The sequence below is a fragment of the Acidovorax benzenivorans genome, assembly GCF_028680575.1.
GTDB lineage: Bacteria > Pseudomonadota > Gammaproteobacteria > Burkholderiales > Burkholderiaceae_C > Acidovorax > Acidovorax benzenivorans.
Genome location: NZ_JAPCKI010000004.1, coordinates 56222 through 111809, shown reverse-complemented (window position 1 = coordinate 111809; position 55588 = coordinate 56222). Strand labels below are relative to the sequence as shown.

Sequence of the window (55588 nt, the reverse complement as noted above, 5' to 3'; positions counted from 1 at the left end):
CACGACTTCGTCGAACGAGGTGGCAAACGCGAACAACGCCCCCGAGATCACGCCCGGTGCGATCACCGGCAGCGTCACGCGAAAGAAGGTGTTGAACGGTGTCTCGCCCAGGCTTAGCGAGGCGCGCACCAGGTTGTGGTTGAAGCCTGCCAGCGTGGCCAGCACGGTGGTCAGCACAAAGGGCGCGCCCAGTGCCGCGTGCACGATGATGAGGCCCACGTAGCTGTCCGCCAGGCCCAGCGGCGCAAAGTACAGGTAGGTGGCCACACCGACCACGATGATGGGCACTACCATGGGCGCAATCAGGATGGCCATGAGCAGCCCCTTGAACCGGAAGTCGGCCCGCGACAGGCCCACGGCGGCCAGGGTGCCCAGCACGGTGGCAATCAGCGTGGCTGCAGGCGCCACGATGAAACTATTGCGCGTGGCGCGTGCCCATTCGGCCGACTCGAACAGGTTGCGGTACCACTTGAGCGACCAGCCGTGGATGGGGTAGGCGAGGAAGGAACTCTCGGAGAACGATAGCGGCACCATCACCAGAATGGGGGCCAGCAGGAACACCAGCACGGCCACGCACAGCGCGCGCACGGCCCACCAGCCGAGCTTGTCGGCCAACGTGGCGTACAGGGGGAATTGGGGCAGGCGAAACATGGTCAGTGACTTTCAGCTTTGGATGGAGTGATCAGCCCAGACTCAATTCGGCCTTGCCCATGCGGCGGTATACGCCGTACAGCAAGAGCGTGGCTGCCAACAGCAGGGCGCCCAGCGCGCAGGCCATGCCCCAGTTCACTTCCACATTGGTGTAGCGGGCGATGTAGTAGCTCAGCATCTGGTCGTCGGCCCCGCCCAGCAGCGCGGGCGTCACGTAGTAGCCAATGGCCAGGATGAACACCAGCAGCGCGCCTGCGCCAATGCCAGGGTAGGTTTGTGGCACATACACCCGAAAGAAAGCGGCGATGGGCGAGCTGCCCAGTGACACCGCCGCGCGCAGGTAAGTGGGCGGCACGCTTTTCATCACGCTGTACAGCGGCAGGATCATGAAGGGCAGCAGGATGTGCACCATGGCGATCACCACGCCCGTGCGGTTGAACAGCAGCGCCAGCGGCTGTTCGATCAGGCCCAGGCCCATCAGGCCCCGGTTGACCAGGCCTTCGGACTGCAGCAGCACGATCCAAGCGGCCACGCGCACCAGGATCGAGGTCCAGAAAGGCACCAGCACCAGGATCATCAGCACGTTGGCCGAACGCGCAGGCAATGAGGCCAGCCACCAGGCCAGCGGGTAGCCCACCAGCAGGCACACCAGTGTGACCACCAGGCTGATGTGGAACGTGCGCAGCAGGATGCCGCCGAAGGCCCGTTGCTCCTCGGGCATGCGCTCGACCTGGCCCAGTGCGTCGCGCTGCAGGTCCACCGATGCGAGCAGGTAGTCGGGCGTCCAGCGGGCGCCGTTCTTGGCAATGGCACGCCAGAACGGCGCCTCACCCCAGCGCGGGTCGGCGCCCAGCAGGCGCTCCTTGATGGCATCGGGGGTGCCGTCAAAAGGCAGGTCGCGATAGGCCCCCATCACCATGGAGCGTGCGCCCGGTACCTCGGAGTTGAGCCGGCGCGCCAGGGCGCCAGCGTCCGAACGGTCGGGCAGGCGGGCGAGATCGCCCACCAGCGCGGCGTAGGCCGCCGCCGGTGGTGCGTCGCGCCGGTCCCAGCCGTCCAGGGCACGCATGGTGCCGGGCAGTGCGTTGGCCACTTCGGGGTTCTCCACCGCGCGCTGCAGCAGCGCGGCAATGGGCACCAGCAGCGTGAGCAGCAAGAACACCAGCAAGGGCAGCGTGAGGCTGAACGCCCGCCATTTGCGCCGCACTTCGGCGCGGGCCAGGGCTTTGCGCAGCGCGCTGGGGGCGTGGCTGTCCTGCGCGCGGGGCGGGGCCATTTCAGGGGCGTTCATGGCGATCACGCCGGAGTGGGCTTGCATGGTGGTGGGCTCTGTCGTCTGCTGCTGGTGTGTGCTCATGGCTCAGGCGGGCGGGCGCAGGCTTACTGCGTGGCCCAGGCGGCAAAGCGCTTTTCCAGCGCCTCGCCCTGGTCGGCCCAGAAGCCCACGCTGAACTGCAGGGCCTCCTTGGCGTTGGTGGCCGAGGTGGGCAGGTCGTCCAGCACCTTTTTGTCCAGCGACGCCAGGGCCTTGGTGTTGGCAGGGCCGTAGGCAATGTTCTGTGCATAGGCGGCTTGCTGTGGGGTCTGCATCGTGAAGGCGATGAACTTCACAGCTGCATCCTTGTTGGGCGTGCCCTTGGGGATGGCCCAGTAGTCCAGGTCGTAGATGCCGCCGGGCCAGTAGATCTTGAGGTTGCGGCCTTCGCGGTTGGCGGCGTCGATGCGGCCGTTGAACACCGTGGTCAGCGCCACATCGCCTGCGACCAGGAACTGGGGCGCCTGGGCACCGGCCTCCCACCACTGGATGTTGGGCTTGAGTTCGGTCAGTTTCTTGAACGCGCGGTCGGCGCCGTCCTTGGTGGCCAGCACCTTGTACACGTCGGCGGGCTTCACGCCATCGGCCAGCAGCGCAAATTCGAGGTTGTAGCGCGCGCCCTTGCGCATGCCGCGCTTGCCGGGGATCTTCTTGGTGTCCCAGAAGTCAGCCCAGCTGGTCGGCGGGGTCTTGAGCTTGTCGCCGTTGTAGGCCATGACGGTGGACCACACGAAGATGCCCACGGCGCATTCGTTCACCGCAGCGGGTAGCAGGTCGGCCTTGGGAACGATCTTGCTGTAGTCCAGCTTTTCGTACAGGCCTTCATCGCAGCCGCGTGCGGCGTCGGGCGACTCGACCTCGACCACATCCCAGGTCACCTTCTTGGCCTCGACCATGGCTTTGACCTTGGCCTGCTCGCCGTTGTATTCCACGGCCATGATCTTGTTGCCCGCCTTTTCGTAGGGCTCGTAGAAGGCCTTCTTTTGCGCATTGGCGTTGGCACCGCCAAAGTTCACGACAGTGAGTTGCTGCTGTGCCAGGCTGGGCAGTGCCAAGCAGGCAGACAGGGCAGCGCAGGCGATCAGGCTCTTGTTTTTCATGGTGCGGTTTCCTAGGGGTTGAGGGAAGGGGACGGGGAACAAAAAAGCGGTTCAGTGAACGGTGGGCAGCGCGTAGATGCGCACGGACTCGGTAGGGAACTCCAGCCACACCGCATCGCCGGGCTCGGGGTGCGGGTTGGCATCGGCGCGGGTCAGCGGCAGCTTGACGGTGGCTTGCGCTTGCCCGGTGCCGATGTCGCACATCAGGCGCAGGTGGTCGCCGTAGTAGATGGCGCGGGCCACCGTGGCGCGCAGGGCGGGGCCCTGAGGTGCGGCGCTGGCGGCATGCAACGCAATGCGCTCGGGGCGGATGCAGGCCTCGGCGGGGGCGCCGGGTGCCAGGTGGTTCACATTGAGTCCGGGCAGGCGCTGACCGTCAGGCAGCTGCAGCGCGCACGCCGTACCGCTGCCTTGCAGGGTGCCGGTGATCACCGTGCTGTCGCCCACAAAACCCGCCACAAAGCGGTTGGACGGGGTCTCGTACAGCGCCTCCACATCGGCCAGTTGCTGAATGACACCTTCGTTGAAAACGGCCACGCGGTCGCTCATGGTCAGGGCCTCGCCCTGGTCATGGGTCACGTACACAAAGGTCACGCCCAGCTGGCGGTGCAGCTCTTTCAGCTCGATCTGCATGTGCTCGCGCAGTTGCTTGTCCAGCGCGCCCAGGGGCTCGTCCATCAGCACCAGTTGCGGGTTGAACACCAGGGCGCGCGCCAGCGCCACGCGCTGCTGCTGGCCGCCAGACAGGCGGGCGGGCAGGCGGTCGGCCATTCCGGTCAGGCGCACCATGTCCAGCGCCTTCTTCACGCGGTCGGCCTGCTCTGCCTTGGGCACCTTGCGCACGGTGAGCGGGTAGGCCACGTTCTGCCCCACGGTGAGGTGCGGGAACAGCGCGTAGTTCTGGAACACCATGCCAAAGTTGCGCTTGTGCGGTGGCGTGCGCGTGATCTGCTTGCCGTCGAGCAGGATGTCGCCTGCGGTGGGGGACTCAAACCCCGCCAGCATCATCAGCGTGGTGGTCTTGCCCGAGCCCGAGGGCCCCAGCAGGCTCAGAAACTCGCCGCGCTGGATGTCCAGGTCCAGCGCGCGCACCACAAGCTGTTCGCCGTCGTAGGTTTTTTGCACGCCGCTGAAGCGGACCAAGGGTTCTGCGTGGTTCATGGTGGTGGGGCAATCAAGGAAGAAGAATTCAGCCCACAGCCGCGAAGCTGTCGGCCAGGATGGCCAGGCCTTCGTGCAGCAGTTCGTCCGATGCGGTCAGGGGCACCAGGATGCGGATCACGTTGCCGTAAGTGCCGCAGGACAGCAGGATGAGCCCGCGCCGCGCGGCTTCGGCCACGACCTTTTTGGTCAGTGCGGCATCGGGGCGGTGTACATCGCCGTTTTCAAACAGCTCGATCGCCACCATGGCACCCAGGCCGCGCACGTCGCCGATGGCGGGTACTTTGGCGGCCGTTGCTTTCAGGGCACTGACCAGCAGCGCGCCCATGTCCTGGCTGCGGGCCAGCAGGTTTTCTTGCTCAAACGCATCGATCACGGCAAGGGCAGCCGCGCAAGCCACGGGGCTGCCGGCATAGGTGCCGCCCAGGCCGCCAGCTGCAGGCGCGTCGATGACGTCAGCACGGCCCACCACGCCCGACAGGGGGAAGCCGCCCGCCAGCGACTTGGCGGTGGTGATGAGGTCGGGGGCCACCGGCCATTGTTCGCAGGCGAACCACGTGCCCGTGCGGCCCGCGCCGGTCTGTACTTCGTCGGCAATCAGCAAGATGCCGTAGCGGTCTGCCAGCGCCTTGAGGCCGCTGATGAATTCGGGCGGGGCCACATAGAAGCCGCCTTCGCCCTGCACGGGCTCGACGATGAAGGCGGCCACGCGCTCGGGCTCGATGTCGTTCTTGAAGATCAGCTCCACTGAATGCAGCGCCTGCTCCACGCTCACGCCATGCAGTGCGTTGGGGAAGAGGGCGTGGTACATCTCGCCAGGGAAGGGGCCGAACCCGATCTTGTAAGGCGCGACCTTGCCGGTGAGGCCCAGTGTGAGATTGGTACGGCCGTGGTAGCCGCCCGTGAAGGCGATCACGCCGGGGCGCTTGGTGTAGGCGCGGGCGATCTTGATGGCGTTTTCCACAGCCTCGGCGCCTGTGGTGAGCAGCAGGCTCTTTTTGGCAAAGGCGCCAGGGGCCAGCGTGTTCAGGCGCTCGCACACTTCCACGTAGGGTTCGTACGCCACCACCTGAAAGCAGGTGTGGGTGTACAGGTCCAGTTGGGCTTTCACTGCGGCAATCACGCCGGCGTGCAGGTGGCCGGTGTTGAGCACCGCGATGCCACCGGCAAAGTCGATGAAGCGGCGGCCCTCCACATCCCACAGCTCCGCATTGCGGGCCTTGTGGATGAAGAGTTCATGGGCCTGGCCTACGCCCCGGGCCACGGCGGCGTGGCGGCGGGTGAGGAGGGCGGCGTTGGTGAAATGGCGGTCTTGCTGCATGGTGTGGGGCGGTGGCGGTGAAGGACAAAAGGGGATGAAAACCAGGAATGGGGCGAATTCTGGAATCCACGCCACGGCCCGTCCATGTACAGCGCAGCGCTGTTTGGCGCGCACTGTGCAGGTCTAGAATCCTGTACAGGCAATCCCTGATTTGGTGTGCGCCAACTCAGTGCACAATTCGCCCCCTTTTTTGCTCCCCTGATGCTCACTCTCAGCCCCGAACTCCAGACACCTCTGGTCAGCCAGATCGTCGATGGTCTGCGGGGGCTCATCGCCGGGCAGGTGCTCAAACCCGGCAGCAAACTCCCGTCCATCCGCGCTTTTGCCGCTGCGCACGGCGTGAGCGTGTTCACCGTGGTCGAGGCCTACGACCGCCTGGTGGCGCAGGGCTGGCTGGTGTCGCGGGCCAATGCGGGCTTTTTTGTGAAGCGGCGGGGCGACGAGGGCGCTGCGCCCGGCACTGGTGCGCCCGAGCGGGCCGTGCCCCGTTTTGATGCGCGCTGGTACCTCAAACAAATTTTTGAAAACCGCAACCTGCCCATGAAACCGGGCTGCGGCTGGCTGCCGCACGACTGGCTGTTTGGCGATGCCGTCAAACGCAGCATGCGCCAGCTGTCGTCCGACGGGCCCGAGCTGGACGGCTATGGCCTGCCGCACGGCCACATGGCGCTGCGCATGGTGGTGGCAGAGTCGCTGGCCGAACACCATCTAGCGGTAGACGCCGACCAGGTGCTGCTGACCCAGGGCTCCAGCCAGGCGCTGGACCTGGTGGCGCGCCGCCTCGTCAAGCCTGGCGATGTAGTGCTGGTGGACGACCCCGGCTACCCCAACCTGCTGTTCATGTTGCGCTTTGCAGGGGCGCAGGTGGTGGGTGTGCCGCGCACCGCCACGGGTTATGACCTGCCCGCACTGGAGGCCCTGCTGGCCGAGCACCAGCCCACGGTGTTCTTCACGCAGCCGCGCCTGCAAAGCCCCACCTGCTCGGTGGCATCGGTGGCGCACCTGCACCGGCTGCTGCAACTGGCCGAGCAGCACAACTTCATGCTGGTGGAGAACGACATTTACGCCGACATGGACCCCGGTGTGCGCCCCTCGCTGGCCAGCCTGGACCAGCTCAACCGCGTGATCTACCTGGGCAGCTTCTCCAAGACGATTTCGCCCAACCTGCGCACCGGCTTTCTGGCGGCGCGGCGCGATCTGCTTGATGAGTTGGTGCAGCTCAAGATGATCTCGGGCCTGACGTCATCAGAGATCACCGAGCGCATCACCTTTGGCGTGGTGACCGATGGGCGCTGGCGCAAGCACCTCAAGTCCCTGCGCGAGCGCCTGGCCGAGGCGCACCGCACGGTGGGGCGGCGCTTGCTGAACCTGGGGTTCGAGCTGTTCCACGAGCCCGAGGCGGGCATGTACCTGTGGGCCCGGCACCCCGACCTGCCCGACAGTGCCGAGCTGTCGAAAGAGGCCACCGGTGCGGGCATCATGCTTGGGCCGGGTCAGCTATTTCTGGTGGAGCCGCGGCCTACGGGCTGGCTGCGGTTTAACGTGGCTTTCAGCCAGGACGAACGGATGTGGCGCTTTCTGGAGCAGCGCATCGAGATGGGCCAGCAGGTGGCGGAATAGGCTTGCCATCGCCATCGCTGCCAGAGTTTTAAGCCTTTTTGGCCGCTAGCGCTTATTCATAAAGCGCTAGAAGCTATAAAAATGATAGTGATTCCCATGGGGCTGCAGCTGCCCATGTGGTAGCAGGCGCTGCGCACGTGGTGGCGCGGCTATCGGTCAATGATGCGCCGCGCAAACCGCTCCAGGTATTCCATCAGCTGCTCCGCACCCGCCACGGCCTGGGCCTCGTCGCCACTGGCAATGCCCTGCGCCAGTTGCATGTGCGCGCGAGCGCCCTCAGACACTTCGCCTTCGTGCTGGTAGGCGTACCAGAAGCGGCGGCACTGCACGATGAGCGGTTGCACGCATTTGACGGCCGAGTGGTTCTGGCTGGCCTGGTGGGTGATGAGGTCCAGCGCATGGTCGGCCAGCATGTAGTCGTCCAGGTGGCCGCGCGCGGCGGCTTCCACCATGTTCTGGGCGCAATGCACGATGGCTTGGCGCTGCGGCGCGGTGGCGCGGCGTGCGGCGTTGGAGGCCAGCAGCCGCTCCAGCACACGGCGGGTCTGGATCACGTCCAGGTGGTCTGCCAGGTCGATGTGCGACACCAGCAAGCCGCGCCGGGGCTGCTGCACGATGAGCCCGATGGACACCATGCGCAGCAGCGCCTCGCGCACCGGCGTGCGGCCCAGGCCCGTGCTCTCGGCGATCTCGGCCTCCACCACGGGGCTGCCGGGCTGCAGCTGCAGCGTGGAGATCATGGTCTCGATGGCGTCGTAAGCCACGTCCGCCGCGCGCCGCTTGGGCGCGGGGTCTTGCTGGGGGGAGGGGTGGCGGAGTGTCATGGCAGGGTTGTTTGATGATCAGGGCGGGGGCTTGCGAAAGGCATCTTAATGGCCCCTCGTTCTTCTATGCCCCACACCCTGCAAAACTGGCGCGGCATCGGCCAGTGCGCCCGTGGAACCGGCTTTGCCGGGCCACCGGGTGCGTCCCCCTCCCGCGCAGCGAGAGAGGGGTGAAGACGCCGAAGGCGACTCAGGGGGTGTCACGCCAATCCGGCGCCCGCCTTGCGCAGCTCGGCAATCTGCGGCGCCTTGGGCAGCCACAGCTTGTCAAACTCCTGGACGATGCCGTCGGGGTTGAACGACGATGCCGTCTTGAAGGCGATGGACGTGCCCTTGAACTTCTCGATCAGGCCCGCCTCGGTGGTCACGATGTCGTTGATCTGCGCGTCGAGTGACTGTGCCACCAGCTTGCGGATGATGTCCTTGTCCTTGGCATCCAGCCCTTGCCAGATGCGGCCGGATACCAGCGGCGCAAACGGCATGAACAGGGCGTTCATCTGCAGCAGGGTCTTGGCCACCTTGTCAAAACGCTGGTTCCACGAGAACTCGATGTCTGCCTCCAGCCCGTCGACCTGACCGTTGCTCATGGCGTCAAACACCTGGGGCGTGGGGATGGGCGTGGGGGCGGCGCCCAGCATTTGGTAGAAGTCGCGGTACACCGGCGTGGGGTTGATGCGCAGCTTCATGCCCTTGATGTCGGTGGGCACGGTGATGTCCTTGGTGGAAAACACCGCGCGCATGCCGGTGATGCCCCAGCCCAGGCCGATGGTGCCGGTCTCGCGCGGCAGCGCCTCCAGCAGCTTGGTGGCGGCTGGGTGCTTAACCAGCTTTGCAACGGCAGGGGTGGAGCGCACGAGATACGGCGCATTGATGGCTGCGATGCTGGCCACGCGCGAGCCCAGCTCGGCCGCCTGGATCCAGCCCATGTCGAGCGCGCCGGATTGCAGCTGCTGCATCATCGCGGCCTCGTTGCCCAGCTGGCCCGAGTGGAAGACCGTGACGCTCAAGCGGCCGTCGGTTTCTTTTTTCAGTGCTTCACCAAACTGCAGCGCGGCGCGGTTCCAGGAGTGCCCGGCTGGCGTGATCAAACCGAGGCGAAACTCTTTGGCGTCTGCTGCGCGCACCAGCGACGGAAAGCCCAGCGGAACCGCCACGGCGGCGGCAGCGGCAGCGGCGTGGCGCTGGATGAAATGGCGGCGGGTAACTGGCAATGGCGTCATGGTGATCTCCGGGTAGAAGGGCTGTGGGACGGGGGAGGGGAACGCGATAGGCGGCGCGACGGTCTGCTACTTGAGCAAACCGAGCGACAGGCTGGGAAATAGCGACAACATCACCAGCGCCACGCAGCTGATGATGAAAAACGGCAGGGTGACGATGAACATCTTTCCGGGCTTGGCCCCGGTGACGGCCGACGCGACAAAGAAGCTCAGACCCACAGGCGGAGTCATCAGCCCCAGCACCAGGTTGACGACGATCACCACACCAAAATGGCGCGGGTCGATGTGATAGACCTCGGTGGCAATCGGCAGCAGGATGGGCGCGGTCATGATGAGACCAGGGATGCCGTCGATCACCGTGCCGATGACCAGCAGGATGGCGTTGGTGAGCAGCAAAAACGTGACCGGGTCGTGCGCCACCGTCTGCACCCAGGCGGCCACCATCTGCGGCACCTTGCCGTAAATCAGCAACCACGAGAACACGGCCGCTGCCGCCACCAGAAACAGCACGATGGCGGAGTAAATGGCCGAGCGCAGCAGGATCGCGGGCATCGCGCTGAAGCGGAATTCCTTTGTCACATAGCGGCCCACCAGCGCCGAGACCAACGCGCCCACGGCGGCGGATTCGGTGGGGTTGGCCAGACCACTCAGGATGGAGCCCACGATGATGATGGGGATTAGCAGCGTGGGGCTGGCCTGCACCACGGTGCGCGCGCGCTGGGCCAGCGTGCGCTTTTCGCTGCGTGGATAGTTGTAGACAAAGCCCATGAGTGCGATCACGACAAAGAACAGCACGGTGAGCAGCACGCCGGGCAGGATGCCTGCAATCAGCATGTCGCCCACGGCCACCTGGGCCAGCACGCTGTAGACCACAAACATCACCGAGGGCGGGATGATGGGCCCCAGCATGCCGCCATACACCGTGAGGCCCGCCGCGAAGGTCTTGTCGTAGCCCTGCTTTTCCATCTCAGGCACCATGACCTGCGACATGATGGCCACCTGCGCGGTGGCCGAGCCGATGATGGATGACACCAGCATGTTGGCCAAGATGTTCACGTAGGCCAGGCCCCCTTTGACTGAGCCGATGAAGGCCATGGACAGGTCCACCAGCCGCCGCGTAATGCCGCCGCTGTTCATGATCTCGCCGATCAAGATGAACAGCGGGATGGCGATGAGGCCATAGCTGTCCACTCCGCCGAACATCTGCATGGGGAACGACTGAAACAGCACCGGGCTGCCGATGCTGAGGATGTACACCGCGCCCGACAGGCACAGGCATACGCCGATGGGCACACCCACCAGCAAGGCGGCGAGGAAGAACAGGGTGGTGATCATGGTGGGGGCTCGGGTGGGTTTTGCTGGCGTAGGGGCGTTCAGTTCACGGCGTCGGCGTTGACCACGTCAAAGCCCGCGTGCTGCACACGCTCTGCGGCACCCATGTCTTCGAGCAGGTTGGCCAGCGCATGCACGCTGAAGGTGGCCGAGAAGATCGGCAGGATGAGTTGCAGCACCCAGGTGGGCCAGTTCAGCGTCTGGGTGCGCTCGGTGTAGATGAAGTTGAAGCTCTCGGCCGCAAACTCCTTGGCGTCAAAGCCGTAGCGCGCAATGCCGATGGGGTCCATCCACATCCAGCACATCACCAGCATGGCCAGGCCAAACAGCAGCACGCCGGATGTGGCCACCACCTTGAATGCCTTGGCGCCCCGCGCGCCGAGGTGGTCGGTCAGCATGGTCACGGCAAAGTCCATGCGCAGCCGCGTCATGACCGAGGCGCCCACAAAGGTCAGCCAGACCACCGTGTAGACCGCCGCCTCGTCCACCCAGTAGATGGGCATGCCGGTGTAACGCGTGACCACGTTGAGCAGGATCAGCAGCACCAGCAAGGTCATGAGGGCGGTGAGCAGGTGCCGCTCCATGCGCAGAACCTGCGTGGACAGCGCCAGCACCCAACGGACGGGAGCGCGCGGCGCCGGAGATTGCGGGGCGGTTGGACTGTTGGGTATGGGCATGATGGGGTTCCTGGGGAGGGGCGCGGCGATGAAAGAAAAAGCCTTCTGTCTTTTAATATCTAACAAATATATTTAAAAGCAAGATGGATGCCTGCTGGGTGCGGGTAAGCCCTGAAAGGAAGGACGGGGGAAAACGGCTGCGCGCGCGTCAGCCCGAGGGAGCTGCGGGCTCGCGCTGAGCGCTAGTGGTGGGCGCGGGCGTGCAGGCGGCCAGCGTGCCAATGCGTGCGGGCGCTAGCAGATGCCGTGGGGGCGCAGGCGTCCAGCCAAACAGGTGCTGTGCGGCCGCGCCGCAGATGCGGCCCTGGCAGGCGCCCATGCCACAGCGGGTGTGGAGCTTGGCGTCGATCCAGCCCTCGCGCTCCGCGAGCGCGGCGTAGGGAACGTCTTCGCAGCGGCACACCAGGGTGCCGGGTTGCGCCAATGTCTTGAGTGTTTCGTTCAGCGGGAAAGAAGCCTGCAGCACCTGCGCAAAGCCCTCCCAGCGCGCCAGCTGGGGGCGCAGCGCCTGGGCCTGTTGCACCTGTCCCGCCGCAGCATGGCCTGCCATCGCGCCCTGAACCAGTGCACGTTCGCTGCCGCCAAAGCCGGTGGCTTCACCCGCGGCGAACACACCGGGCACGCTGGTGCGCATCTGTGCATCGACAGCCAGGCCCTGGCCACCGCTGAACGGTCCGCCCAATGCGCAGCCCAGCATCTGCCCCAGGTGGGTGTTGGGCACCAGCCCGAACCCGCAGGCCACGCGGTCGCAAGCCATGGTTTCTTCGGCGTGTTGGCCTTTGCGCAGCCTCACTGTTTGCACCTGCGTGGTGCCTTGGACTTCCAGCACATGGCTGCTGGCGCGAAACCTCGGGTGAAGCAGCGTGAGGGCTTGCAACGCCTTGGCAGGCCAGAGCGGCAGTTGCGCTGCAAAGCCAGCGAGCGCGCTCCACGGCGCCTGCTCCGCCACGCGCACCACGGTGGCGCCCGCTTTTGTGGCGGTGGCAGCAGCCGCCAGCAGCAGCGGGCCCGTGCCTGCAATGACGATGCGTTGGCCGTGCACGTCGAGCCCCGCCTTGATGAGGGCCTGCAGCGCACCTGCGCCCGTCACACCAGGCAGCGTCCAGCCCGGAAAGGGCAGCAGCAGCTCGCGCGCCCCGGTGCACAGCACGATGCGGTGGCTGTGCTGCGTCCAGCCCCGGTCGGCGTCCTCCAGTAGCAGGGCGGGGGTCTTGTCGCCAGCTTGGGCGTCACCCAGGCCCACCACGCGAGTGCCGGGCAGCAGGCGGATGTTGGTGTGCCGGGCCAGCGCCGCGCGGTGCTGTTGCGCCAGGGCGGGCAAGGCCACCTGAGGCCCATCGCGCCAGATTTGCCCGCCGGGCTGTGGGTTGTCGTCCACGATGGTGATCGACGCGCCGCTGGGCGCGGCGGCCAGGGCTGCGGCCAAACCTGCAGGGCCTGCGCCGATGATGAGGATGTCGCAGCGCTCGTGCGCCGAGTGTTGTTCGTTCATGGGCTGGGTCATTGCGCTGCGCTCCCAGGCGCGGTGCCGACATCGGTGTAGATCCACATGCCCTCAGCACAGATCGTCTGGCACGCCAGGCGGGTGCGGCCATAGATGCGCACCCTGCATTCGTGGCACACGCCCATGCCACACAGCGGTGCCCGTGGCTCGCCAGTGACCGAAGTGCGTGTGGTGCCCTGCGTTTGCTGCGCCATTGCGGCGGCGACGCTGGTCCCTGCGGGCACCTGCAGGGGCGTGCCATTCACGACGATATGCACCAGGGCGCGGGCGGATGTGGTCATGGTGTGCTCAGACCCGCAAAGCGAGCAGGTGCATAGGGCGTGGGGTCGATTGCAGGCGTGCCTCCTGCGATCTGGGCCGCCAGCAACTGCGCAGTGGCCGGGGCGGTGGTTACGCCCAGCCCTTCATGGCCCACGGCCAGCCACAGGTGCGGGTGTTCGGGGTGCGCGCCAATCAGCGGAAGGCTGTCGGGCGTGGCGGCGCGAAAGCCGGTCCAGGTGCGAATGGCGTTGAGGTCGGCCAGGCCGGGCAGGTAGTCGAGCGCCCGTTGCAGCATGCGAGCCATGACGGTGTTGTTGACGGCGGTATCGGTGGTGTCGAACTCGCGCGACGAGCCAATCAGCAATTGCCCCGTAGGCCGGGGCTGCACGTTGAAGGCCACCGAGGTACCGTCGCTGTGGTGCGCGCTGGTGATGTAGCCCAGCTCCACCAGCTGGTGGTGCACGGTGCCTGGGTAGCGGTCGGTGATGACGAGGTGGCCCTTTTTGGGGCGCAGCGGCAGGCCGGGGCACAGCTGCGGGGCATGGATGCCGCTGGCCAGCACGATGGCGCCTGCACTGCGCTGGCTCCCGTCGCGCAGGGTGACGGTGTGGCCGTCGATCTGCATCGCTTCAGCCTGCTCAAACACAAGGTGTCCGTGGGCTGCGGCCTGGTCCAGCAGCCACTGGGCTGCGCGCGGGGCGTAGACCACGCTGTCCTCCTGCACCTTGAGCGCTCCCGCCAGACCGGGGCGCAGTGAGGGTTCTGCGCGGGACAGGGCGGCCGCGTCGAGCATGTCGCAGGCGATTCCGTGTGCTTGCAGGGTGCTGCGTTTGCCATGGGCCGCCTGCAGCTCTGCATCGTTGGCGGCCAGCCAGAGCGTGCCGCAGGGCGTGAACGCACAGCCCGCATCCATGTGGGGTGCCCAGGTGTGCCAGAGGTCCAGCGATGTCTGGCTCAGCGCCAGTTCGGCTGGGTTGTCATCCATCACCACCAGATGCCCCATGCCCGCGGCCGTCGCCCCGCCAAGGCGCGCATCGATCACACGCACCGACAGCCCGGCCTGCGCGAGGGCATGGGCGCAGGCTGCGCCCACGATGCCAGCGCCAATGACGAGAACGTCGGTGTGTTGCATGGCGCGTGTGTGTTTGGGAGCGAGCGGTGAATTACAGCCGGATTCCCCAGCCAAAGGGGTCGCTGCCTTCGATGAGCAGCGTGGCCTCGGAGCTCATGTGCGCGCGGCCACGCAAGGTGGGGATGACCTTGCCATCGTCCTGCAGCGTGTAGCTGGCCTCGAACTGACTGCCGATGATGCTGGCCTGGCGCCAGATGGCGCCTGGTGCCAGCTTGCCGTCGGCCGCCAGGCAGGCCACCTTGGCGCTGGTGCCGGTGCCGCAGGGCGAGCGGTCATACGCCTTGCCGGGACACAGCACATAGTTACGGCTGTCGGCCTGGTCATCGTCGGCAAACAGCTCGATGTGGTCAATCTCGCCGCCGTTGTCGCCCCGAATGCCCTGGTCTTTGAGGGCTTGCTGCACGGCGCAGCTGTAGGCCATCAACGCCTCCAGGTTGTCACTGGCTACACGCTGGCCGTGGTCAGAGATCAAGAAGAACCAGTTGCCGCCCCAGGCCACATCGCCGACAACGCGGCCGTAGCCTGGCACGTCCACAGCCAGCTGGTGGTGCAGCCGGTAGGCTGGCACATTGCGCACGCTGACCGATCCATCGGTGTGCAGGGTGGTGGTGACGGTACCCACCGGGGTTTCAATGCGGTGCTCGCCAGGAGTGATGCGGCCCAGGTAGGCGAGCGACGCAATCAGCCCAATAGTGCCGTGGCCACACATGCCCAGGTAACCACTGTTGTTGAAGAAGATTACGCCCGCTGCGTTGGCCGGGTCTTGCGGCGTGCAGAGCAGGGCCCCCACCACCACGTCACTGCCACGCGGCTCCAGCACGGTGGCGGCCCGCCAGGCGTCGTGGCGCTCGGCCAGCAGCATGCGCCGCTCGGCCATGGTGCCGGTACCCAGGTCGGGGAAGCCGTCGATGACAAGCCGGGTGGGCTCGCCGCCGGTGTGGGAGTCAAGGATCTGGATGCGTTTCATGGAGTTACTTCAGCGGTGGGGGCTGCGAAAGGGGTCAATAGCTTGCCAAGGGTACGGGTGCGGCATTGCGGAAGGTCAGCACCGTGATGGGTGCCTGCTTGAGGTTGCCCTTGTCGTCGTAGGCATAGGTGCCCGCCACGCCCTGGTGGCTGGACGCAACCATCTGTGCGCTCACCTTGGCGGGCTGGGTCGAGTTGGATTTCTGCATCGCTTCGGCCATGAACATCACCTGATCGTAGTAGGAGGCGGCGTAGGCATCGGCATCGCGCTGGAACCGCGCCTTGTACTTGGCCTTGAACGCCGGGCCGCTGGCCACCTTGTCGAGCATGGTGCCGCCTTGCGCGCAGAACACGGTGTCGTTCACTGCGTCGCCGCCGAGCTTGCCGACCTCGGGGCTGCACAGGGTGTCGCCGCCCAGCAGCTTGGCGGTCAAGCCCAGTTGCTTCATCTGCCTTGCCATGGGCGCGGCCTGGGGCGCATAGCCGCCAAAAAAGATGGCCTGCGGCTGCTTGGCCTTGAGGCTTGTGAGAATGGACAGAAAGTCGGTGGACTTGTCGGTGGTGAACTCCTGGCCCACCACCGTGAGGCCCTGCTTCTTTGCCTCCTTAGTGAATTGGTCGGCCACCCCCTGGCCGAACGCGGTGCGGTCATCGATGACTGCCACCTGCTTAACCTTGAGCACCTGCGCGGCATAGACGGCCATGTTGGAGCCGATCTGGGTGTCGCTGGCGATGATGCGGAACAGGTTCTTGTAGCCGCCCTCCGTCACCTTGGGGTTGGTGCCCACGGTAGACACCATGGCGCCGCCGTCGTTGTAGACCCGCGATGCAGGGATCGCCACGCCCGAGCAGTACGGGCCCATGACGAACTTCACCCCGCTGTCCACCAGCTTTTGTGCCACGCTGACGCCGGTGCGAGCATCGCACTGGTCGTCTTCCGAAACCAGTTCGAATTTCAGCGTCTTGCCCTCGACCATGATCTTTTTCGTGTTGAGTTCCTCGATGGCCAGACGCACGCCGTTCTCGTTGTCCTTGCCTGCAAAGGCGTTGGGCCCCGAGAGCGGGCCGCTGTGGCCGATCTTGATGACTTGCTCTTGCGCGCTGGCATGGTGGGCGTGGCCCGCCAGCAGCAAAGCAGCGACAGCAGCAGGCCTGAGCGCCCGAAATCCGGAAAATGCACGTGTCATGGGAAACCTCTTGTGTGTGCGTTGGGAACAAAGGCCGGGGTCTCGTCCGGCCCGGTGACGGGGTCAGGGGAGTTGGGGCGTGTCAGGCCACAGACTGGTATTGGGTCGGACGGGTTTCGAGCGCCTTCTTCACCACACGCTCGACAAACGCGCGCTCTTCACCCACCAGCGGCAAGCGCGGGCGGCGCATATGTTCGGTGCCCACGCCCACCAGCGCGTCGATGAGCTTGAGGTTCTGCACCAGCTTGTTCGATACATCCAGGTGCAGCATGGGCGTCATCCACTGGTACAGCGGCAGCGCCTCGGCAAATTTGCCCGCCTTCATCAGGTCGTACAGCGCCACGGTTTCGCGCGGGAAGGCGCAGCCCACGCCTGCCAGCAGGCCGTCGCAGCCCAGGGCCAGGCCTTCGTAGGCCAGGTCATCCACCCCCAAAAAGAGCTGGTAGCGATCGCCCACGGTGTTGCGCAGGTCGGTAATGCGGCGGATGTCGCCCGTGCTTTCCTTGATCGCGGCGATCCACTCGCAGTCAGCCAACTCGACCATGTGCTCTGGCTTCAGGTCCACGCGGTAGGCCACGGGGTTGTTGTAGATCATCAGGGGGCGCTGGGCCGCACCGGCCATGGCACGCACGTTGGCCATGGCCTCGCGGGCGTCGGCCACGTAGATCACCGAGGGCATGACCATGTAGCCCGCCACACCGAGCTTGTTGCCGCCGTCGATGTAGCGCAGGGCCTCGCGGGTGCTGGTTTCGGACACATTGGCCAGCACGGGCACGCGGCCGTCGGCGGCTTCGAGGGCGATCTTGGTGACCTGGAGCTTTTCTTCGAGCGACAGCGTGCTGGCTTCGCCCAGCGAGCCGCAGGTCACCAGGCCATGGATGCCGTTGCGGATCTGGAAGTCGATGTGCCGGGCCGTGCCTTCGGCGTCAATGGACTCGTCGGCGTGGAACTTGGTGGTGATGGCGGGGAAGATGCCTTGCCAGCGGGGTTGTGGGTTCACAGGGTGCTCCTTGGGTGCGTTGGGCGATGAAGTTATTAATATATTAACAAGATATTTGAAGTGCACAAGCGAAATTTTGGACAAAGGCAATGAGCCGCCCGGTGGTCGGGAGGACGGGAGCAGCAGGGAATCTGGCAAACCTTGCGCCAGCCATCGCTGTCGCGGTGCTGCCACGGGCGTCAGGGCCGCAAACCTATAATGAAAGGTTGGTCCCCATAGGGGCAGCGACAGGCAGCGCATAGGCGCGGGTCCTGCGGCCTGCCTGCTCCGTGCAACCACTCCACAACACCATGAGCACTCCCACTTTTTCTGTCGCTGACATCCGCAAGTCCTTCCTGGACTTCTTCGTCTCCAAGGGCCACACCGTCGTGCCATCAAGCCCTCTGGTGCCCGGCAACGATCCGACGCTGATGTTCACCAACTCGGGCATGGTGCAGTTCAAGGACGTGTTCCTGGGCACTGACAAGCGCTCGTACAACCGCGCGGTGTCCGTGCAGGCCTGCCTGCGTGCAGGCGGCAAACACAACGACCTGGAAAACGTGGGCTACACCGCGCGCCACCACACCTTCTTTGAAATGCTGGGTAACTGGTCGTTTGGCGACTACTTCAAGCGCGAATCGCTCAAGTGGGCCTGGGAGCTGCTGACCGAGGTCTACAAGCTGCCGCCAGAGCGCCTGCTGGCCACGGTCTATCAGGAAGATGACGAGGCCTACGACATCTGGACCAAGGAAATCGGCCTGCCGCCCGAGCGCGTGATCCGCATCGGCGACAACAAGGGCGGCCGCTACAAGTCCGACAACTTCTGGATGATGGCCGACACCGGCCCCTGCGGCCCCTGCAGCGAAATCTTCTACGACCATGGACCGCACATTGCTGGCGGCCCTCCCGGCAGCCCCGATGAAGACGGCGACCGTTTCATCGAGATCTGGAACAACGTGTTCATGCAGTTCAACATGGACGAGACGGGTGCCGTGACCCCGCTGCCCGCACCCTGCGTGGACACCGGCATGGGTCTGGAGCGCCTGGCGGCCATCCTGCAGCACGTGCACAGCAACTACGAGATCGACCTGTTCGATGCGCTCATCAAGGCCGCTGGCCGCGAGACCGGCGTGACCGACCTCAACAACAAGAGCCTGCGCGTGATCGCCGACCACATCCGCGCCACCGCGTTTTTGGTGAGCGACGGCGTGATCCCCAGCAACGAGGGCCGTGGCTACGTGCAGCGCCGTATCGTGCGCCGTGCCATCCGCCACGGGTACAAGCTGGGCAAGAAGACGCCGTTCTTTCACAAGCTGGTGGCCGATCTGGTGCGCCTGATGGGTGACGCCTACCCATCCCTGCGCGAGCAGGAGCAGCGCATCACTGAAGTGCTGAAGGTGGAAGAAGAGCGTTTCTTTGAAACGCTGGCCAACGGCATGGAGATTCTTGATCGTGCGTTGGACCTACGTCGGCCAGTTTTGAGCAATTTGGAGGCCAGTTCGCCTACAGGTGCCGTCTCAGTTGATCTCCTTGTTGATTTGCTTCCGGACAATGAAACACTGCACTTTGACGGTCGGATTAGTCTTGAGGGCGATATCTTGGTTCGCTTCTTCGATGCTGATGCTGGGGAAGCAGATGTCGAGCGCTTTGCCCGGGATGTTGCGCGTACATTGAGTTTCAACAATGCGATAGCAGTCTTTTGGGGGGAGAAGCTGCCAATTGCCCAATCTGTTATTGACGGGATTGCAAGTCGCTACTCGGTTTCTGTTACGGGGCGCGCCTATCCGAAGGTGGCCTCGGTGCTGCCTGGCGATGTGGCCTTCAAGCTGCACGATACCTACGGCTTCCCGCTCGACCTGACCAACGACGTGTGCCGCGAGCGCGATGTGGAAGTGGACGAGGCTGGCTTCAACACCGCCATGGAAAAGCAGAAGGCCCAGGCCCGAGCTGCCGGCAAGTTCAAGATGGACAAGGCGTTGGAGTACACCGGTGCAGCCAACCAGTTCACTGGCTACGAGCATCTTGCAGAGACTGCAAAAATCGTAGCAATCTATGTAGATGGGACAAGCGCGGTAGCCCTAAAGGCGGGTCAAAACGGCGTGGTGGTGCTCGACACGACCCCGTTCTACGCCGAAAGCGGCGGCCAGGTGGGCGACGAAGGCACCATCACCAGTGGCTCGGCCCGTTTTGCGGTGGGCGACACGCTCAAGATCAAGGCCGATGTGTTTGGCCACCACGGCACGCTCGAAGAGGGCACGCTGAACGTGGGTGACACGGTGCAGGCCCAGGTCAACACGGCGGTGCGCGCCGCCACCATGCGCAACCACTCGGTCACGCACATCATGCACAAGGCCCTGCGCGAAGTGCTGGGCAGCCATGTGCAGCAAAAGGGCAGCCTGGTCAATGCCGACCGCACCCGTTTTGACTTTGCGCACAACGGCGCCGTCACAGCGGCCGAGATCCGCGAGATCGAGCGCCGTGTGAACGAAGAAATCCTGACCAACCAGCCCACGCAGGCCCGCGTGATGGACATCGAGTCGGCCCAGAAGACCGGCGCCATGATGTTGTTTGGCGAAAAGTACGGCGAAACCGTGCGCGTGCTCGACATCGGCACCAGCCGCGAACTGTGTGGCGGCACACACGTGCAGCGCACGGGCGACATTGGCCTGTTCAAGGTGGTGGGTGAAGGCGGCGTGGCTGCAGGCGTCCGCCGCATCGAGGCGGTGACGGGCGCCAACGCGCTGGCCTATCTGCAGAACCTGGAAGACACCGTGAACCAGGCCGCCAGCACCCTCAAGGCGCCGGTGGTAGAGCTCAACGGCCGCATCAGCCAGGCACTGGACAATGCCCGCGCGCTCGAAAAGGAAGTGGCGGCTCTGAAGGGCAAGCTGGCTTCCAGCCAGGGCGACGAGCTGGTGAACCAGGCCGTGGAGGTTAAGGGCCTCAAGGTGCTGGCTGCCGCGCTGCCTGGCGCCGATGCCAAGACCCTGCGCGACACCATGGACAAGCTCAAGGACAAGCTCAAGACCGCTGCCATCGTGCTGGCCGCTGTGGACGGTGACAAGGTGCAGATTGCTGCAGGCGTCACCGCTGACAGCGTGGGCAAGCTCAAGGCCGGTGAGTTGGTGAACTTTGTGGCCCAGCAAGTGGGCGGCAAGGGCGGTGGCAAGCCCGACATGGCCATGGCCGGTGGCACCGATGCTGCCAAGTTGCCTGCGGCGCTGGCCTCGGTGACCGGTTGGGTCACGCAGCAACTGGGCTGATGGCCTGAGCCACCACAGCGGTGCGGGCCGCTGTGGTGTGGCGGGTATTGCTGCCAAAAAGAGGGTGACTCAAAACCGGGTTTCCCCCTACAGTCCAGCGCATGAACACCCTGCGCGACAGCCCCCAAGACCCGCCAGCGTCCGCTGTTCTTCGCGACAGTGGTCCTGCCTCTGTGGGGCAAGACGCCTATCTGCCCTGGTGGCAACGCATCACGATCCCGTTTGAAGTCCTGATCGCGACCGTGGTGGTCACCGCCATGCTGCTGCTGACCGCCTTGCTGGTGTACCAGGTCAGTACCAGTGCTCGCCAGGCCATCATCTCGGCATCGGACGAGAGCGCACAGCGCATCAGCCAGCTCATTGCCGAACGCGTGCACCGCATCGTGGACCCGGCCGACGCTACCATCCGCCTGCTGGCGTTCGACCCGGTGGCCTCGGCGCCTACCCTGCCAGCGCGGCTGCGACGGCTGCCTGTGCTGGCGCGGTTGCTGGAGCAGAACCAGCTGTTGTCGGCGGTGTTCATTGGTTACCCGGACGGGCAGTTTTTGCTGGTGCGACCGGTGCGCAACGATGCCTTGCGGGTGCAGCTGGATGCGCCTCCCAAAACCGCGTACCTGGTGCAGTCCATGGCCCGTGAGCACGGTGTGGCGAGCATGGTGGGGCGCTGGAGCTATTACGGCGCCGACCTGCGGCTGATCAGCTCAGCCGTCCGTTCGGAATACCGCTACGACCCCCGCACGCGTCCCTGGTACGCCGAGGCGCTGGAACGGAACACCCAGATACTCACCGCGCCCTATGTTTTCTTTACCACGCAGGAGGTGGGTATCACTCTGAGCCAGCCGAGTGAGGATGGGCGCGCAGTGATTGGCCTGGACGTGGCCCTGACCGACCTGGGGCACGAGATCAGCGGGCTGCGCTTGATGCCCCGTACCGAGATCGCCGTGGTGGACAAGGACCGGCGCGTGCTGGCCTACCCGGACATGTCGCGCGTGCTACTGCGCGACGGCAATACACTTGGCTTGCGCCTGCGGACCCTTGACGATCTGGGCGTGCCCAGCCTGCTGGCGCTGCAGGCGCAGGGCCTGAAAGACGGGGAGTCCCGCCGCCTGCAGGCTGACGGTGAGGAATGGCTGGGCCGGTCGCTGCCGCTGGCATCGATGCGCTGGCAGGGCCTGCAGATCCTGATGGCGATCCCCACCAACGAGCTGCTGGCCGAGGTGAACAACAACCTGCGCCAGCAGGTGTGGCTGTCGGTGTCGCTCATCGGCCTGATGCTGCCCTTGGGTTGGCTGGCCGGCAGGCGCGTGGGGCGCAGCCTGTTCGGGCTGGCGGCGCAGGCGCGAGCGCTGGCCCGGTTTGACTTTCGGCGGCCGCAGCGCCGGGTGTCACCCGTGCGCGAGGTGCGCGACCTGGGGCTGGTGATGGACCGCATGTCCGACACCATCCAGGAGTTCTTGCACATCACTCACCACATCAGCGCCGAGTCGCGCACCGACCTGATGCTGTCGAGTGTGCTGTACGAACTGGTGCGCGCAACCAGTTGCACTGGCGGCGCTGTGTACCTGGTGGACCCGCAACGCACGGGTTTGCTGCGCGCGGCCCGCCATTGCGAAGACCCCGGGCAGCAGTCGCGTTACCCCGAGCACCTGGCCATGGTGCATTTCATCAACCACACCGAGACCCAACCCGGCGACCAGCACGAAGACGACGACGATACCGAGCCCGCGCGCGTGCTGCGGGTGCAGCTGCGCACCCGTGAAGGGCAGCCTCTGGGCCTGCTGGTGCTGCGGTATATAGCCGACCAGTCGCAGGACGATGCGCATTTCCGCGCGTTTGTCGAGAAGTTGTCGGGCACGTTGTCGGTGGCCATCGAGACGCGGCGCCTGATCGAAGGCCAGAAGGAGCTGCTGGACGCTGTCATCCGCCTGCTGGCCGATGCGATCGACGCCAAGAGCCCCTACACCGGTGGCCACTGCGAGCGCGTGCCCGAATTGGCCGAGGCGTTGATAGACCGCATGTGCGCGGCCAAGGACGGCCCGTTTGCCCAGGTGACCATGACCGATGCCGAGCGCTACGAGTTCCGCCTGGGCGCCTGGCTGCACGACTGCGGCAAGGTCACCAGCCCCGAGCACATCATCGACAAAGCCACCAAGCTGGAGACGCTTTACAACCGCGTTCATGAGGTGCGCATGCGCTTTGAGGTGCTGTGGCGTGACGCGGAGCTGGACTACTGGAAGCAGCACGTGTCGGGCGTGGACCCGGTGCGGCTGCAGCGCGAGCTGCTGCAACGGCGCGAGCAGCTGCAGGAGGACTTTGCCTTTGTAGCCCGTTGCAACGTGGGAGGGGAGTTCATGGCCGAGGCCGACATCGCCCGCCTCAAGGCCGTGGGCCGCCAGGTGTGGCAGCGGCATTTTGACGACCGCTTGGGGCTATCGTCCGCCGAAATGCTGCGGCTGGCGACCGTGCCGGTACGCCCCTTGCCCGCCAACGAGCCGTTGCTGGCCGACCGGCCCGAGCACATCGTGCCCTGGGGCTCGCGCAAGCCGCCGGTGGAGGCCGGCAGTCCGGCCAACCGCTGGGGCTTTGACATGGTGCTGCCACCCTATGAGGCGCACCTGGGCGAGCTGCACAACCTGTCCATCCAGCGGGGCACGCTCACGGCCGAAGACCGCTTCAAGATCAACGACCACATCGTGCAGACCATCATCATGCTCAGTGGCCTGCCGTTTCCGCCACACCTGGCGCGCGTGCCGGCCATTGCCGGGTCACACCATGAAAAGCTGGACGGTACCGGCTACCCCCGCCGCCTGAAGGCCAGCGAGCTGACGCTGGCCGACCGTGTGATGACACTGGCCGATATCTTTGAGGCGTTGACCGCGGCCGACCGGCCCTACAAGCCACCCAAGACCTTGACCGAGTCGCTCAAGATCATGACCCACATGGTGCGTGAGCGGCACATTGATGCCGAGGTGTTCCGCTTCTTCCTGACCAGTGGTGTTTGGCGCGACTACGCTGAGCGTTTTTTGGCGCCCGCGCAGCGCGATGACGTCAATGTGGAGGCGATCCTGGCGTCGCTGGGCTGAGGCTCTGCAGCCTGGGGGCGACCCATAAGGATGCGGCCAGCGGACCCAATAAGTTCAGAACAGCTCGACGTCGTCGTTGGCGACCTTGGTCGCCAGCTGGCCGCTGGCCACCAGGTCGTCATAGAAGCAGACCTGGTTGCGGCCATGTTCCTTCGCGTAGTACAGCGCCTGGTCGGCCTGGCCAAGGATTTCTACGGGCGAGCCCCGCGTGGTGCTCACAAAACCCAGGCTCACCGTGACCTGACCCACTTGCGGGAAGTCGTACTCCTGCACGGCCAGCCGGAAGCGGTTGAACACCTTGTGGGCGGTGCTCAGCGTGGTGGAGCGCAGCAGCACCACAAACTCTTCGCCGCCGAAGCGGAAGATGCGGTCGTGGCTGCGGAATGAGCTGCGCAGGATGTTGGCGATCAGGATCAGCACCTCGTCGCCATACAGGTGGCCGAAACGGTCGTTGACCTGCTTGAAGTGGTCGATGTCCACCACCGCCAGCCATTGCTGCACGGGCTCGTTGTCGTTGATGGTGGCGGTCTCTTCGGCAGCAAAGGATTCGGTAACCGCGCTCGATCGGCTGGCCAGCCCGCTCATGGTGTAGCGGGAGAACTGCTCGTCAAACGTCTTGCGGTTGAACAGGCCGGTGAGTGCATCCCGCTCGCTGTAGTCAAGCAAGCTCTGGTAGTTCTGATACACCTGGAACACGCCCATGAACACGTCAAGCTTGTGGGCCGAGAATGGACGCGACTGCGTGATCTCAAGGCAGGTGCTGACCTTGTCATGCATCCATACCGGCAGCCACAGTACATGACGCCCCTGGCGGGGCGAGGCCAGGGCGCTTTCACCATGGCTGTCCACGCAGTCCCGCAGGGCAGGGTACTGGTCCAGGGGCTCGCGGCGGGGGTCTGCGGCGGCTTCTGAGTCGGTGGATACCAGCTGGCCGTTGTCCACCCAGGTGCGGGGACGCACATGGGGCACGCCGCCGTCCGTAAACAGCTCCAGGGCCCGTACCTCGATGATGCCGCTGAGCTTTTGCAGCGTGGACAGCACCGATACCTCTAGCCGCAGGTGGTCGCGGTGGCCGGTCATTTCCACCAGGTTTTGGAGGATGGGTTTCATGGGGGCTGTCTGTCGGGCCGGTCGGGGCATGTCGTTGGTCAGTTGCGGCGCACGAACACCACGTCCCACACGCCATGACCCAGCCGCAGGCCGCGGTTTTCGAACTTGGTCAGGGGGCGGTAGTCGGGCTGGGGTGCAAAGCCGGTGGTAGTGTTTTGCAGCAAAGGCTCGGCGCCGAGCACCTGCAGCATTTGCTCGGCGTAGGGCTGCCAGTCAGTAGCGCAATGCAGGTAGCCCCCGGGCTTGAGACGGGCGGCCAGCTTGGCCACCAGCGGGGGCTGGATCAGACGGCGCTTGTTGTGCTTCGTCTTGTGCCAGGGGTCCGGGAAGAAGATGTGCACGCCGTCCAGGCTGCCCTCGGGCAGCATGTGGTCGATGACCTCAACGGCGTCGTGTTGCAGGATGCGGATGTTGGTCAGCGCCTGTTCGCCGATGCGCTTGAGCAGCGCTCCCACGCCGGGTTCGTGCACTTCGCAGCACAGGAAGTTGTCCTGCGGCCGCACGCGGGCGATGTGGGCCGTGGCCTCGCCCATGCCAAAGCCGATTTCCAGCACCAGTGGCGCGCTGCGGCCAAAGGCGGCGGGGGCGTCCAGCGGGGCGGGGGTGTAGGGCAGGACAAAACGCGGGCCAAAGTCTTCAAAGGCCTTGGCCTGGCCGGTGGTGGTGCGGCCGGCGCGGCGCACAAAGCTCTTGATGGTTTTGGGGTGGGTCACACCGGCGGGGGCAGAGCCCCGTATGGCGGGCGCTGCGGGGGCGGCAGCTGCGGCAGGCGCAGCACTGGCGGGAGCGGAGGCTATGGTCAATTCGGTCACGGTGGGCCATTGTAGTTTCGTCGCCACGCGGCCACCCACTGTGCCAGGGCGTCTGCGATGCAAATGTGGTGTAGATGCGCCACAGCAGGCAAGCCCAGTGCCAGCGCGGCTTGTGACAGCGCCTGCAAGGGGTCGCGCAGGTCCAGCGGTTGCGCGCCGTTTTGTTTGGAGAGCTTTTCGCCGTTGTCGCCACATACCAAGGGGGTGTGCAGGTAGCGCGGCATGGGCAGCCCCAGGGCCTGCTGCAGCAGGATCTGGCGTGGCGTGTTGTCTGCCAGGTCCTCGCCTCGAACCACATCGGTAATGCCCTGGTCGGCGTCATCCACCACCACGGCCAGTTGGTAAGCCCAGAGCCCGTCGGCGCGGCGCAGCACAAAGTCGCCAACTGCCGTGGCGACCTGTTGCTGCTGGTGGCCCAGGCGGCGGTCGCGCCAATGCAGTACGCCGTCTGCTACTGAATATGTAGCATTAAGGGCATGATTCACCGGCGCAGACGGCTGTTTCGGCTTGAAATCGGTCACGTTGAAGCGCCAGGAGCGGCCCGTGCGGCCTTGCAGCCCCTGGCGGCAGGTGCCGGGGTAGGGCAGCGCCGCGTGGCGCTCGCGCGCATGGCCCTGTGCGGCATGGGCGTCTTCGATATCCTTGCGCGAGCAGGCGCAGGGGTAGGCGTCGCCTTGCGCCATCAACTGGTCCAGCGCATGTTGGTACAGCCCGCTGCGCGCTGACTGCCATTGGGGCTGTGCATCCGGGTGCAGGCCACAGGCGGCCAGTTGTTGCAGGATGAAGGCGTCAGCCCCCGGCACGCAGCGGGGCTGGTCCACGTCTTCAATGCGCACCAGCCACCGGCCGTTGTGCGCGCGTGCGTCCAGCCAGCTGGCCAGCGCGGCGACCAGAGAGCCCGCGTGCAGCGGGCCCGTGGGAGAGGGGGCAAACCGCCCCACATAGCGCCCCTCATAGCGCGGCGTGGCGCCCACGCCCCCCGTCATGCCACGGCAAGTGCCAGTTCCAGGCCCGACACAAAGGCGTCTTCCAGCCGGTGCCCCAGGCACCAGTCTCCGCAGGCGCCCAGCCCGGCTTTGGCGTCCCACAGGTGGCTCTTGCCCAGCGGGTGGGTGGTCTGCGCATAGCGCCAGCGGCGGGTGTCAACATGCGCGGGTTCGGCCCGGATGCCGGTGACCTCGGCAAACGCCTTGAGTAGCTTGGCCTGCACACGGGCTTCGTCGTCTTCGAGGTGTTCTGCCGACCAGGCGGGGCTGGCCTGCACCGTCCAGCGCTCCACCACGTTGCGGCCCGGCTTGGACGACTCGCGTGCCAGCCAGGCAATGCGGTGGTGGGTGCTGCGCGCGGCGTTCCATTGCGGGCCGAGTGTGGTCAGCCCGGGGCGCACGGCCTGGGGGAAGGCGAGCATCAGGGTCCAGCAAGGGGCGATGGCCACCTTGGACATGGCGTCGGCCAGCGGGGTGTCGAGCCCGGACCCTGAAATCAAGGCCTGCGCAGGCACCGAGGGTTGGGCCAACAGCACCGCATCAAAGCCCGCATACACATGCTGCTCGCCGCCAGCGCCTTCGGTGCGCAGCTGCCAGCCTGGGGTGTTGACGGCGTCGGACTCGATGCGCGTGACACGGGTGTGGGTGATCAGCTGGCTCGCCTGGATGAGGGGTTCGGCCCAGGTGGTCACCAGCGATTGCATGCCTGGGCTGGCCACCCAGTGGGCCTCGCGGTGGGGCAGGCCCACAGCGGCGACACGGCCTGCGGCGTCCAGCACCTGGACCGAATTGGCGCTCCAGCGCTTGCAGATACCGGGCACGGTGTCGATGGCGCGGGCAAAACGCGGATCGCGAACCGTGAAGTATTGAGCGCCAGCGTCAAAGTTGCCAAAGGGGCTGTCGAGAGTGGCGGTGCGGCCGCCGGCTTGGTTCGATTTCTCGAACACTGTCACGCGGTGGCCGGCCTGCACCAGGGTGCGGGCGCAGGCAATGCCGGCCATGCCTGCGCCAATGATGGCGAAGTGGCGCTGGGGTTTGCCGGAGGAGGTGGTGGGGACTGCGGGGGCTGCAGGTTCGGGGGCGCTGGAGCGTCGGAGCCGTTTGGCGGGGAGAGGATCAGGTTTGCTCATGGGAGGCCTTTCGGTGACGGTCGGCAAAAGAGATATGCGATGCAAAACCAACAGGAACCACTCTACACGCGGTGCTGGCCTGTGCGTACTTGATCAAGGTCACAAATGATGGTGGTTTTCCAGCAGAGCACGGCGCGTGGCGGGACTTTGCAGTTGGTTCAGCCACCACTGCAGCGCGCGGCCCGGTGCGGTGAAGCCAGGGCCACCCCAGGCGTAGTGCACGCGCACGTTGCGTTCGGGCCGGGCCACGCGGCGCGTCACCAATCGCCCGGCCTCCAGGTAGGGGCGCACCATGGGTTCGGGCAGAAAACCGCCGCCCAGGCCGCGCAACTGCACGCGCACCTTGGCCTGCATGGTGTCCACTGTCAGCACGTCCTGCCCGCCGAGCAGGCCCATGGTGGCGCCGCCGCGGGTGGCCGAATCGGCCACGGCCACGGCACGGTGTTCGAGCAGCGTGGCGTCGGAGATGGGTTCGGGCGCCGTGGCCAGCGGGTGGTGGGGCGCCACCACGTAGATGAAGAGCACATCACCCAGCGTGCCTTGCTGCACGCCCGCCACGTTGTTGCCCGCCACTGACACGCCAATGGCCAGGTCTGCCCGGCCAGAGGTCAGTGCCTCCAGCGTGCCGGTCATGATGCCGTCGCGCAGCTTCAGGCGCGTGGGAGGCTTCATGGCGTAGAACGCGTCCACCAGCTCCAGCAGGGTGTGGGGCGAAATGATGCCGTCGATGGACAGTGTGAGCTGCGGCTCCCAGCCCGTGGCCACACGGCGCACTCGGTGGGCCACGGCGTCAATGTCCTGCAGCAGGCGCGCGCCTTCGCGCAGCAGCTCGACCCCGGCCTCGGTGGGGCGGGCCTGGCGCGCGCTGCGGTCAAACAGCAGCACATCCAGTGCGTCTTCAATCTGGCGCACGCGGTAGGTGAGGGCGCTGGGTACCAGGCCCAGTTGCCGCGCGGCGGCTGCAAAGCTGCCAGCCTCGGCAATCACCTGCAGCATGGTCAACGCATCGGGGGTGAGGACATCGCGGGCGTTTTGCATGGTGGCGCCATGTTAATTCAGATTATTTGAATAGTGCCATCAATTCACCTGTGCCCGTGGGGATGGCTGCAGTCCTACAGTCGAGTCTTGAAAGGAGCACTCACATGCTGACTGTTCGTAAATCGCAAGACCGGGGCCACGCCGACCATGGCTGGCTCAATTCCTTCCACAGCTTCTCGTTTGCCGGGTACTACGACCCTGCCCACATGGGTTTTGGCAACCTGCGGGTCATCAACGAAGACCGCATTGCTCCGGGCACCGGGTTTGGCACGCATGGCCACCGCGACATGGAAATCATCAGTTACGTGCTGTCGGGCGAACTGGCCCACAAGGACAGCATGGGCAACGTCAAGGGCATCCCGCCGGGCGACGTGCAGCGCATGAGCGCAGGCACTGGTGTGCAGCACAGCGAGTTCAACCACGCTGCGGGCCAGACCACGCATTTCTTGCAGATCTGGATTGAGCCGAACGTGCGCGGCATCCCTCCCAGCTACGAGCAAAAGACCTTCGCCGAAGCTGAAAAGCGTGGTGCCCTGCGCCTGGTGGCCTCACCCGATGGCGCCCAGGGCTCGGTGAAGATCCACGCCGATGCGGCCTTGTATGCCGGGCTGCTGGATGGTGATGAAACCGTCACGCTGGCGCTGAACCCGGCCCGCAAGACCTATGTGCACCTGGTGCGCGGCGCACTCAGCGCCAACGACCGGGCTCTGTCGGGCGGCGACGCGCTGCTGATGGAAAAGGAAACCACCTTGTCGTTGACCCATGGCCACGACGCCGAGGTGCTGGTGTTTGACCTGGCCGCCTGATCGTTTTTGATCGCTTATTTTTCAACCACTTTCACTCAGGAGTTCTTCACCATGTTCACATCCCTGCAAAACCCCCTGGCCCTGGCATCGCGCCTGCTGCTGGCCGCCCTGTTCCTGCCTGCGGGCATCAGCAAGCTCACCGGCTTTGCCGGCACGGTGGGCTACATCACTTCGGTGGGCCTGCCCATGCCCACGGTGGCGGCGGCCATTGCGGCGGCTGTGGAAGTGCTGGGCAGCCTGGCGCTCATCTTTGGCGTGGGTACCCGGTTTGCGGCGTTCGCGTTGGCCTTCTTCACGCTGGTGGCCAGCTTCTTCTTTCACGCCTACTGGAACCTGCCCGCCGACAAGCAAATGATGCAGCAGCTGATGTTCTTCAAGAACGTGGGCGTGACGGGCGGCTTGCTGGCCCTGGCAGCGTTTGGTGCCGGCGCCTGGAGCCTGGACGCACGCCGTTCGGGCCGTTGATCCGGTCTGTGTAAAAAAGGGCCTGCAACCCACAGGGGTGCGGGTTCTGGCATTCAATCTCGTCGTTGTTTGTCGTTCTGTTTGTCGTTCTGTTTGTAGTTCTTTCCCCCGGTCTCGTTCCTTCATCGTTTCAACAGGAGTTATTTCATGGCACACATCGCAGTTGTTTACCACTCGGGTTATGGTCACACGCAACGCCTGGCGCAGGCCGTGGCTGAGGGCGCAGGCGCCCAGTTGGTCGCCATCGATGCCGAGGGCAACTTGCCCGAAGGCGGTTGGGAAACCCTGGCCGCTGCCAGCACCATCATCTTTGGCTCGCCCACCTACATGGCTGGCCCTAGCTGGCAGTTCAAGAAATTTGCCGACGCTTCGTCCAAGCCCTGGTTCAGCCAGGCCTGGAAGGACAAGCTGTTCGCAGGCTTCACCAACAGTGCTAGCACCAACGGCGACAAGCAGATCACACTGGACTACCTGTTCCACCTGGCCATGCAGCACGGCGGAATCTGGGTGGGCACCGGCATGATGCCTGCCAACTCCAAGGCGGCCACGCGCAATGATGTGAACTGGATTGGGTCCTTCAGCGGTGCCATGGCGCAGTCGCCATCCGACGCCTCGGCCGCCGAGATGTTTCCTGGCGACCTGGAAACGGGTAAGCAGTTCGGCCAGCGCGTGGCCCAGGTCGCCGCTAAATTGGCCCGCTGAAACTGGTAGGCTGGCGGCGTTGCCATCGTTGCCATCGTTGCGTCGAGTCGTCCAGCCGTCCAGGAGTTGCCTTATGAACCACCGTTGTTGCCCTGCACCCGCCACTGACGCCGTGGGGGTGCTGTCATGAGCGCGCCGCTGCGCCTTTCAGGCCACGCCAAGGACCTGGGAGGGGGCTTCACGGTGCGGCGCCTGCTGCCCGCCGTGCAGCGGCAGGCGGTGGGGCCTTTTCTGTTCTTTGACCATTTCGGCCCGGTTACCGTGCAGCCCGAGGCAGGCCACGACGTGCGTCCCCATCCGCACATCGGCCTGGCGACGGTGACCTACCTGTTCTCGGGCGCGATCATGCACCGCGACAGCCTGGGCTACGTGCAGCAGATTGAGCCTGGCGCCATCAACTGGATGACGGCGGGGCGGGGCATCGTGCATTCCGAGCGCCGCCCGGAAAACCTGGCGAATCAGGCCTATGTGAACCATGGCATTCAGCTATGGGCTGCGTTGCCTGTGGCCCATGAAGAAGCCCACCCCTCCTTTGTGCACACGCCTGCTGCGGCCATCCCTGAGGTGCAGGTGGATGGCGCCACCGTGCGGGTGCTGATCGGCGAGGCGTTTGGTCAGGCCTCGCCGGTGGCCACGTATTCGCGCACGTTGTACCTTGACGTGCAGTTGCCCGCAGGCGCCACGCTGGAGATCCCGGCGCTGGTGCCCGAGATCGCGGTGTACACCGTCGATGCGTCGGTGTCGTTCAATGGTGGGGATGTGCCTGAGCACATTCTGGCCGTGGCAGACCCCGGTCAGCCCGTACGTCTGACGGCTGGCCAGAGCGCCGTGCGCTTGATGGTGATCGGCGGCGAGCCGCTGGAGGCTCCGCGCCACATGTGGTGGAACTTTGTCTCCAGCCGCAAGGACCGCATCGTGCAGGCCGCCAGCGACTGGGAGGCCCAGGCAATGGGCCAAGTGTCGGGCGAGGTGGAGTGGATCCCCCTGCCGGAACACCGATTCAAAGCGTGATGGTTGGAATGAAAATGGGCTGTAGCGCTACTAAATAAAGCGCTGGTAGCTCACTATTTAATAGCAATCTCGCTGGTCGCTGCAGGTGTGTCGGTGGCGAGGCCGGTGTCCAGCACTCGGCGCTCGTCAAACACAAAACACCCTCCGTGGTAGTGCGCGCCGTCCGTCAGCTCAAAGTATTTCAGGATGCCGCCCTCCAGCTGGTAGACATGCGAAAGGCCTTCCTCGCGCATGAGGATGGCGGCCTTTTCGCAGCGGATGCCGCCTGTGCAGAAGCTCACCACCGTCTTGTCCTGCAGTTCGCTTTTGTGCGCGCGCAGTGCAGGCGGAAACTCGGTGAACTTGTCGATGCGCCAGTCGATGGCATTGTCGAACGTGCCTGCGTCCACCTCGAATGCGTTGCGGGTGTCCAGTGTGACGACCTTGCGCCCTTCATCGTCATGGCCCTGGTCCAGCCAGCGCCGCAGCGTGTCGGGGTCCACGGCTGGTGCGCGGCCTGTGGCGGGGCGGATGGTGGGGTGGTCCATGCGGATGATCTCGCGCTTGACCTTGACCAGCATCTTGCGAAATGGCACGGTGGCCGACCAGCTTTCCTTGGGCTCCAGGTCGGCAAAGCGTTCGTCGGTGCGCAGCTGCGCGACAAAACCCCGCACAGCCTCTGCCGGGCCCGCCAGAAAGAAGTTGATGCCTTCCTCCGCCAGCAGGATGGTGCCCTTGAGCTGGGCGGCCACCGCGCGTTCATGCAGCAGCTCGCGCAGCGCGGCGGCATCGGGCAGCGGCACAAACTTGTAGCAGGAGATGTTGAGGACGGTGTAGGTAGTGTTCACGGCAGTAAAAATGCACAAAGGCCCGCTGGCGGGCCTGTGGGTCACAGTGACCGGGCTGCGCCCAGGGCGCAGCTTGGCTTGTGTGGGTCAGGCCGCGGGCGACAGCAGCGTGGACTCGATCTTGTTGGCCAACTGGGCAATGGCCAGTGCTGCGGGGCAGCCGGGAGTCTGCAGCAGCAGCAACTGGCGGCGCATCACGGCGTCACGCACCGAGGGGTCGGCCGGGATGTCGCCCATGTGGATCAGGCGCATGGGGCGGCCGGACTCGGTGCTGACAAAGCGGTCGAGCACCTGCTGCAGCTGGCTGGTGATGGCGCGGCCGTCACCCGGGCGTGCGGCCTGGTTGATGACCATGCGCACATGCTGACGCTTTTGCTGCATGGCCAGCACCTTGATGGCAGCATAGGCGTCGGTGAGCGAGGTGGGCTCGGGCGTGGCCACGATCAGCACCTCGGAGGCCAATGACACGGAGAACAGCACCACGTCGGAGATACCGGCGCCGGTGTCGAGCAGCACCACGTCGTAGCGTGGTGTGAGGGCCTGGATCACGTTCAGGAACTGATTGCGCACCTCAGGCGTCAGCCGCGAATACTCCACCATGCCCGAGCCCGCCAGCAGCACGTCAAAGCCACCGGGGGCAGTGATGACGGCGTCATCCAGCGCGGCCTTGCCGGTGAACACATCGTGCAGGGTGATCTTGGGGTGCAGGTTCAGCACCACGTCCAGGTTGGCCAGGCCCAGGTCGGCGTCCAGCACCAGCACGCGCTGGCCCCGGCGGGTGAGGGCGGCGGCCAGGTTGGCCGATACAAAAGTTTTGCCCACACCGCCCTTGCCGCTGGTCACCGCAATGATGCGTGCGCCGTGTGTGGCGGAAGCCAGGGGTGTGGCAGGACCTGCAGGGGCTGCAGGCGTAGTGGGTTGGGGGGACAGCGCGTCGCTCATCATCTAACTTTCAGTAGGCGCTGCCTGTTGGGTTGGGGTCCAGTGGAGGCAGGTCGCCCCAACCCGAGGGGGTGTAGAGCGGGCCAAACAACAGGCTTTTCTCTTCGGCACTGACGGTGCTGTCGGGTTGCTCCTCGATGCTGACGCGGTTGCGGCCCGACGTCTTGGCCTGGTAGAGCTGGTGGTCAGCCCGGTCGGTCCACAGCAATGTGGTGGACCGGATCCATTGCATCGCAAAAGCACCTCCGATGCTCACTGTGACGTTCAGTTCCACCGTGGGGGAGATACGGATGGGCGTGTTGGCCACCGCACGCCGGATGCGTTCTGCCACCACCCGGCCAAAGGCGGCCTGGCAGGCGGGGAGCACCACGGCAAATTCTTCACCGCCATAGCGCGCCAGGGTGTCCATGGGGCGCACACAAGCGCTGAGCGTGCGGGCCACCGACTGCAGCACCACGTCACCGGCCAGGTGGCCGTGGGTGTCGTTCACCTTTTTGAAGTGGTCGATGTCCAGCATCAGCAGCAGGGCCGCTTCGCCCGAGCGTGTCACCCGATCGATCTCGCGTTCCAGCACCGCGCGGAAATGCCTGCGGTTGGCCAAGCCAGTGAGAGGGTCTTTGAGCGACAGCTCGCACAGGCCGTCTATCAGACCCTGCAGATACAGAGAAGGCACCTCGCGGTGCAGTGCTGCCTCGCTACCGCCGGCCTGAGCCACCAGAGCGTGGGCAGTATCCAGGCGAAGGTCGCGCAGATCTACCAGATGAGAGGCCGCAGAGTCAGACACAAATTGGAACAAGGAGAGTTGGACAAGTGTACCAGTGCGTCAGCAAAAACAGGGCCAACGTAAGGCGTGCGCGGCGTAGGTGAAACCCGGTCTATGCCCTGGCCACGGGCTCGGGAAGCTGCTGCAATGCCACCAAAGTGTCGGCGTCGGTACGGTACATGGCCAGCCCAGGCCCCAGTTTCAGCAGTCCGGCCTGACGCAGCACCTGCTCAGCGGGCAGCTTCAGGCCGCTCAGATGCAGGGTGCCGCCCCGCAGTTCCATCTGCGCCAGCAACTGGGCGAAGGTCTCCACGCCGGTCACATCGATGCGGTTGATGGGCTGCGCCAGCAGGCACAGGTGCACGACCTCGGGGTGGGCGGCCAGATGTTCGGTCACGCGCCGCTCCAGGGCACTGGCAGAGGCAAAGTCCAGCTCCGCGTCCATGCGCAGCGCCAGCAGCCGGGGCGCCAGGGGCGGCAGGTTCCACAGGTGCCGGTCGCGCAGGCTTCCGTCGGGGTGCAGACCCACTTCAATGATGCGCGGGTGCAGTCGCTGGTACAAAAAGTGGCTCAGGTTCATCAACAAGCCCACCAGCACGCCCCAGTACATGCGCGGGGCCGTGGCCAGGGTCAGGGCAAAGGTGACGCCGCTGATCACGGCCTCTACCCGCGACACCCGCCACAGCCGCAGCAGGGTGCCCGGCTTGATGAGGCTGGTGACGGCCGTGACCACCACCGCCGCCAGCACCGACTGCGGGACGTGGTACAGCGCGGGCGTCAGCCACAGCAGCACGACCAGCACCAGGCTGATCGCAAACAGTGTGGCCCAGCCCGTCTTGGCACCGGCATAGAGGTTGATGGCCGAGCGTGAAAACGACGCACTCGTGGCAAAACTGCCGCACAGGCCGCTGCTGATCTTGGCCAGGCCCTGGCCGATCAGGTCCTGGTTTTCGTTCCATTGCTCTTTGGAGCGTTGGCTCTCCACCTTGGCGCTCGATGCGGTCTCCAGAAAACTCACCAGCGTCACCACCAGCACGGGCATGACCAGTGCGCTGAAGCTGGACCAGGGCAGGGCGCCCGGCCAGTAGGGCGCTGGCAAGCCCGATGGCAAGGTACCCACCACTGCACCACCAGCGTCGGCATAGCCCAAGGCCCAGCTCAAAGTGCCCGCAGCGCCCACCACTACGATGGCTGCCGGAAACTGGGGCAAAACGCGGCGCGCCAGCATCAGCAGTGCCAGACTGCCCAGGCCGAAGCCCGCTGCCGTCAGGTCAAACAGGCCGGGCGATGGCGTGGACAGCAGCGCGCCCCAGTCTGCGGCCCGCAGCCCGGTGAGTGCACCCAGCTGCGACCCCAGGATCAGCAGCGCCGCCGCCTGCGTAAAACCATTGAGCACAGGCGAGGTCACGAGGTTGAGCAGCCAGCCAAAACGCGCCATGCCCATCACCATCTGCAGCAGACCCGACAGCAGGGCCATCCATGCCGCCAGGGCCACCCACTGCGCGCTGCCCGGCTCGGCCAGGCCGGTGAGTGATGCGCCGATCAGCAAACTGGTGAGCGCCGTGGGCCCCACCCCCAGCCGGGTGGAGGAGCTGAACAACACGGCGACCAGCGCCGGAATCAGGGATGCGTAGATGCCAGTGACCAACGGCATGCCTGCCAGCGCCGCGTAGGCCACGCCCTGAGGCACCAGCATCAGCCCTACCGTCATGCCTGCCCAGAACTCGCCTTTGAGCAGTTGTCGGTCAGGACGGGGCCATTTCAGAAAGGGAAACCAGCGGGCGAGCGAAGACACGGTCATGCCCCAATTGTCGCCCGCCTTGCTGGTGCTGCGGCCGGTGCCTGGCTGGCGCCTCCGTCCTACAAACACTTCGGTGGTGTCCGACCCGCGAGCCGTGGCCGGCTGCCTACAGTTTGCCCATCTCTTAACCGCAAGGAGTCACCGCATGAATTTGCACAATCTCAATCTGATCGATCGTCCCGCACATCGCATTGCCAGCATCCTGGCCGTGAGTGCCCTGGCTCTGGGGCTGGCCGCCTGCAACAAGACCGAGGAGCCCACCGTGGGCCAGCGCCTGGACTCTGCCGTCGAAAAGACCGAGCAGGCCGCCGCCGAGGCCCGCGTGAAGGCCGAAGGCGCCATGCAGAGCGCAGAAACCAAAGTGGACCAGGGCGCGGCCAGTGCCGAAGCCTCCGCCAAGCAAGCCGCCAACACGGCCAAGGGCGTGATGGACGACGCTTCCATCACCGCCCAGGTGAGCGCAGGCCTGGCCAAGGACCCTGACCTGAGCGCTGTCAAGATCAATGTGGACACCGTCAATGGCAAAGTCACCCTGAACGGGCCCGCACCCTCCACGGTGGCCCGCGACCGTGCCGAAACCATTGCCAAGGGCGTGAATGGCGTGACCTCGGTGAACAACCAACTGGTCGTGACGGCGGGTTGATGCAGACCCACAGGGCGCGCGGTGCATGCCGCCCAAGCCCTGATGGCCGATACCTACGCGCCGCCGGGGTCGCCCCGAGCGGCGCGCTACCATGGTTGGCATGAAAGACCACGACATTGATCTTGCCACCCGCATCGTCCACCACGACTACCTACCTCCGGCCGGGTTTGTAGCCCCCCAGCAGGGGGTGTTCAAGGCCTCCACGGTCATCTTCCCCAACGTCGCGGCCATGCGCTCGCGCGAGTGGAAGGACAAAAGCGGCTACACCTACGGGTTGCACGGCACGCCCACGACCTTCATCCTGGAGGAGCGCCTGTGTGCGCTGGAGGGCGGCCTGCAGTGTGTGTTGGTGCCCAGTGGACTGGCCGCCATTGCCAATGTGGGTTTGGCACTGCTCAAGCCCGGCGACGAGGTGCTGATCCCGGACAACGCCTACGGGCCTGGCAAAGACCTGGCCAATGGCGAACTCGCCCGGTTTGGCATCACCCATGTGTTTTACGACCCCTTGGACCCGGCTGACCTTGCCGCCCGCATCACGCCAGCTACCCGGCTGGTCTGGCTGGAGGCTCCGGGCTCTGTCAGCATGGAGTTTCCGGACCTGTGCGAGCAGGTGCGCATCTGCCGTGATCGGGGCGTGACGACCGCGCTGGACAACACCTGGGGTGCGGGCCTGGCATTTGCGCCGTTTGACCTGACGGGCGACGGCAGCCTGGGCGTGGACATCTCGGCCCATGCGCTCACCAAGTACCCGAGCGGCGGAGGCGACGTGCTCATGGGCAGCGTCATCACGCGCGACCCGGGCCTGCACATGAAGATCAAGCTCACGCACATGCGGCTGGGCCTGGGGGTGGGCGCCAACGACGCCGAGGCCGTGCTGCGCGCGCTGCCCAGCATCGGCCTGCGCTACCGTGCCCACGATGACGCCGCCCGCGACCTGGCGCGTTGGTTGCAGCAGCAGTCAGCCATTGCGCAGGTGCTGCACCCCGCGCTGGAAGGCGCCCCCGGCCACGCGCACTGGAAGGCTTTGTGCGGTGCCGCGCAGGGCGGGCAGGGGCTGGCAGCGGGCCTGTTCAGCGTAATGATCGACGCCCGCTACACGCAGCAACAGGTGGATGCGTTCTGTGACGGTCTGCGTTTGTTCAAGCTGGGCTACAGCTGGGGTGGCCCCATGAGCCTGGTTGTGCCCTACAACATCGCCAGCATGCGCAGCCGCCCACCTGCCCATTTGAAGCCGGGCACGCTGGTGCGGTTTTCGATCGGCCTGGAGGCGGTGGAGGATCTGCGGCGCGATTTGCAACAGGCCATGGAGCACGCCTTCACCCCAGGTTGAGCCCACGGGGCGGGTCTGGCACTGCCCACTGCCGTTGGAATCTGCGCGGGATACGGGCTTTCCTCAGTGGCGCTGCCGGGGCCGCGGGCTTAGTGTGGCGGAATGACCGTGACATCTTCCAAGCCCGCGCCGGACGCATTGAGCGCGCCGGACCCATCGGAATCCCAACACGCCGAGGCCATCGCCGACCGCGTGAAGGCCCAGACCGCGCAGCCCGTCCAGCTGCAGTCGCTGCACCTGGCCGACCCTTTTCGGTGGCTGCAGCGCGGCCTGAAGGATGTGCGCGCTGCGCCGGGCATCGCCTTGTTCTACGGCGTGTGCTTTTGGGTCATGGCGGTGGTGCTGGGCTGGGTGTTCCGCACACGGCCCGAATACACCATGTCGCTCGCCAGCGGCTGCCTTCTGGTGGGGCCGTTTCTGGCCATGGGGCTGTACGACACCAGCCGCCGACGCGAGGCGGGCCTGCAACCCGCGCTGAGCGAGTCGCTCACCTGCTGGGACAGCCATATGGGCAGCATGGGCATGCTGGTGTTGGTGCTCGTGGTGCTGGAGTTGCTGTGGGGTCGGGCGTCGTTGGTGGTGTTTGCTGTGTTTTTCAACACTGGCATGCCATCAACCACCGGTGTGCTGCAGGCGGTGTTCAACCCACAAAACTGGAGCTTTGTGGCGGTATATATGGTGGTGGGCGGCGTGTTTGCGGCGCTGGTGTTTTCCACGTCCGTGGTGTCCATCCCCATGATCCTGGACCGCGACACCGACGCGTTGACCGCAGGCATCACCAGCATGCGTGTGGTGATCGAAAACACCGGAGTCATGCTGCTGTGGGGGGCGTTGATTACCCTCATCGTGGCAGCCTCGTTGTGGTTTTGGGGGGTGGGTCTGGTGCTGGCGGGGCCGGTGTTGGGCTTTGCCAGCTGGCATGCGTACCGTGCCTCTGTCATCCCGCTGCAACGCAACCCGGCGGGGGCCTGAAACCCCCATGCTGTTACAGTGAGTCTCAACTTCAGGAAGCAATTACCTTGGCAACACCCAACTACGGATACGAAAAACGCCAGCGCGAACTCGCCAAAAAGAAAAAAAAGGAAGAGAAGCTGAGGTCCAAAACACAGCGCAGGCCGGACGATCCGCAGGGTGGTGACCAGCCCGCTGATGACCAGCCAGCAGGCGAAGCCGGGACTCCCGAGCAGCCTGCGGGCGCTACGGGCGCCTGACGCCTCGGCTGCGTTTTAACGCAGCAGCTTTTTCAGCTCCGGCCACACGTTGGCCAGCATTTGCGGATGCGCTTCTGCGCGCGGGTGGATGCGATCAGGCTGGAACTGGCGGGTCGGGTCTGGCCCGTCAGCTACCCCTTTCAAGAAAAATGGCACCACAGCCGCCTTGTGGGCCTGCGCCACCGTCGTGAACAGGCCCGCAAACTTGTTGGCGTAGTCGGTGCCATAGTTGGGCGGCACCTGCATGCCCACCAGCAAGACCTTGGCCCCGGCCTTTTGTGCCGTCTGGGTCATCCAGGTCAGGTTCTCTTCGGTGTTCTTGAGCGGTAGACCGCGCAGGGCATCATTGCCCCCCAGTTCGATCACCACATGGCTGGGCTTGTACTGCGTCAGCAGCGCAGCCAGGCGTGAGCGGCCGCCCGAGGTGGTTTCGCCGCTCACGCTGGCATTGACCACGGTGGCGGCGAGCTTGTCCTGCGCCAATTGTTTTTCCAGCAGGGCCACCCAGCCGGTGCCCCGCGCCAGACCGTATTCGGCACTGAGCGAATCCCCCAGCACCAGAATCACCGGCGGGCGCACAGCCCCGGCCTTGGCGGTGGCCTGCGCGAAGGCCGTGGGCACACAAAGCCCCACCACCAGGCCGATAGATGCGCTCAGGATAAAGTGGCGCCGTTGCTGCAGATTGCGAATCAAAGTAAAGAGCCTTTCATGTCTGAACCCTCCCCACTGCCCAAGACAGCGCCCGACACCCCCATCATTGCCGTGGAGCATGTGTTCAAGTCGGTGACGGATTCCACCGGAACCCTCGACATTCTGCGGGATATCGATTTCCGCCTGGCTGCCAGGGAAACGGCGGCCATCGTCGGCGCCTCGGGCTCGGGCAAAAGCACGCTGCTGTCCATCATCGCGGGGCTGGATACGCCGACACGCGGCACGGTGCGCCTGGACGGCCACGACCTGTTTGCCATCGACGAAGACGCGCGGGCCGCGCTGCGGGCCCAGAAGGTGGGCTTTGTGTTCCAGAGCTTCCAGCTCATGGGCAACCTCACAGCGCTGGAGAACGTCATGCTGCCGCTGGAGCTGGCCGACCGCCGCGATGCACGCAAGGCCGCCACCGAGATGCTGGCGCGCGTGGGGCTGGGGCAGCGCCTGTCGCACTACCCCAAGGTGCTGTCGGGCGGCGAGCAGCAGCGCGTGGCCCTGGCCCGGGCGTTTGTGGTGCAGCCTGCCGTGCTGCTGGCCGATGAGCCCACGGGCAGCCTGGACTTTGCGACCGGCGAAACCATCATGAAGCTCATGTTCGAGCTCAACCGCGAGTTGGGCACGACGCTGGTGTTGGTCACCCACGACCGCGCCATTGCCGCGCAGTGCGAGCGGCGCATCACCATCGATGCAGGGCGTGTGGTGTGAGTGGGTGGCTGGTTTTTGAGCGTTTTTGGCTGCAGGCGCTAGTGAAACATGCGCAAGCAGCTATGAAATTGATAGTATCCTGAGGGAGTAGGCCGCGCCCAGCGGATAATCCCCCCATGTCCAGCCCCAAAGTTCTCTTCGGCTTTCACGCCGTGGGCGTGCGTCTGAAGACCGCGCCGCAATCCATCATCGAGATTTACTACGAAGCCACGCGCCGCGATGCGCGCATGCGCCAGTTTCTCGACCGTGCCCGCGAGGCCGGTGCCCGCCTCATCGAAGCCGACAGCGTGCGCATTGCCAAGCTGGCGGGCAGCCACGGCCACCAGGGCGTGGCCGCGCGGGTAGAGCCCGTGGCCCAGGTCACCTCGCTCGATGAGCTGCTGGAAAACCTCGAAGCCGCAGGCATCGAGCAGCCCTTGCTGCTGGTGCTGGATGGCGTGACCGACCCGCACAACCTGGGCGCCTGTCTGCGTGTGGCCGATGGCGCGGGTGCCCATGCCGTCATCGCGCCCAAGGACCATGCCGTGGGCATCAACGCCACCGTGGCCAAGGTGGCCAGCGGTGCGGCCGAGACCATGCCGTATTTCATGGTCACCAACCTCTCGCGCACCCTGAACGAACTTAAGGAGCGCAACATCTGGTGCATCGGCACCAGCGACGATGCGCCCAAGACCGTTTACCAGGTCGATCTGAAAGGCCCCGTGGCCCTGGTGCTGGGCGCCGAGGGCGACGGCATGCGCCAGCTCACGCGCAAGACCTGCGACGAGCTGGTTAGCATCCCCATGAAGGGCGCCGTGGAAAGCCTGAACGTCTCGGTGGCCAGCGGTGTGTGCCTATACGAGGCTTTGCGTCAGCGGACCTGACTCAGGGTCAGCCATCCCCATCAACGAAGGCACCATGCTGGACACCGTGAAAGCCTGGGTCCGGCAAAGCCAGCGTATGGCCGTGCTGACGGGTGCCGGAGTCAGCGCCGAATCGGGCGTGCCTACCTTCCGCGACGCGCAGACGGGCTACTGGGCGCAGTTCCGCCCTGAGGACATGGCGACCGAGGCGGGCTTTCGCGCCCACCCACAGTGGGTGTGGGACTGGTACCAGTACCGGCGCGACCTGCTGGCGGGGGTGTTGCCCAATTCCGGGCATGGGGCGCTGGCTGATTTTCAGCGCCGTCACCCTGACCGGATCACCCTTATCACCCAGAACGTGGATGGCCTGCACCAGCGTGCGGGCAGCACGGGTGTGTTGTACCTGCATGGCGATATTTTTGAAAACCGCTGGCTCAACACACCGCGCCACTGCTGCCACATCGACCATGCGGTGGCAGGCCACCCGCCGTACTGCGACCGCTGCGGCAACCTGGTGCGCCCGGGCGTGGTGTGGTTTGGCGAGTCCCTGCCGCCGGCCACATTGGGCGCAGCCGAACAGGCGGTGGCCCGTTGCGACCTGATGCTGGTGGTGGGCACGGCCGGGGCGGTGTACCCGGCAGCGGGCCTGGCCCACCAGGCGCGCTCCGCTGGGGCGCGGGTGGTAGTGCTCAACCCGGCGCCCAGTGCGCTGGACGATGTAGCGCAGGTGGTGTTGCGCGGCGCATCGGCGACTGTGCTGCCGCAGTTGCTGGGCGAGTGAGCGTGCGCAGGGCGTAGGCGCCCCGCGTTGGGCTGCGCGGCTGCGCAGAAGGCGTTTACAGGCTGTCAGATATAGGTGGAAACCCTGGTTTGACGTGCTCCTGCAACCCTTTGTCGCCCAGCGGACAGGCGGGGGGTGCTCTGGCCGGTAGCCTGCCCCACCTTTGTTTTATCCGCCCTGCACACCATGAGCCGTCGCCACTTTCTTTTGCGTGCCACCCAGGCCGCTGCCGCCACCGGCCTGCCCGCATGGGCCCACACCGCGATGGCGGCCGAGGACGCGTTGACCGCGCGTTCCATCACCCTGGGTTGCTCCATCGCACTGACAGGCCCGCTCGGCCAGGCCGGTATTGAGCAGGTGGCGGGCATGAAGGCCGCGTTTGCCGAGGTGAATGCTGCTGGCGGCGTGTTGGGCCGCGAGATCCGCATGGAGGTCAAGGACGACGGCTATGTGGCTGCGCGCACCCTCAAGAACGTGACCGAGATGGTGGAGGCGCAGTCGGTGTTTGCGCTGATCTCGCCGCTGGGCACGGCCAACACGGCGTCCATCCTGCCGCTCATCGAGTCCAAGGGCATCCCCACCGTGGGCCCGGTGACCGGTGCCACATCGCTGCGTGCAGCGGCCAACAAGCATGTGTTCTTCCTGCGCCCAAGTTACCGCGAAGAAACCCAGCGCCTGGTCAAGCAGATCGTGGAGATGGGTCTCAAGCGCATTGCCGTGGTGTACCTGGACAACCCCTTTGGCAAAGAGGTGCTCAAAGACATGTCCACAGCGCTGGACGAGATTAAGGTCGAGCGCGGCGGCGAGTTTGCGCTGGCCGTGGACGGCAAAAATGGCGCCGAGCTGGCGGACAAGGTGGTGGCAGAGCGCCCGGGCGCCGTGCTGCTGGCCACCACAGGCACGGCCAACACCGCGTTTGTGCAGGCCTTCCGTGCCAAGGCGCAGGGCGTGCCGCTCGCAGGCTTGTCTGTCACGGTGATCTCGTCGGAGCTGCCCAAGCTGGCCGCGTCCACGCGCGGCCTGGCGCTGGTGCAGGTGTTCCCGGACGCCAACTCGCAAAAGTCGGTGGCGGTGCGCAAGTTCCAGAGCACGATGAAGGCCACCGGTGGCGACCCGGCGTTCCTGAACAGCAACAGCGCGCTGGAAGGCTGGCTCAACGCCCAGATCATGATCGAAGGCCTGAAGAACGCAGGCAAGGAGCCCACGCGCGAACGCCTGCGCGCCGGGCTGATGGCCATCCGGTCCCTGTCGTTTGGCGACTTCAACGTGGGCTTTGGCAACAAGGCCCCGTACATCGGTTCGGACGCCATCTACCTGGCGATCTACGCCGAAAACGGCCGCCGGATCAGCTGATGCGCTGACCACGTGACCACGTGACCACGTCCCAGTGGTTTCAAGCAAATCAAAAAAAGGCCAGCGCATGCGCTGGCCTTTTTTTGGGCGGGTCCCGAAGCTCAGACCAGCCCCAGCGCCCCCAGCAGCGCGCCCGCACCCAGCATCCACAGCAGGTGCAGCTTGGTGCGCCACACCAGCACCGTGGCCACGGCGGTCAGCAGCCACAGGGGCCAGTCGGTGGCCCATTCGCCATGGGCGCGGGCCAGCACCCAGGACGTGGCCACCAGCAGGCCGATCACCACAGGGGCCATGCCTTGCTTGAACGCACGCACGCCGCGCCGCTCGCGGTTGCGGTGGCCCCAGCGGGTGGCCGTCCAGGTCAGCAGGCTGCTGGGCAGCATCACGCCCAGCATGCACACCGCCATGCCCAAGGCACCCAGCAGCCAGCCGGTCACGCCGGGGCCGCCCGCGTTGATGCCCACGTTCCAGCCCAGCAGGGCGATGAACAGCACGTTCGGGCCCGGGGCCGCCTGGGCGATGGCGATGGAGGCGTTGAACTGCGGGTCGGTCAGCCACGCCTGGCGCTCGACCAGGAACCGGTGCATGTCGGGCGCAGTGGCAATGGCGCCGCCCACGGCCAGCAGCGACAGCGACATGTAGTACAGGAAGAGGTTGAGCCAGTCGCCGACGCTTAGGGCCGTCAGGGCCATCAGGGGGGCGGTGAGGGGTGCTGTGGTGCTCATGGCGCGAGCTTTCTCCAGGTCAGCAAACAGGCGGCTCCGCCGATGACCGGCAAGATCCAGAACAGCGGCCAGCGCAGCCAGGCCATGGCCACGATGGTCAGCACCGTGATGGCCAGGCACAGGGGACGGCCCAGCGGGTGGTTGTGGATGGAGACAAACAGCTTGATGCCCACCCCGGCAATCAGGCCCGCCGCCACCGCCCCCATGCCACGCAGCGCGCCGGCCACGGCCGGTTGGGCCGAGAACTGTGCGTACACCACGGCCAGCGCCAGCACCAGCATCAGCGGAAAGGTCAGCATGCCCGCCAGCGCCGCAAAGGCACCGCGCAGGCCAAAGTAGCGGTCGCCGATCATGATGCTGAGGTTGACCACGTTAGGGCCCGGCATGATCTGCGCCACGGCCCAGTCTTCGACGAACTCCTCGTTCGTCATCCAGCGTTTTTTCTCCACCAGCTCGCGCTGCACGACGGCCAGCACCCCCCCAAAACCCTGCAGCGCCAGCCAGGTGAAGGACCAGAACAGATCGGTCGGGTTGCGGGGCTGCGGGCGCGAGGGCGCTTCGGGGTTGGGGGTGGGAGCTGTGGCAGTTGCCATGGGTGCAAGAATCAATGAAAAGTGGCCGTTGCGCCGGTGTTATATGCGCCAATAGCTATCAATATTATAGCGATATGGTATGGCGGCGCGCCAGCCGCCCATGTTACGCGCGCACCGTGCATCGCGCTGGCTGCGGGGCTTCGTGAACGGGCAAGCCCGGGGCGACCAATGGTGCACACGCGCGTGATGGTCTGCCGCTATGCTGCCGGGTGGCACGCCCCCCAGGGCCGCATCCATCCAAAGAGACAAGGACACCCCATGAAACTCATTCGCTACGGCCAGCCCGGCGCAGAACGCCCCGGCCTGATGGACGCCCAAGGCACGCTGCGAGACCTGTCCATGCTGTTGCCCGATATCGGCCCCGCGCAGCTCAACCCCCGCACCTTGTCGGCGCTGGCCGCCATCGACGCGCGCCGCCTGCCTGCGGTGTATGGCGCGCCCCGCCTGGGCAGCCCGGTGGGTGGCGTGGGCAAGATCGTGTGCGTGGGCCTCAACTACGCCGACCATGCCAAGGAGGCGGGCATGCAGCCGCCCGCCGAGCCGGTGTTGTTCATGAAGGCCGTGACCGCACTGAGCGGCCCCAACGACGATGTGCGGATCCCGCCCGGCGCCACCAAGACCGACTGGGAGGTGGAGCTGGGCATCGTCATCGGCACCCGCGCCCGCCATGTGTCCGAGGCCGACGCGCTGGCTCATGTCGCCGGTTATGTGCTGGCCAACGATGTGTCCGAACGCGCCTGGCAGATAGAGCGCGGCGGCCAGTGGGACAAGGGCAAGAGCTATGACACCTTCGCGCCCATCGGCCCCTGGCTACTGACGGCCGACGAGGTGTCCGACCCGCACGCCATCGACCTGTGGCTGGAGGTGAACGGCCAACGCGTGCAAAACGGCAGCACGCGCAATTTCATCTTTGGCGTGCCCCCGGTGGTGTCGTACATCAGCCAGTTCATGACGCTGGAGCCGGGCGACGTGGTGCTGACCGGCACGCCCGCAGGCGTCGGGCTGGGGCAAAAGCCTGCCCCCTGGTTCCTCAAGCCCGGCGATGTGGTGCGCCTGGGCGCCACGGGGCTGGGTGAGCAGGTGCAAAAGTGCGTGGGGGGATGAGGCGCCATCCGACAACGCGCGGCAACGCGTGACAACGCGCGGTAACGGCGCCAGGAGGGCCTGAACAGGCTCTGGATGGGCCGCGCTTATTTGCCCAGCTTGCCGATCATCAGGTGGTCTTTGGTCCGCCAGCCAGCCTGCTCCGGGGCGCTGACCCTGAAGATCTTCAGGTCTGCCTGGCTGGCGTGCTTGACGCGGTAGACCTTGAAGCTGGCCTGGTTGGCATAGGCCACAAAGAACCAGATGGCGTCACCGCTGGCCTGCGTGGCGTAGTGCACCTCGTGCCAGCACAGGTCAGCCTGGCTCTCATGCGCCACTTCGCAAATGTGGGCGTCGGCCTGGTTTTCGTATTTCACTTCCAGGATCTTGGCCATGGGCATCCTTTCGGGCGGTGGTTCGGGGCGTGTGCTTCCCAGGGTACCCAGACTTTAGGCGCGCCAGCTTCGGGTTGCCCTTTAGAGATGTAAGATTTTGAATAAAAATCGTGCCTAGCGCTTATTGAATAAGCGCTGGTAGCTATCAATTTTGCAGCGTTTGAATCCGACCGCGTAAGCGAACGCGTTCAGCGCCAGCCGCTGGGGGCTTCACCTCCACCAGCAGGGCGATGGTGGTCGGTGGACGCGCCGCATGCCATGGCACGATCAAAGCCAGCCCTCGTGGCAGGGCACATGGGCGGGGGCCAGGTTGATGTACTGCACCAGCCGGGGTTGTGTGCCCCGGTTGGGGCTGGGGCCATGGGGCAGGGCCTGGTGCCAGATTACGAGGTCGCCCGCGCGGGCACCGATGGGCTTGGCGCCCAGCGCTTGCAGGTCTTGCTGGCGTGGGTTGGTATCGGCAGGCAGGCCAGCCAGCCAGTCGCCCACCCGGCGGTGAAAGCCTGGCACCAGAGTGAGGGCGCCTTGTTCGGGCGGCGTGTCGGTCAGGTACAGGATGCCCTGGGTGGCAAAGGGAATGGGCTGCTGCAGGCTCACATCCCAGTGCATGCCCTGGCCGCCGTAGGAGTGGCCGGGGCGTTCTGGTGGATTGAAGCCACAGCGGTCGGTGCTGCGCCACAGGTCTGCCGTGCCCCACAACTGGGCGAACGCCTTGTGGATGCGCAGGGAGCGCCGGTTGGCCTCGAACGCCGGGTGCTGAAACAGCTGCACCATGATGTTGCGCGGCGCGTGGGCATACCAGGACTCCACATCCGCCGGGTTGGCGCGCACGGCCTCCCACACCGCCTGCGCGGCGGCAGCGCTGTGTTCTGGCGTCACGGCTTGGCGCACCACCACATAGCCATGCTCGTCCCAGTGCGCCAGGTCGTTCGTATTCAGCACGGGCTCCATGGCATGGATCTGGGCCTGCAACTGCAGCGCCATTTCAGGGGGCGGCCCGCCGTCCACAAGGGCTTGAATCCGCGCCACGGTGGTTGCGTCGGGCGCGCCCGCCGTGCGCACGATCCAGTCCTCAAAAGTGGCGAAATCCGGGGCCTCATTCAGCACGTACTGCATGGTTTGCTCCAGCCCCACACCCAGCGCGGACAGCACGGTCTGCGTGCGGTGGGCCTCCCCTTGGGCGCCCTTCAACGCCTGGCCCTGGCGCGCGGCCATCCAGCGTGACCAGCAGCGTTTGAGGTGGGGCACCTGCAAGGCGCCTCTCTCCGCATCGGGCGGCAACGAACCCGAAGCAGGTGGCGTAATGGCTGGTGGGGTGTGGGTTTGCATGGGGGCAACGAATCAAAAACTGTTGGGGGTCAAAAGGTGCGGCCTGCGCCAAGCCCTGCCTGCAGGCAGGCCGATTTTGCAGCGTGGCCCGTCATCACCGGGCCAGCGCAACGCCGCCTGCCAGCCGCTGCGCCACCACGTTGCGCATGGAATCCGGGGCGCTCTCCAGCAGGCTGGGCCATTCTTTTTGGGCCTGCGCCACCGTATCGCGCAACAAGACCAGGTGCCGGGGCACGCGCAGCAGCCCGGCGGATTTGATCAGGCCCTCCATGTCGTCCCAGGTCAGCGCGCGCAGGGTGTTGTCGATGGCGCGGTTCACCGCATATTGCTGGTCGGGCACGCCGTCAAAAAACGCGGCCACACACACCGGGTCGTACACCGGGGCCAGTTGCGGAACGCGACCGTCGGGGTAGACCAGGGCCCAGTTTTTCAGGTGGGCGTCGGTGTTGCCCATCAGGATGAACGCCACCATGCGCGCCAGAAACTCGCGCGTGTCCAACACCGGCTGGCGGCTCAGGCGATTGAGCACGCGCAGCATGGTGGCCCAGTCCTGCAGTGCGCCCTTGCCATGGGTTTTGCCGTACTTTTGGCGCGGGGTGTAGCCCAGCACCTGGTTGAACTCCTCCATGTGCACCCGCGCACCGCCGGGCAGGTGGTCAAAACGCTGCACGGCCAGTATCTCGTTGAAGGGCACGGCATCGGGCAGGTCGGCCTCGGCGCGGGTGATGACGCGCGCATCGGCTACGTTCAGCCCCAGCGCCTTGCACAACTGGTAGCCGGTGTACTCGTTGGCCACCAGATCGGGGTGGGCGGTGGTGGGCAGCTTCAAGATCACGCTGCCCGCCGCGCCCTGGCGGTGCACGGTGTAGCGGCGGCCGTCCTGCACCGCGCTGAACTTGGTCACCACGCCGGGCAGCGAGGCTGCGTCTTGTACAGGGAACTCGACAAACCCAGGTTCCAGCACATCCAGCCCCTGGGTGGTGTGCCAGTGGCGCACCACGTCCGGGATGCCGTCTTGCGCGGGCACGGGCTCCACCTCCAGCGCGCCCATCAGGTCGTGGCCTGCGGCGGCCAGCAGCTCAAACTCGTCATCGGGGCTGCAGCCACGCTCGCGCGCCAGGCGCTCGCGGTTGTGGCCCTCGGGCAGCAGGTTCTGAAAGTACACCGGCCATCGCCCATCGGTGCGCACCAGCCGCGCATCGCGCGCCGACGCGAGGATCTGCTGCGTGGCGGCCTCGTCGGCCCCCTGAAAGCTCAGCGACAGGGTGGGGCGCTGTGGGTTGCGGATGTAGCTCTCGTCAAACGACACGCGCAGGATGTCGCCGTACTGCGAGAGGTAGCCAATGGCCTCCCGCCCGCCGGGCGTACTTGCCTCGCCGGGGGCACCGTCTGCCAGCACAGGCCGGTGCAAGTACAGGCGCAGGTAGCGGATGGAGGTGCTCATGTGTGCGGGCCAGGCGGGTGGGCTGGGTTTCGCTGGGGTCAGCGGCGCAGACCGTCCACCACCGAGGGCGGAGCGTCCACCCCTTCCGGCTGACCGAGAAACTTGCCACCAGACTGGATGAACGCCTCCAGGCTGGGGCGCAGGCTGCTGGGCACGGCAATGATGTCCATGCCCAGCACGCGCGCCATCTCGGCCAGGGTGGAGTAGCGCGGGTCCAGGTCGCCGCCTTCGGTGCGTTGCACGGTCATGCGAGACAGGCCCGCGTTTTCGGCAAGTTGGGCCTGGGTCATTTGGTGGGCCTTGCGGGCGGCTGCGAGGGTGGGGATGAGGTCGGTAGACATGATGATATTTATACTCTTGTTTTTTATAAAAGAGTACAAAATTTATCTTTTCAAGGGTTTTTCACCACGGCGTGAGCGCAAAGTTGGGGGGAGGGCCGAGGTAAGTCTGGCCCAGTCTCTGCCGCTGTTCCTGGGCATTGATGTCTTAGACAGTGCATTAAAGTCTGAGACACCGGGACTGCACTGACGGCCGCAATGCAGCGGGTGCAGTCATTCGTTTACATGCGCCGAACGCGTACGATCGGCCAAGAGCTGACATTGATGGAAGTGAGCTGCTAAGTGATGCATCCGATATTGACGATCGTTGCGCTAGTCTTCTTTATGGCGCTGCTTGTGTGGACCGTGTCACATACTTACGTAGCGATTCGCGCCAGGACATTTGTGGGCTACTTCGAATTGCGTGAAAGAGGGCGCGCGGGAGAGAAGGTCGCGCGCCTGTCTTTCTTTGCCTGGAATGTCGCCATCGTCTGTATCACCGTTTTTCTTTTGGACTCATTGGTTGACTTGATTCGTGCTTGTTGCACCAAATAGGCTTAGCGGCTGGAATGGGCCCGCTAGCGTCCCTCGCCGTGGGGCAGAATTCGGCCAGTAGCAGCCTGTGGGAGCGAATGGAAGCAGACGCTCAACGTTTGAGGTAAGGGGCCTGCCGCAGGCAGGCCCCTTGACCGAGGGGTTAGGCCGCAGTCTTCGCGCGCACATAAGCTAGAAACTTCTCACGCTGCGGCACATCGGCGAAGGCGCGACTGGGAATTATGCAGGCCGCGTGCGCGGCAGTGTAGACAGCCACGAAGCCTGGGCAACTGACAGTGGAGACAATGCCAGGCCACTTGTAATGCGATACACAGAACGCAGTAGCGTCTGAAAACGTGTCGTCCGACACCTCTACGACGTGATCGGTGAGCAGAGCGCGATTCTTCTTGGAGTGGAGAACCACCAAGTTGTACATGAGTTGAAGCGCCCACATTGCCGAGTATGCAATGACCCAAGCGAGGACTCCTCGGCGGACATCGCTTCCGATCGACTCTGATACCGCGATGAGGGCGGCCACAGCAACGAAGAACAGCTGGTTCGGGATCAGTAGGAACTGATGAACTGCGTTGAAGGCAAAGTAGTCTCGAAAGCGCAGTGAGTACTGGATTCGCATGAGCATGTTCTCTGAGGCCTAACGTGATGTATTCCGCAAAACCTGCGGATAAACTGGACCGTGCGGGATATTCAGGACACTGATTTCTCCTGAGAGTGGCTTGCAGCATAGGTTTGCAAGGGACGACCTGCTCAAACGTCCAAGTATAAAAATTCCGTGAAACCCGGCATGCGTCAACTCGGCAAACTATAGCTTGCCGCAGGCAGACAACGAAATTTCCAACAGCCGCGTGCAGCAAGTCAAAGGCAGCTTCCGGGCGGCGCTTCTGAACGGCCGCTCAGGGCCCATTAGAGACATTGGTCCACACGGCGCAAAGCCGTCGCTTGGTAAATTTCCAGTTTAATAGTCTTGGTGCGCGAGCGTGCCGTGTTGGCGGCAGATGGCGTATCCGCTGAGCTACCGACCACATCAAATTTGGGCGTCAAACATGAAGCGCTACGAGCTAGTTCCGGAGTTAAGAGAATGGGATGCCCATAACGGAGGCGAAGAGTCCCCGGAAGGCTGGGTCAGTTGCATGGGAACCTTCTCGCTTGCAGCAGCGTACGCAACTCTTTTTTGGCCGCAGTTCGTCGAGGTGCGGGGAATGGTGTTCCGGGAGGGCGTTACTGCCTCAGATGTGGAGAATTGGTTGGCCCATACGGATCATGAGGCAAAGGTCGTCGAGGCCACAATCAATCATCTTCATATCCTAGACATTCAGCATCCAGGTATCTGGTCAGAGGCAACCGAAACTCAACTGCAATTTTTGGGAAGAACGCTTCGGGCGTCATGGGCAGCCAAGCTCGAACTCGATTTCCCAGGTCGAAAGTTCGCTGTTGAGTTCATCGAAGGCTCATCAGAGAATCTGCGTGAATACCAAGTTCTCTTTTATGAAAACCATGAAGGCTAAAGCGGGTAGCGCTCCTCATGCCGCTTGTGCACTCATTTAGTGGCCGCATCTTGCCACCGTCACCGACTGATCCTGACCGATTTTTGCCCCACGGCGAAGGACGCTAGCGCGTCCCGCCATGTACTAGCGCCTTTGGACGTCCCTCATGTCAAACGTTGAGAGTCCGCTTTCGCTAGCCGCGACCGGCTGCTCTTGGCCGGATTCTGCCCCACGTCGATGGACGTTAGCGGCCCCTGGCGCGACATAGAACTCTCTGGAAAGGGGCGTTCAGTTCACATTTGTAGCCCCTGTTCCTATGTTGGCAGCTACTGCCGAAACGAGCCCTTCGGTCTCACCATCTGTTTGAGATTCTTGAGCTTTCGAGGCGCGCGTTCAGTCCATAAAATTTCCGCCCCATCTTCCAGCTCCTCGTAGATTGGAAGGACATCGGTGATACCTACCAACTGCCATTGAACAGGAACACCTTGAGTTCCGCCCTTGTATGGTTTCGCATTCTCGCGAGCTACCATCATGCCCTTTTCATAGGCTTCTTCAAGGGTCGATGCACGTACAAGGATTGTGTTTTCCCACGACAGGAATCGAGCCTCATCATCGTCCTTTCTGTCGTCCTCCAACTCAACGAAGCGCAGCAGATACGAGACCGCATACCAGCCCACTGGGGAAAGATTTTTGTCGTGTGTCATGCAAAAATTCTCGAACCTGTAGCCAGTGCCAAACACAGTGCTACCCGCGCAACTGAAACCCTGAGCGACTGCTTCTGACCGGAAACGGTCGTCCTCGTTGCCTCAGGCATTGCCACCGTGACTGCTCGCGAGTGCCCGGCTGGGGGCTACTCTCCACGACTTTCTCCGTGAATGAGCGGGCCGCGTCATAGGGCCAGTTGCCTCAGAATTCATTGGCCGTGAACAGCCACGAATCTGTCAAAAACAATAGCTGCTAGCGCTTTCTCAATAAGCGCCAGAGGCAAAAACACTGAATTTTTAATCGCAATATTCGCGCTAACTCGCTGGGTATAACCTGACACCTCGCTGGTGGATAGTGCGCCGATTGGGCTGCGTTAATCTGACCCACTCAGCTACTCAGCTACCTGGCATCCAGCGGTGCTGGCAACACCTGCCCCCGCTCCCCACAAAACCGCACTGCCTCATCCCCCAACCAATCCCGCACGAGCTGCATCGCCGGGCTCGGATGTGCAGTGGTCACAAACGAATACGCCGCACGCGACAACACGCTGCGTCCCAGCAGCGGCACCAGGCGCCCGGCCTTCACGTCCTGCAGCGCCAGCGCCGCGCGGCCCATGGCGATGCCTTGGCCTGCCAGGGCGGCGCCCAGGGCGAGTTGCGACAGGTTGAACTGCTGGCCACTTGCCCAGGGCGGCGGTGTGGCGCCTATCTGCGCAAACCAGTGTTGCCATTCTTCGTAGGTGTCGGCGCCGTCCCAGGCGCTGCCGTCGTGCAGCAGCCAGTCGCCGTGCAGGTCTTGCGGCTGGGTGATGGGCGGGTGGCGGGCCAGGAACTCGGGGCTGGCCACGGGGATGAGCCATTCGTCGAGGAACACGGTAGCGCTCAGGTCGCGGTAGCCGCCCAGGTCAAAGCGCACGGCGGCCTCGATGCCGTCGCGCACCATGCGGGTGCGGTCCAGCGTGTGGAACTCGCCAAACACGCGCAGGCCGGTGTGAGGGTGTTGGCGGAAGAAGTCGCCCAGTCGGGGCGTGAGCCAGCTCATGGCAAACGAGGGTGAGCAGCTCAGGGTGGCGGTGGCGGCTTCTGCGGGCTGGCGCATCTGGGCCAGGGTGCTTTCGATGGCGTCAAAGCTCTCGCGCAGCACCACGGCCAGCCATTTGCCCTCGGGCGTGGGCACCAGCGCGCGCGGGGTGCGCAAGAACAGCGGGCGGCGCAGCCAGTCTTCAAGTTGCTTGACCTGCTGGCTGACGGCGCCCTGGGTGATGCACAACTCGGCCGCTGCCTTGGTAAAGCTGCCGTGGCGGGCGGCTGCATCAAAACTGCGCAGCCAGGCAAGCAATGAGGGAGAGAGGCGAATATCCATTATTAAAACTAATGCAGCGCTCAATATAAATGTGTTGTGACGGGTGCATGACCGGCGAAGAATGCAGGCAAGACTTTTTGAGACAAATGCGCCATGACGACTGCCGTACCCCAAACCACTGTGGACTCCCTGCTGGCCGCCTGCTTGCGCAACGCCCAACCCGCCTTATGGAGCAATCCGGCCCGGCAGGCGCAGCCAGCCGCAGCACTGCCAGCACTCGGCAGAACCATTAGTCTGGATGATACGCATGCTGCTGCGGCGCGCCTGGCCCGGTTTGCCGGGCTGCTGGCAGAGGTGTTCCCCGAGCTGGCCGCCACGCGTGGGGTGGTGGAGTCGCCCTTGCTGCCTGCTGACCTGTTGCAACCTGCGCTGGGCTGGGCCGAAGGGCAGGGCCGCTTGTTCATCAAGGCCGACCACAGCCTGCCGGTGGCGGGGTCCATCAAGGCTCGGGGCGGCATGCATGAAGTGCTGGAGTTTGCCGAGGGGCTGGCGCTGCAGCACGGTCTGGTCGAGCCTTGTGGTGACTACCGCGCGCTGGCCACCCCGGCTGCGCGCGAGGTGCTGGGCCGCTACCAGGTGGCGGTGGGCTCCACGGGCAACCTGGGCATGAGCATTGGGGTGGTGGCGTCGGCCCTGGGCTTTCAGGCTACGGTACACATGTCGGCCGATGCCAAGGAATGGAAAAAAGACCGCCTGCGCCAGCGCGGGGTGCAGGTGGTGGAACACGCGGGCGACTACGAACGCGCCGTGGCCGCAGGCCGTGCCGAGGCGGCCAGCAACCCGCTGTGCCACTTTGTGGACGACGAGCAATCGTTCTCGCTGCTGCTGGGCTACAGCGCTGCGGCGTTGCACCTGCAAAAGCAGTTGGCAGAGCAGGGCGTGGCGGTGGATGCCGAGCACCCGCTCATCGTCTACCTGCCTTGCGGCGTGGGCGGTGCGCCAGCGGGCATCACCTTTGGCTTGCGGCAGGTGCTGGGGCCGCATGTGTTTTGCTTTTTTGCAGAGCCGGTGCAGTCGCCGTGCTTCATGGTGCAAATGATGGCTGGGCAGGGGGAGCACCCCTCGGTGTACGACTGGGGCCTGACCAACCGCACCGAGGCCGATGGCCTGGCTGTGCCGCGTGCGTCCCTGCTGGCGGCCGAGCTGATGCGGCCGCTGCTGTCGGGCGTGTTCACTGTCGCCGACGACACCTTGTTTGCGCACCTGGTGCGGGTGCTGGACGCCTTGGGCGAGCGCATCGAGCCCTCGGCCGCCGCAGGCTTCAGTGGCCCGGCCATGTTGACCAGCACTGCGGCCGGGCAGGCCTGGCTGCGTGCCAGCGGCGTGGGCGCCGCGTTTGCGCATGCCACCCACCTGGTGTGGACCACCGGCGGCCTGCTGGTACCCGATGCGCAGTACCAGGGTTTTGTGCAGCGTGGGCGGGCGGTGCTGGCCGCGCAGGCCTGAGCACTTTGCCACGCTCTTCGTTCCTTCTTTCTGTTTCGCTTCCTTTCCTCGTTCATTTCTCTTTGTCTGGAGCCACGCCATGAACCGCAAGCAACTGCTTTTGTCTGCCGCCCTCTGCGCTGCCCTGGGGGCCACCGCATGGGCTCCAGCCATGGCGCAGGAGGGGGCTTTCCCCACCAAACCGATCACGCTGGTGATTCCGTTCCCGCCCGGTGGTGCGACCGATGTGCTGGGGCGCCTCATCGGCAAAAAGCTGGGCGACAAGCTGGGCCAGAGCGTGGTGATCGACAACCGCGCGGGGGCGGGCACGGTGATCGGTGCGACGTCGGTGGCGCGGGCGACGCCCGACGGCTACACGCTGCTCATGAGCTCGGGCACCACCTTCACCGTCAACCCCGCCGTGCGCGCCAAGCTGCCGTATGACCCGGTCAAGAGCTTTGAGCCCATTGGCATCACGGGCCGCACGGGGTTGATTCTGCTGGCCAACAAGGATGTGCCGGCCAACGACCTGAAGCAGTTCGTGGCCCTGGTGAAGGCGGCGCCCGACAAGTATTCGTATGGCTCGTTCGGCACGGGCACCACGTCGCAGTTTGCGGG

General features: G+C 65.1%; 52 protein-coding genes and 2 pseudogenes (2 of these 54 cut by a window edge). 20 read left to right on the top strand and 34 right to left on the bottom strand.

Features of this window, described 5'->3' with window-relative positions; all coding sequences use genetic code 11:
• The 5 genes from OIN59_RS08685 to gabT form a co-directional block, all read right to left on the bottom strand.
• Nucleotides 1-651, bottom strand: the 5' portion of a protein-coding gene (locus OIN59_RS08685) for an ABC transporter permease (RefSeq protein WP_274109288.1). The gene continues 168 nt to the left of window position 1, outside the view; the window shows 651 of its 819 coding nt (coding positions 1-651); its start codon is at nucleotides 649-651; its stop codon lies off the left edge, out of view.
• Nucleotides 652-682: 31 nt separating this feature from the next.
• A complete protein-coding gene (locus OIN59_RS08680) occupies nucleotides 683-1927 on the bottom strand; it encodes an ABC transporter permease (RefSeq protein ID WP_274109876.1) in 1245 nt (414 codons plus the stop codon).
• Between the two features lie 104 nt (nucleotides 1928-2031).
• Nucleotides 2032-3066 (bottom strand): ABC transporter substrate-binding protein, encoded by a 1035-nt coding sequence (locus OIN59_RS08675; protein ID WP_274109286.1) that lies wholly within the window; start codon nucleotides 3064-3066, stop codon nucleotides 2032-2034.
• Between the two features lie 51 nt (nucleotides 3067-3117).
• Nucleotides 3118-4227, bottom strand: coding sequence for an ABC transporter ATP-binding protein (locus OIN59_RS08670; protein WP_274109284.1), 1110 nt, complete (start codon nucleotides 4225-4227; stop codon nucleotides 3118-3120).
• 28 nt (nucleotides 4228-4255) lie between these two features.
• Nucleotides 4256-5548 (bottom strand): 4-aminobutyrate--2-oxoglutarate transaminase, encoded by a 1293-nt coding sequence (gene gabT / locus OIN59_RS08665; protein ID WP_274109282.1) that lies wholly within the window; start codon nucleotides 5546-5548, stop codon nucleotides 4256-4258.
• 201 nt (nucleotides 5549-5749) lie between these two features.
• Here gabT and OIN59_RS08660 point away from each other — a divergent pair, with 201 nt between their 5' ends.
• Entirely contained in the window at nucleotides 5750-7168 is a 1419-nt protein-coding gene (locus tag OIN59_RS08660) for an aminotransferase-like domain-containing protein (protein ID WP_274109280.1), read from the top strand.
• Between the two features lie 149 nt (nucleotides 7169-7317).
• Here OIN59_RS08660 and OIN59_RS08655 read toward each other — a convergent pair whose 3' ends face one another.
• The 10 genes from OIN59_RS08655 to OIN59_RS08610 all read right to left on the bottom strand — a co-directional run bounded on the left by OIN59_RS08655 (nucleotide 7318) and on the right by OIN59_RS08610 (nucleotide 17268).
• The gene (locus tag OIN59_RS08655) at nucleotides 7318-7992 is read right to left on the bottom strand and encodes a GntR family transcriptional regulator (RefSeq protein WP_274109278.1); all 675 of its coding nucleotides are present in this window, start codon (nucleotides 7990-7992) and stop codon (nucleotides 7318-7320) included.
• Nucleotides 7993-8192: 200 nt separating this feature from the next.
• Nucleotides 8193-9203 carry a TRAP transporter substrate-binding protein gene (locus tag OIN59_RS08650; protein ID WP_274109874.1) on the bottom strand — a complete coding sequence of 337 codons (1011 nt, stop codon included), beginning with the start codon at nucleotides 9201-9203 and terminating at the stop codon, nucleotides 8193-8195.
• 75 nt (nucleotides 9204-9278) lie between these two features.
• Nucleotides 9279-10544 (bottom strand): TRAP transporter large permease, encoded by a 1266-nt coding sequence (locus tag OIN59_RS08645; RefSeq protein WP_274109276.1) that lies wholly within the window; start codon nucleotides 10542-10544, stop codon nucleotides 9279-9281.
• Nucleotides 10545-10582: 38 nt separating this feature from the next.
• Complete coding sequence (locus OIN59_RS08640; RefSeq protein ID WP_274109274.1) at nucleotides 10583-11218, bottom strand: TRAP transporter small permease; 636 nt, start codon at nucleotides 11216-11218, stop codon at nucleotides 10583-10585.
• A 148-nt stretch (nucleotides 11219-11366) separates the two neighbouring features.
• A complete protein-coding gene (locus OIN59_RS08635; protein ID WP_274109272.1) occupies nucleotides 11367-12710 on the bottom strand; it encodes an NAD(P)/FAD-dependent oxidoreductase in 1344 nt (447 codons plus the stop codon).
• A gap of 8 nt (nucleotides 12711-12718) precedes the next feature.
• Complete coding sequence (locus OIN59_RS08630) at nucleotides 12719-13003, bottom strand: (2Fe-2S)-binding protein (RefSeq protein ID WP_274109270.1); 285 nt, start codon at nucleotides 13001-13003, stop codon at nucleotides 12719-12721.
• Nucleotides 13000-14115, bottom strand: coding sequence for an NAD(P)/FAD-dependent oxidoreductase (locus tag OIN59_RS08625; RefSeq protein ID WP_274109268.1), 1116 nt, complete (start codon nucleotides 14113-14115; stop codon nucleotides 13000-13002). The genes OIN59_RS08630 and OIN59_RS08625 overlap by 4 nt, the downstream gene beginning before the upstream one ends.
• A gap of 31 nt (nucleotides 14116-14146) precedes the next feature.
• Nucleotides 14147-15082 (bottom strand): 4-hydroxyproline epimerase, encoded by a 936-nt coding sequence (locus OIN59_RS08620; RefSeq protein WP_274109266.1) that lies wholly within the window; start codon nucleotides 15080-15082, stop codon nucleotides 14147-14149.
• Nucleotides 15083-15116: 34 nt separating this feature from the next.
• Nucleotides 15117-16268: a branched-chain amino acid ABC transporter substrate-binding protein gene (locus OIN59_RS08615; protein ID WP_274109264.1), complete on the bottom strand. Its 1152-nt coding sequence runs from the start codon at nucleotides 16266-16268 to the stop codon at nucleotides 15117-15119.
• An 82-nt stretch (nucleotides 16269-16350) separates the two neighbouring features.
• A complete protein-coding gene (locus OIN59_RS08610) occupies nucleotides 16351-17268 on the bottom strand; it encodes a dihydrodipicolinate synthase family protein (protein ID WP_274109263.1) in 918 nt (305 codons plus the stop codon).
• Nucleotides 17269-17558: 290 nt separating this feature from the next.
• Here OIN59_RS08610 and alaS (OIN59_RS25300) point away from each other — a divergent pair.
• The 3 genes and pseudogenes from alaS (OIN59_RS25300) to OIN59_RS08600 form a co-directional block, all read left to right on the top strand.
• Nucleotides 17559-18707: pseudogene (alaS, locus tag OIN59_RS25300) on the top strand (alanine--tRNA ligase); the annotation flags it as partial.
• A gap of 324 nt (nucleotides 18708-19031) precedes the next feature.
• Nucleotides 19032-20510, top strand: a pseudogene (alaS, locus tag OIN59_RS25295) (alanine--tRNA ligase); the annotation flags it as partial.
• Between the two features lie 101 nt (nucleotides 20511-20611).
• A complete protein-coding gene (locus tag OIN59_RS08600) occupies nucleotides 20612-23593 on the top strand; it encodes an HD domain-containing phosphohydrolase (RefSeq protein ID WP_274109259.1) in 2982 nt (993 codons plus the stop codon).
• 54 nt (nucleotides 23594-23647) lie between these two features.
• On the opposite strand, the gene OIN59_RS08595 is transcribed toward OIN59_RS08600, so the two are convergent.
• From OIN59_RS08595 to OIN59_RS08575, 5 genes are all read right to left on the bottom strand, one after another.
• Nucleotides 23648-24703, bottom strand: coding sequence for a GGDEF domain-containing protein (locus OIN59_RS08595; protein ID WP_274109257.1), 1056 nt, complete (start codon nucleotides 24701-24703; stop codon nucleotides 23648-23650).
• A gap of 38 nt (nucleotides 24704-24741) precedes the next feature.
• A complete protein-coding gene (gene trmB / locus OIN59_RS08590) occupies nucleotides 24742-25515 on the bottom strand; it encodes a tRNA (guanosine(46)-N7)-methyltransferase TrmB (RefSeq protein ID WP_274109255.1) in 774 nt (257 codons plus the stop codon).
• Nucleotides 25512-26501 (bottom strand): tRNA glutamyl-Q(34) synthetase GluQRS, encoded by a 990-nt coding sequence (gluQRS, locus tag OIN59_RS08585; RefSeq protein WP_274109253.1) that lies wholly within the window; start codon nucleotides 26499-26501, stop codon nucleotides 25512-25514. The genes trmB and gluQRS overlap by 4 nt, the downstream gene beginning before the upstream one ends.
• Nucleotides 26498-27502, bottom strand: coding sequence for an NAD(P)/FAD-dependent oxidoreductase (locus tag OIN59_RS08580; protein WP_407655082.1), 1005 nt, complete (start codon nucleotides 27500-27502; stop codon nucleotides 26498-26500). The genes gluQRS and OIN59_RS08580 overlap by 4 nt, the downstream gene beginning before the upstream one ends.
• Before the next feature lie 228 nt (nucleotides 27503-27730).
• Complete coding sequence (locus OIN59_RS08575) at nucleotides 27731-28669, bottom strand: LysR family transcriptional regulator (protein ID WP_274109249.1); 939 nt, start codon at nucleotides 28667-28669, stop codon at nucleotides 27731-27733.
• A 104-nt stretch (nucleotides 28670-28773) separates the two neighbouring features.
• On the opposite strand from OIN59_RS08575, the gene OIN59_RS08570 reads away from it, so the two are divergent.
• The 4 genes from OIN59_RS08570 to OIN59_RS08555 all read left to right on the top strand — a co-directional run bounded on the left by OIN59_RS08570 (nucleotide 28774) and on the right by OIN59_RS08555 (nucleotide 31653).
• Complete coding sequence (locus OIN59_RS08570) at nucleotides 28774-29475, top strand: pirin family protein (protein WP_274109247.1); 702 nt, start codon at nucleotides 28774-28776, stop codon at nucleotides 29473-29475.
• Between the two features lie 51 nt (nucleotides 29476-29526).
• Nucleotides 29527-29940: a DoxX family protein gene (locus OIN59_RS08565; protein ID WP_274109245.1), complete on the top strand. Its 414-nt coding sequence runs from the start codon at nucleotides 29527-29529 to the stop codon at nucleotides 29938-29940.
• Nucleotides 29941-30087: 147 nt separating this feature from the next.
• Nucleotides 30088-30642 (top strand): flavodoxin family protein, encoded by a 555-nt coding sequence (locus tag OIN59_RS08560; RefSeq protein WP_274109243.1) that lies wholly within the window; start codon nucleotides 30088-30090, stop codon nucleotides 30640-30642.
• Nucleotides 30643-30768: 126 nt separating this feature from the next.
• The gene (locus tag OIN59_RS08555; RefSeq protein WP_274109241.1) at nucleotides 30769-31653 is read left to right on the top strand and encodes a pirin family protein; all 885 of its coding nucleotides are present in this window, start codon (nucleotides 30769-30771) and stop codon (nucleotides 31651-31653) included.
• Nucleotides 31654-31706: 53 nt separating this feature from the next.
• On the opposite strand, the gene OIN59_RS08550 is transcribed toward OIN59_RS08555, so the two are convergent.
• The 4 genes from OIN59_RS08550 to OIN59_RS08535 all read right to left on the bottom strand — a co-directional run bounded on the left by OIN59_RS08550 (nucleotide 31707) and on the right by OIN59_RS08535 (nucleotide 35986).
• The gene (locus tag OIN59_RS08550; RefSeq protein WP_274109239.1) at nucleotides 31707-32480 is read right to left on the bottom strand and encodes a sulfurtransferase; all 774 of its coding nucleotides are present in this window, start codon (nucleotides 32478-32480) and stop codon (nucleotides 31707-31709) included.
• An 87-nt stretch (nucleotides 32481-32567) separates the two neighbouring features.
• Nucleotides 32568-33422, bottom strand: a complete 855-nt coding sequence (locus OIN59_RS08545; protein ID WP_274109237.1) for a MinD/ParA family protein — start codon at nucleotides 33420-33422, stop codon at nucleotides 32568-32570.
• A gap of 10 nt (nucleotides 33423-33432) precedes the next feature.
• Nucleotides 33433-34206 carry a GGDEF domain-containing protein gene (locus OIN59_RS08540; RefSeq protein ID WP_274109235.1) on the bottom strand — a complete coding sequence of 258 codons (774 nt, stop codon included), beginning with the start codon at nucleotides 34204-34206 and terminating at the stop codon, nucleotides 33433-33435.
• Nucleotides 34207-34297: 91 nt separating this feature from the next.
• Nucleotides 34298-35986, bottom strand: coding sequence for a SulP family inorganic anion transporter (locus OIN59_RS08535; RefSeq protein ID WP_274109233.1), 1689 nt, complete (start codon nucleotides 35984-35986; stop codon nucleotides 34298-34300).
• A gap of 145 nt (nucleotides 35987-36131) precedes the next feature.
• Here OIN59_RS08535 and OIN59_RS08530 point away from each other — a divergent pair, with 145 nt between their 5' ends.
• The 4 genes from OIN59_RS08530 to OIN59_RS08515 all read left to right on the top strand — a co-directional run bounded on the left by OIN59_RS08530 (nucleotide 36132) and on the right by OIN59_RS08515 (nucleotide 39170).
• Nucleotides 36132-36629 carry a BON domain-containing protein gene (locus OIN59_RS08530; RefSeq protein WP_274109231.1) on the top strand — a complete coding sequence of 166 codons (498 nt, stop codon included), beginning with the start codon at nucleotides 36132-36134 and terminating at the stop codon, nucleotides 36627-36629.
• A gap of 91 nt (nucleotides 36630-36720) precedes the next feature.
• Entirely contained in the window at nucleotides 36721-37959 is a 1239-nt protein-coding gene (locus OIN59_RS08525; RefSeq protein ID WP_274109229.1) for a PLP-dependent transferase, read from the top strand.
• 102 nt (nucleotides 37960-38061) lie between these two features.
• A complete protein-coding gene (locus tag OIN59_RS08520; RefSeq protein WP_274109227.1) occupies nucleotides 38062-38931 on the top strand; it encodes a DUF2189 domain-containing protein in 870 nt (289 codons plus the stop codon).
• Nucleotides 38932-38978: 47 nt separating this feature from the next.
• Nucleotides 38979-39170 carry a hypothetical protein gene (locus OIN59_RS08515; protein WP_274109225.1) on the top strand — a complete coding sequence of 64 codons (192 nt, stop codon included), beginning with the start codon at nucleotides 38979-38981 and terminating at the stop codon, nucleotides 39168-39170.
• Nucleotides 39171-39185: 15 nt separating this feature from the next.
• Here OIN59_RS08515 and OIN59_RS08510 read toward each other — a convergent pair whose 3' ends face one another.
• Entirely contained in the window at nucleotides 39186-39863 is a 678-nt protein-coding gene (locus OIN59_RS08510; protein WP_274109223.1) for an arylesterase, read from the bottom strand.
• Between the two features lie 15 nt (nucleotides 39864-39878).
• On the opposite strand from OIN59_RS08510, the gene OIN59_RS08505 reads away from it, so the two are divergent.
• From OIN59_RS08505 to OIN59_RS08490, 4 genes are all read left to right on the top strand, one after another.
• Nucleotides 39879-40580 (top strand): ABC transporter ATP-binding protein, encoded by a 702-nt coding sequence (locus OIN59_RS08505; protein WP_274109221.1) that lies wholly within the window; start codon nucleotides 39879-39881, stop codon nucleotides 40578-40580.
• A gap of 116 nt (nucleotides 40581-40696) precedes the next feature.
• Nucleotides 40697-41443, top strand: coding sequence for a 23S rRNA (guanosine(2251)-2'-O)-methyltransferase RlmB (gene rlmB / locus OIN59_RS08500; RefSeq protein WP_274109219.1), 747 nt, complete (start codon nucleotides 40697-40699; stop codon nucleotides 41441-41443).
• Nucleotides 41444-41477: 34 nt separating this feature from the next.
• Nucleotides 41478-42203, top strand: coding sequence for an SIR2 family NAD-dependent protein deacylase (locus OIN59_RS08495; protein WP_274109217.1), 726 nt, complete (start codon nucleotides 41478-41480; stop codon nucleotides 42201-42203).
• A gap of 186 nt (nucleotides 42204-42389) precedes the next feature.
• The gene (locus OIN59_RS08490) at nucleotides 42390-43556 is read left to right on the top strand and encodes an ABC transporter substrate-binding protein (protein ID WP_274109215.1); all 1167 of its coding nucleotides are present in this window, start codon (nucleotides 42390-42392) and stop codon (nucleotides 43554-43556) included.
• A gap of 101 nt (nucleotides 43557-43657) precedes the next feature.
• Here the strand turns inward: OIN59_RS08490 and OIN59_RS08485 are convergent, their stop codons facing one another.
• Together OIN59_RS08485 and OIN59_RS08480 are read right to left on the bottom strand one after the other, a co-directional pair.
• A complete protein-coding gene (locus OIN59_RS08485; protein ID WP_274109213.1) occupies nucleotides 43658-44281 on the bottom strand; it encodes a chromate transporter in 624 nt (207 codons plus the stop codon).
• Complete coding sequence (locus tag OIN59_RS08480; protein ID WP_274109212.1) at nucleotides 44278-44874, bottom strand: chromate transporter; 597 nt, start codon at nucleotides 44872-44874, stop codon at nucleotides 44278-44280. The genes OIN59_RS08485 and OIN59_RS08480 overlap by 4 nt, the downstream gene beginning before the upstream one ends.
• Before the next feature lie 258 nt (nucleotides 44875-45132).
• Here OIN59_RS08480 and OIN59_RS08475 point away from each other — a divergent pair, with 258 nt between their 5' ends.
• Complete coding sequence (locus OIN59_RS08475; RefSeq protein ID WP_274109210.1) at nucleotides 45133-45978, top strand: fumarylacetoacetate hydrolase family protein; 846 nt, start codon at nucleotides 45133-45135, stop codon at nucleotides 45976-45978.
• Nucleotides 45979-46064: 86 nt separating this feature from the next.
• Here OIN59_RS08475 and OIN59_RS08470 read toward each other — a convergent pair whose 3' ends face one another.
• The 5 genes from OIN59_RS08470 to OIN59_RS08450 all read right to left on the bottom strand — a co-directional run bounded on the left by OIN59_RS08470 (nucleotide 46065) and on the right by OIN59_RS08450 (nucleotide 50610).
• Nucleotides 46065-46352: a DUF6150 family protein gene (locus OIN59_RS08470; protein ID WP_274109208.1), complete on the bottom strand. Its 288-nt coding sequence runs from the start codon at nucleotides 46350-46352 to the stop codon at nucleotides 46065-46067.
• Nucleotides 46353-46619: 267 nt separating this feature from the next.
• Complete coding sequence (locus OIN59_RS08465) at nucleotides 46620-47681, bottom strand: phytanoyl-CoA dioxygenase family protein (RefSeq protein WP_274109206.1); 1062 nt, start codon at nucleotides 47679-47681, stop codon at nucleotides 46620-46622.
• 94 nt (nucleotides 47682-47775) lie between these two features.
• The gene (locus OIN59_RS08460) at nucleotides 47776-49125 is read right to left on the bottom strand and encodes a type II toxin-antitoxin system HipA family toxin (protein WP_274109204.1); all 1350 of its coding nucleotides are present in this window, start codon (nucleotides 49123-49125) and stop codon (nucleotides 47776-47778) included.
• 38 nt (nucleotides 49126-49163) lie between these two features.
• Nucleotides 49164-49466 (bottom strand): helix-turn-helix transcriptional regulator, encoded by a 303-nt coding sequence (locus OIN59_RS08455; RefSeq protein WP_274109202.1) that lies wholly within the window; start codon nucleotides 49464-49466, stop codon nucleotides 49164-49166.
• 673 nt (nucleotides 49467-50139) lie between these two features.
• Nucleotides 50140-50610 (bottom strand): hypothetical protein, encoded by a 471-nt coding sequence (locus OIN59_RS08450; RefSeq protein ID WP_274109200.1) that lies wholly within the window; start codon nucleotides 50608-50610, stop codon nucleotides 50140-50142.
• A gap of 427 nt (nucleotides 50611-51037) precedes the next feature.
• Between OIN59_RS08450 and OIN59_RS08445 the strand changes: the two genes are divergently transcribed.
• Nucleotides 51038-51499 (top strand): hypothetical protein, encoded by a 462-nt coding sequence (locus tag OIN59_RS08445; RefSeq protein WP_274109198.1) that lies wholly within the window; start codon nucleotides 51038-51040, stop codon nucleotides 51497-51499.
• Nucleotides 51500-51804: 305 nt separating this feature from the next.
• Here OIN59_RS08445 and OIN59_RS08440 read toward each other — a convergent pair whose 3' ends face one another.
• The gene (locus OIN59_RS08440) at nucleotides 51805-52182 is read right to left on the bottom strand and encodes a DUF4288 domain-containing protein (RefSeq protein ID WP_274109196.1); all 378 of its coding nucleotides are present in this window, start codon (nucleotides 52180-52182) and stop codon (nucleotides 51805-51807) included.
• A 400-nt stretch (nucleotides 52183-52582) separates the two neighbouring features.
• The gene (locus OIN59_RS08435) at nucleotides 52583-53545 is read right to left on the bottom strand and encodes a LysR substrate-binding domain-containing protein (RefSeq protein ID WP_274109194.1); all 963 of its coding nucleotides are present in this window, start codon (nucleotides 53543-53545) and stop codon (nucleotides 52583-52585) included.
• Between the two features lie 93 nt (nucleotides 53546-53638).
• Between OIN59_RS08435 and OIN59_RS08430 the strand changes: the two genes are divergently transcribed.
• Complete coding sequence (locus OIN59_RS08430) at nucleotides 53639-54991, top strand: D-serine ammonia-lyase (protein ID WP_274109192.1); 1353 nt, start codon at nucleotides 53639-53641, stop codon at nucleotides 54989-54991.
• 79 nt (nucleotides 54992-55070) lie between these two features.
• Nucleotides 55071-55588, top strand: partial view of a Bug family tripartite tricarboxylate transporter substrate binding protein gene (locus tag OIN59_RS08425; RefSeq protein ID WP_274109190.1) — the 5' portion only. The gene runs 469 nt beyond the window's last position; the window shows 518 of its 987 coding nt (coding positions 1-518); its start codon is at nucleotides 55071-55073; its stop codon lies off the right edge, out of view.

Bases quoted from the DNA above. Each gene is read 5' to 3' on its own strand.
- OIN59_RS08680 (WP_274109876.1), bottom strand. From the start codon at position 1,927: ATGGCCCCGCCCCGCGCGCAGGACAGCCACGCCCCCAGCGCGCTGCGC.
- OIN59_RS08675 (WP_274109286.1), bottom strand. From the start codon at position 3,066: ATGAAAAACAAGAGCCTGATCGCCTGCGCTGCCCTGTCTGCCTGCTTG.
- OIN59_RS08670 (WP_274109284.1), bottom strand. From the start codon at position 4,227: ATGAACCACGCAGAACCCTTGGTCCGCTTCAGCGGCGTGCAAAAAACC.
- gabT (WP_274109282.1), bottom strand. From the start codon at position 5,548: ATGCAGCAAGACCGCCATTTCACCAACGCCGCCCTCCTCACCCGCCGC.
- OIN59_RS08660 (WP_274109280.1), top strand. From the start codon at position 5,750: ATGCTCACTCTCAGCCCCGAACTCCAGACACCTCTGGTCAGCCAGATC.
- OIN59_RS08655 (WP_274109278.1), bottom strand. From the start codon at position 7,992: ATGACACTCCGCCACCCCTCCCCCCAGCAAGACCCCGCGCCCAAGCGG.
- OIN59_RS08645 (WP_274109276.1), bottom strand. From the start codon at position 10,544: ATGATCACCACCCTGTTCTTCCTCGCCGCCTTGCTGGTGGGTGTGCCC.
- OIN59_RS08640 (WP_274109274.1), bottom strand. From the start codon at position 11,218: ATGCCCATACCCAACAGTCCAACCGCCCCGCAATCTCCGGCGCCGCGC.
- OIN59_RS08635 (WP_274109272.1), bottom strand. From the start codon at position 12,710: ATGAACGAACAACACTCGGCGCACGAGCGCTGCGACATCCTCATCATC.
- OIN59_RS08630 (WP_274109270.1), bottom strand. From the start codon at position 13,003: ATGACCACATCCGCCCGCGCCCTGGTGCATATCGTCGTGAATGGCACG.
- OIN59_RS08625 (WP_274109268.1), bottom strand. From the start codon at position 14,115: ATGCAACACACCGACGTTCTCGTCATTGGCGCTGGCATCGTGGGCGCA.
- OIN59_RS08620 (WP_274109266.1), bottom strand. From the start codon at position 15,082: ATGAAACGCATCCAGATCCTTGACTCCCACACCGGCGGCGAGCCCACC.
- OIN59_RS08615 (WP_274109264.1), bottom strand. From the start codon at position 16,268: ATGACACGTGCATTTTCCGGATTTCGGGCGCTCAGGCCTGCTGCTGTC.
- OIN59_RS08600 (WP_274109259.1), top strand. From the start codon at position 20,612: ATGAACACCCTGCGCGACAGCCCCCAAGACCCGCCAGCGTCCGCTGTT.
- OIN59_RS08595 (WP_274109257.1), bottom strand. From the start codon at position 24,703: ATGAAACCCATCCTCCAAAACCTGGTGGAAATGACCGGCCACCGCGAC.
- gluQRS (WP_274109253.1), bottom strand. From the start codon at position 26,501: ATGACGGGGGGCGTGGGCGCCACGCCGCGCTATGAGGGGCGCTATGTG.
- OIN59_RS08580 (WP_407655082.1), bottom strand. From the start codon at position 27,502: ATGGCCGGCATTGCCTGCGCCCGCACCCTGGTGCAGGCCGGCCACCGC.
- OIN59_RS08575 (WP_274109249.1), bottom strand. From the start codon at position 28,669: ATGCAAAACGCCCGCGATGTCCTCACCCCCGATGCGTTGACCATGCTG.
- OIN59_RS08570 (WP_274109247.1), top strand. From the start codon at position 28,774: ATGCTGACTGTTCGTAAATCGCAAGACCGGGGCCACGCCGACCATGGC.
- OIN59_RS08565 (WP_274109245.1), top strand. From the start codon at position 29,527: ATGTTCACATCCCTGCAAAACCCCCTGGCCCTGGCATCGCGCCTGCTG.
- OIN59_RS08560 (WP_274109243.1), top strand. From the start codon at position 30,088: ATGGCACACATCGCAGTTGTTTACCACTCGGGTTATGGTCACACGCAA.
- OIN59_RS08555 (WP_274109241.1), top strand. From the start codon at position 30,769: ATGAGCGCGCCGCTGCGCCTTTCAGGCCACGCCAAGGACCTGGGAGGG.
- OIN59_RS08545 (WP_274109237.1), bottom strand. From the start codon at position 33,422: ATGAGCGACGCGCTGTCCCCCCAACCCACTACGCCTGCAGCCCCTGCA.
- OIN59_RS08535 (WP_274109233.1), bottom strand. From the start codon at position 35,986: ATGACCGTGTCTTCGCTCGCCCGCTGGTTTCCCTTTCTGAAATGGCCC.
- OIN59_RS08530 (WP_274109231.1), top strand. From the start codon at position 36,132: ATGAATTTGCACAATCTCAATCTGATCGATCGTCCCGCACATCGCATT.
- OIN59_RS08525 (WP_274109229.1), top strand. From the start codon at position 36,721: ATGGTTGGCATGAAAGACCACGACATTGATCTTGCCACCCGCATCGTC.
- OIN59_RS08520 (WP_274109227.1), top strand. From the start codon at position 38,062: ATGACCGTGACATCTTCCAAGCCCGCGCCGGACGCATTGAGCGCGCCG.
- OIN59_RS08505 (WP_274109221.1), top strand. From the start codon at position 39,879: ATGTCTGAACCCTCCCCACTGCCCAAGACAGCGCCCGACACCCCCATC.
- rlmB (WP_274109219.1), top strand. From the start codon at position 40,697: ATGTCCAGCCCCAAAGTTCTCTTCGGCTTTCACGCCGTGGGCGTGCGT.
- OIN59_RS08495 (WP_274109217.1), top strand. From the start codon at position 41,478: ATGCTGGACACCGTGAAAGCCTGGGTCCGGCAAAGCCAGCGTATGGCC.
- OIN59_RS08490 (WP_274109215.1), top strand. From the start codon at position 42,390: ATGAGCCGTCGCCACTTTCTTTTGCGTGCCACCCAGGCCGCTGCCGCC.
- OIN59_RS08485 (WP_274109213.1), bottom strand. From the start codon at position 44,281: ATGAGCACCACAGCACCCCTCACCGCCCCCCTGATGGCCCTGACGGCC.
- OIN59_RS08480 (WP_274109212.1), bottom strand. From the start codon at position 44,874: ATGGCAACTGCCACAGCTCCCACCCCCAACCCCGAAGCGCCCTCGCGC.
- OIN59_RS08475 (WP_274109210.1), top strand. From the start codon at position 45,133: ATGAAACTCATTCGCTACGGCCAGCCCGGCGCAGAACGCCCCGGCCTG.
- OIN59_RS08470 (WP_274109208.1), bottom strand. From the start codon at position 46,352: ATGGCCAAGATCCTGGAAGTGAAATACGAAAACCAGGCCGACGCCCAC.
- OIN59_RS08465 (WP_274109206.1), bottom strand. From the start codon at position 47,681: ATGCAAACCCACACCCCACCAGCCATTACGCCACCTGCTTCGGGTTCG.
- OIN59_RS08460 (WP_274109204.1), bottom strand. From the start codon at position 49,125: ATGAGCACCTCCATCCGCTACCTGCGCCTGTACTTGCACCGGCCTGTG.
- OIN59_RS08455 (WP_274109202.1), bottom strand. From the start codon at position 49,466: ATGTCTACCGACCTCATCCCCACCCTCGCAGCCGCCCGCAAGGCCCAC.
- OIN59_RS08450 (WP_274109200.1), bottom strand. From the start codon at position 50,610: ATGCGAATCCAGTACTCACTGCGCTTTCGAGACTACTTTGCCTTCAAC.
- OIN59_RS08445 (WP_274109198.1), top strand. From the start codon at position 51,038: ATGAAGCGCTACGAGCTAGTTCCGGAGTTAAGAGAATGGGATGCCCAT.
- OIN59_RS08440 (WP_274109196.1), bottom strand. From the start codon at position 52,182: ATGACACACGACAAAAATCTTTCCCCAGTGGGCTGGTATGCGGTCTCG.
- OIN59_RS08435 (WP_274109194.1), bottom strand. From the start codon at position 53,545: ATGGATATTCGCCTCTCTCCCTCATTGCTTGCCTGGCTGCGCAGTTTT.
- OIN59_RS08430 (WP_274109192.1), top strand. From the start codon at position 53,639: ATGACGACTGCCGTACCCCAAACCACTGTGGACTCCCTGCTGGCCGCC.